The organism is Pseudoalteromonas rubra (assembly GCF_004212645.1).
GTDB lineage: Bacteria > Pseudomonadota > Gammaproteobacteria > Enterobacterales > Alteromonadaceae > Pseudoalteromonas > Pseudoalteromonas rubra_G.
The window spans coordinates 1-57671 of record NZ_PPUZ01000029.1 but is presented as its reverse complement, the minus strand read 5'-3'; the positions used below and the strand labels follow the sequence as shown (position 1 = coordinate 57671).

The 57671-nt window shown below is 50.1% G+C and carries 52 protein-coding genes (1 of these 52 running past the window's edge); 26 read left to right on the top strand and 26 right to left on the bottom strand.

The window, feature by feature from the left end:
• The 4 genes from C3B51_RS10595 to C3B51_RS10580 all read right to left on the bottom strand — a co-directional run.
• Positions 1-602 carry the 5' portion of a radical SAM protein gene (locus tag C3B51_RS10595; protein WP_130245023.1) on the bottom strand. The gene continues 571 nt to the left of window position 1, outside the view, so the window shows 602 of its 1173 coding nt (coding positions 1-602); it begins with the start codon at positions 600-602; its stop codon lies beyond the left edge, outside the window.
• A gap of 17 nt (positions 603-619) precedes the next feature.
• Positions 620-1708: a glycosyltransferase gene (locus C3B51_RS10590; RefSeq protein ID WP_130245022.1), complete on the bottom strand. Its 1089-nt coding sequence runs from the start codon at positions 1706-1708 to the stop codon at positions 620-622.
• A 1-nt stretch (position 1709) separates the two neighbouring features.
• On the bottom strand, positions 1710-2318 hold the full coding sequence (locus C3B51_RS10585; protein WP_125719643.1) for a hypothetical protein: 609 nt from the start codon (positions 2316-2318) through the stop codon (positions 1710-1712).
• A gap of 1077 nt (positions 2319-3395) precedes the next feature.
• Positions 3396-4208, bottom strand: a complete 813-nt coding sequence (locus C3B51_RS10580) for a hypothetical protein (protein ID WP_130245021.1) — start codon at positions 4206-4208, stop codon at positions 3396-3398.
• Positions 4209-4399: 191 nt separating this feature from the next.
• Between C3B51_RS10580 and C3B51_RS10575 the strand changes: the two genes are divergently transcribed.
• Positions 4400-5092 carry a pirin family protein gene (locus tag C3B51_RS10575; protein ID WP_130245020.1) on the top strand — a complete coding sequence of 231 codons (693 nt, stop codon included), beginning with the start codon at positions 4400-4402 and terminating at the stop codon, positions 5090-5092.
• A gap of 98 nt (positions 5093-5190) precedes the next feature.
• Positions 5191-7392, top strand: a complete 2202-nt coding sequence (locus C3B51_RS10570; RefSeq protein WP_130245019.1) for a hypothetical protein — start codon at positions 5191-5193, stop codon at positions 7390-7392.
• A gap of 27 nt (positions 7393-7419) precedes the next feature.
• On the opposite strand, the gene C3B51_RS10565 is transcribed toward C3B51_RS10570, so the two are convergent.
• A complete protein-coding gene (locus C3B51_RS10565) occupies positions 7420-8025 on the bottom strand; it encodes a glutathione S-transferase family protein (protein WP_165389140.1) in 606 nt (201 codons plus the stop codon).
• A gap of 102 nt (positions 8026-8127) precedes the next feature.
• A complete protein-coding gene (locus C3B51_RS10560) occupies positions 8128-9024 on the bottom strand; it encodes a LysR family transcriptional regulator (protein ID WP_130245017.1) in 897 nt (298 codons plus the stop codon).
• A gap of 108 nt (positions 9025-9132) precedes the next feature.
• Here C3B51_RS10560 and C3B51_RS10555 point away from each other — a divergent pair, with 108 nt between their 5' ends.
• Positions 9133-9903 (top strand): SDR family oxidoreductase, encoded by a 771-nt coding sequence (locus C3B51_RS10555; RefSeq protein ID WP_130245016.1) that lies wholly within the window; start codon positions 9133-9135, stop codon positions 9901-9903.
• On the opposite strand, the gene C3B51_RS10550 is transcribed toward C3B51_RS10555, so the two are convergent.
• Complete coding sequence (locus C3B51_RS10550; protein ID WP_165389139.1) at positions 9900-11957, bottom strand: TonB-dependent receptor plug domain-containing protein; 2058 nt, start codon at positions 11955-11957, stop codon at positions 9900-9902. The genes C3B51_RS10555 and C3B51_RS10550 overlap by 4 nt on opposite strands.
• A gap of 374 nt (positions 11958-12331) precedes the next feature.
• Here C3B51_RS10550 and betI point away from each other — a divergent pair, with 374 nt between their 5' ends.
• From betI to C3B51_RS10525, 5 genes are all read left to right on the top strand, one after another.
• A complete protein-coding gene (gene betI, locus C3B51_RS10545) occupies positions 12332-12922 on the top strand; it encodes a transcriptional regulator BetI (RefSeq protein WP_125719661.1) in 591 nt (196 codons plus the stop codon).
• Between the two features lies 1 nt (position 12923).
• Positions 12924-14387, top strand: a complete 1464-nt coding sequence (gene betB / locus C3B51_RS10540) for a betaine-aldehyde dehydrogenase (protein WP_130245014.1) — start codon at positions 12924-12926, stop codon at positions 14385-14387.
• A gap of 16 nt (positions 14388-14403) precedes the next feature.
• Positions 14404-16071, top strand: coding sequence for a choline dehydrogenase (betA, locus tag C3B51_RS10535; RefSeq protein WP_125781332.1), 1668 nt, complete (start codon positions 14404-14406; stop codon positions 16069-16071).
• A 136-nt stretch (positions 16072-16207) separates the two neighbouring features.
• The gene (locus C3B51_RS10530; protein ID WP_130245013.1) at positions 16208-17425 is read left to right on the top strand and encodes a BCCT family transporter; all 1218 of its coding nucleotides are present in this window, start codon (positions 16208-16210) and stop codon (positions 17423-17425) included.
• A 12-nt stretch (positions 17426-17437) separates the two neighbouring features.
• Positions 17438-18142, top strand: a complete 705-nt coding sequence (locus C3B51_RS10525) for a TorF family putative porin (RefSeq protein ID WP_130245012.1) — start codon at positions 17438-17440, stop codon at positions 18140-18142.
• 630 nt (positions 18143-18772) lie between these two features.
• Here the strand turns inward: C3B51_RS10525 and C3B51_RS10520 are convergent.
• A complete protein-coding gene (locus tag C3B51_RS10520) occupies positions 18773-19789 on the bottom strand; it encodes an AraC family transcriptional regulator (RefSeq protein WP_130245011.1) in 1017 nt (338 codons plus the stop codon).
• Positions 19786-20676, bottom strand: coding sequence for a GGDEF domain-containing protein (locus tag C3B51_RS10515; RefSeq protein ID WP_130245010.1), 891 nt, complete (start codon positions 20674-20676; stop codon positions 19786-19788). The genes C3B51_RS10520 and C3B51_RS10515 overlap by 4 nt, the downstream gene beginning before the upstream one ends.
• A gap of 413 nt (positions 20677-21089) precedes the next feature.
• Between C3B51_RS10515 and C3B51_RS10510 the strand changes: the two genes are divergently transcribed.
• Positions 21090-23024, top strand: coding sequence for a phytase (locus tag C3B51_RS10510; protein WP_130245009.1), 1935 nt, complete (start codon positions 21090-21092; stop codon positions 23022-23024).
• 665 nt (positions 23025-23689) lie between these two features.
• Positions 23690-25147 (top strand): alpha/beta hydrolase, encoded by a 1458-nt coding sequence (locus tag C3B51_RS10505; RefSeq protein ID WP_130245008.1) that lies wholly within the window; start codon positions 23690-23692, stop codon positions 25145-25147.
• 173 nt (positions 25148-25320) lie between these two features.
• Here the strand turns inward: C3B51_RS10505 and C3B51_RS10500 are convergent, their stop codons facing one another.
• Positions 25321-26046, bottom strand: coding sequence for a YebC/PmpR family DNA-binding transcriptional regulator (locus C3B51_RS10500; protein ID WP_046007129.1), 726 nt, complete (start codon positions 26044-26046; stop codon positions 25321-25323).
• A gap of 109 nt (positions 26047-26155) precedes the next feature.
• Positions 26156-26776: an HAD family hydrolase gene (locus C3B51_RS10495; protein WP_130245007.1), complete on the bottom strand. Its 621-nt coding sequence runs from the start codon at positions 26774-26776 to the stop codon at positions 26156-26158.
• Between the two features lie 217 nt (positions 26777-26993).
• Here C3B51_RS10495 and C3B51_RS10490 point away from each other — a divergent pair, with 217 nt between their 5' ends.
• From C3B51_RS10490 to C3B51_RS10480, 3 genes are all read left to right on the top strand, one after another.
• On the top strand, positions 26994-27572 hold the full coding sequence (locus tag C3B51_RS10490; RefSeq protein WP_130245006.1) for a pyridoxine/pyridoxamine 5'-phosphate oxidase: 579 nt from the start codon (positions 26994-26996) through the stop codon (positions 27570-27572).
• A gap of 173 nt (positions 27573-27745) precedes the next feature.
• Positions 27746-28171, top strand: a complete 426-nt coding sequence (locus C3B51_RS10485) for a DUF2141 domain-containing protein (protein WP_130245005.1) — start codon at positions 27746-27748, stop codon at positions 28169-28171.
• 247 nt (positions 28172-28418) lie between these two features.
• Positions 28419-30410, top strand: coding sequence for a methyl-accepting chemotaxis protein (locus tag C3B51_RS10480; RefSeq protein WP_130245004.1), 1992 nt, complete (start codon positions 28419-28421; stop codon positions 30408-30410).
• Between the two features lie 86 nt (positions 30411-30496).
• Here the strand turns inward: C3B51_RS10480 and C3B51_RS10475 are convergent, their stop codons facing one another.
• Together C3B51_RS10475 and C3B51_RS10470 are read right to left on the bottom strand one after the other, a co-directional pair.
• Entirely contained in the window at positions 30497-31105 is a 609-nt protein-coding gene (locus C3B51_RS10475) for a glutathione S-transferase family protein (protein ID WP_125719686.1), read from the bottom strand.
• Between the two features lie 69 nt (positions 31106-31174).
• Positions 31175-31852 carry a type 1 glutamine amidotransferase domain-containing protein gene (locus tag C3B51_RS10470; RefSeq protein ID WP_130245003.1) on the bottom strand — a complete coding sequence of 226 codons (678 nt, stop codon included), beginning with the start codon at positions 31850-31852 and terminating at the stop codon, positions 31175-31177.
• Positions 31853-32147: 295 nt separating this feature from the next.
• On the opposite strand from C3B51_RS10470, the gene C3B51_RS10465 reads away from it, so the two are divergent.
• The 3 genes from C3B51_RS10465 (at position 32148) to C3B51_RS10455 (ending at position 35183) form a co-directional block, all read left to right on the top strand.
• On the top strand, positions 32148-33182 hold the full coding sequence (locus C3B51_RS10465; protein WP_130245002.1) for an alpha/beta hydrolase family protein: 1035 nt from the start codon (positions 32148-32150) through the stop codon (positions 33180-33182).
• A gap of 127 nt (positions 33183-33309) precedes the next feature.
• The gene (locus C3B51_RS10460) at positions 33310-33897 is read left to right on the top strand and encodes a hypothetical protein (RefSeq protein ID WP_125719692.1); all 588 of its coding nucleotides are present in this window, start codon (positions 33310-33312) and stop codon (positions 33895-33897) included.
• Between the two features lie 26 nt (positions 33898-33923).
• Positions 33924-35183 carry a S41 family peptidase gene (locus C3B51_RS10455; RefSeq protein ID WP_130245001.1) on the top strand — a complete coding sequence of 420 codons (1260 nt, stop codon included), beginning with the start codon at positions 33924-33926 and terminating at the stop codon, positions 35181-35183.
• Positions 35184-35223: 40 nt separating this feature from the next.
• On the opposite strand, the gene C3B51_RS10450 is transcribed toward C3B51_RS10455, so the two are convergent.
• Together C3B51_RS10450 and C3B51_RS10445 are read right to left on the bottom strand one after the other, a co-directional pair.
• Positions 35224-36351, bottom strand: a complete 1128-nt coding sequence (locus tag C3B51_RS10450; protein ID WP_130245000.1) for an amidohydrolase family protein — start codon at positions 36349-36351, stop codon at positions 35224-35226.
• A gap of 239 nt (positions 36352-36590) precedes the next feature.
• Complete coding sequence (locus C3B51_RS10445) at positions 36591-37982, bottom strand: MATE family efflux transporter (protein WP_125719698.1); 1392 nt, start codon at positions 37980-37982, stop codon at positions 36591-36593.
• A gap of 98 nt (positions 37983-38080) precedes the next feature.
• Here C3B51_RS10445 and C3B51_RS10440 point away from each other — a divergent pair, with 98 nt between their 5' ends.
• Positions 38081-38956, top strand: a complete 876-nt coding sequence (locus C3B51_RS10440; RefSeq protein WP_125719699.1) for a LysR family transcriptional regulator — start codon at positions 38081-38083, stop codon at positions 38954-38956.
• Here C3B51_RS10440 and C3B51_RS10435 read toward each other — a convergent pair.
• Positions 38953-39522, bottom strand: coding sequence for a DJ-1/PfpI family protein (locus C3B51_RS10435; RefSeq protein WP_125719701.1), 570 nt, complete (start codon positions 39520-39522; stop codon positions 38953-38955). The two genes, C3B51_RS10440 and C3B51_RS10435, sit on opposite strands and share 4 nt — an antisense overlap.
• 170 nt (positions 39523-39692) lie before the next feature.
• On the opposite strand from C3B51_RS10435, the gene C3B51_RS10430 reads away from it, so the two are divergent.
• Positions 39693-41861, top strand: coding sequence for a M3 family metallopeptidase (locus C3B51_RS10430; protein ID WP_130244999.1), 2169 nt, complete (start codon positions 39693-39695; stop codon positions 41859-41861).
• A gap of 113 nt (positions 41862-41974) precedes the next feature.
• Here the strand turns inward: C3B51_RS10430 and C3B51_RS10425 are convergent, their stop codons facing one another.
• Both C3B51_RS10425 and C3B51_RS10420 read right to left on the bottom strand, forming a co-directional pair.
• Complete coding sequence (locus tag C3B51_RS10425; RefSeq protein ID WP_125719705.1) at positions 41975-42352, bottom strand: response regulator; 378 nt, start codon at positions 42350-42352, stop codon at positions 41975-41977.
• An 84-nt stretch (positions 42353-42436) separates the two neighbouring features.
• Complete coding sequence (locus C3B51_RS10420; RefSeq protein WP_130244998.1) at positions 42437-42901, bottom strand: GNAT family N-acetyltransferase; 465 nt, start codon at positions 42899-42901, stop codon at positions 42437-42439.
• 639 nt (positions 42902-43540) lie between these two features.
• Here C3B51_RS10420 and C3B51_RS24140 point away from each other — a divergent pair.
• A complete protein-coding gene (locus C3B51_RS24140) occupies positions 43541-44470 on the top strand; it encodes a GNAT family N-acetyltransferase (protein WP_130244997.1) in 930 nt (309 codons plus the stop codon).
• On the opposite strand, the gene C3B51_RS10410 is transcribed toward C3B51_RS24140, so the two are convergent.
• The gene (locus C3B51_RS10410; protein ID WP_130244996.1) at positions 44467-45252 is read right to left on the bottom strand and encodes an MBL fold metallo-hydrolase; all 786 of its coding nucleotides are present in this window, start codon (positions 45250-45252) and stop codon (positions 44467-44469) included. The two genes, C3B51_RS24140 and C3B51_RS10410, sit on opposite strands and share 4 nt — an antisense overlap.
• Before the next feature lie 253 nt (positions 45253-45505).
• Between C3B51_RS10410 and C3B51_RS10405 the strand changes: the two genes are divergently transcribed.
• The 6 genes from C3B51_RS10405 to C3B51_RS10380 all read left to right on the top strand — a co-directional run bounded on the left by C3B51_RS10405 (position 45506) and on the right by C3B51_RS10380 (position 53129).
• Positions 45506-46534, top strand: a complete 1029-nt coding sequence (locus C3B51_RS10405; protein WP_125719711.1) for a DUF4097 family beta strand repeat-containing protein — start codon at positions 45506-45508, stop codon at positions 46532-46534.
• Positions 46535-46632: 98 nt separating this feature from the next.
• A complete protein-coding gene (locus C3B51_RS10400) occupies positions 46633-47412 on the top strand; it encodes an SDR family NAD(P)-dependent oxidoreductase (protein WP_130244995.1) in 780 nt (259 codons plus the stop codon).
• A complete protein-coding gene (locus C3B51_RS10395) occupies positions 47412-48431 on the top strand; it encodes a helix-turn-helix transcriptional regulator (protein WP_130244994.1) in 1020 nt (339 codons plus the stop codon). Before C3B51_RS10400 ends, C3B51_RS10395 begins: the two co-directional genes overlap by 1 nt.
• 69 nt (positions 48432-48500) lie before the next feature.
• On the top strand, positions 48501-50681 hold the full coding sequence (locus tag C3B51_RS10390) for an ATP-binding protein (RefSeq protein WP_130244993.1): 2181 nt from the start codon (positions 48501-48503) through the stop codon (positions 50679-50681).
• Positions 50682-50876: 195 nt separating this feature from the next.
• A complete protein-coding gene (locus C3B51_RS10385) occupies positions 50877-51608 on the top strand; it encodes a glutathione peroxidase (RefSeq protein WP_130244992.1) in 732 nt (243 codons plus the stop codon).
• Between the two features lie 72 nt (positions 51609-51680).
• Positions 51681-53129, top strand: a complete 1449-nt coding sequence (locus C3B51_RS10380) for a dihydrolipoyl dehydrogenase (protein WP_130244991.1) — start codon at positions 51681-51683, stop codon at positions 53127-53129.
• Between the two features lie 58 nt (positions 53130-53187).
• Here C3B51_RS10380 and C3B51_RS10375 read toward each other — a convergent pair whose 3' ends face one another.
• The 4 genes from C3B51_RS10375 to C3B51_RS10360 form a co-directional block, all read right to left on the bottom strand.
• Positions 53188-53409 (bottom strand): hypothetical protein, encoded by a 222-nt coding sequence (locus C3B51_RS10375; protein WP_046007111.1) that lies wholly within the window; start codon positions 53407-53409, stop codon positions 53188-53190.
• Between the two features lie 3 nt (positions 53410-53412).
• Complete coding sequence (locus C3B51_RS10370) at positions 53413-54018, bottom strand: DUF2589 domain-containing protein (RefSeq protein WP_130244990.1); 606 nt, start codon at positions 54016-54018, stop codon at positions 53413-53415.
• Positions 54019-54042: 24 nt separating this feature from the next.
• Positions 54043-54543, bottom strand: coding sequence for a DUF2589 domain-containing protein (locus C3B51_RS10365; RefSeq protein WP_130244989.1), 501 nt, complete (start codon positions 54541-54543; stop codon positions 54043-54045).
• Positions 54544-54617: 74 nt separating this feature from the next.
• Positions 54618-55238, bottom strand: coding sequence for a DUF2589 domain-containing protein (locus C3B51_RS10360; RefSeq protein ID WP_125719727.1), 621 nt, complete (start codon positions 55236-55238; stop codon positions 54618-54620).
• Positions 55239-55499: 261 nt separating this feature from the next.
• Here C3B51_RS10360 and C3B51_RS10355 point away from each other — a divergent pair, with 261 nt between their 5' ends.
• Positions 55500-55856 (top strand): RidA family protein, encoded by a 357-nt coding sequence (locus tag C3B51_RS10355; RefSeq protein ID WP_130244988.1) that lies wholly within the window; start codon positions 55500-55502, stop codon positions 55854-55856.
• 47 nt (positions 55857-55903) lie between these two features.
• On the opposite strand, the gene C3B51_RS10350 is transcribed toward C3B51_RS10355, so the two are convergent.
• From C3B51_RS10350 to C3B51_RS10340, 3 genes are all read right to left on the bottom strand, one after another.
• Positions 55904-56737, bottom strand: a complete 834-nt coding sequence (locus C3B51_RS10350) for a DUF4437 domain-containing protein (protein ID WP_130244987.1) — start codon at positions 56735-56737, stop codon at positions 55904-55906.
• A gap of 236 nt (positions 56738-56973) precedes the next feature.
• A complete protein-coding gene (locus C3B51_RS10345; protein ID WP_130244986.1) occupies positions 56974-57273 on the bottom strand; it encodes a hypothetical protein in 300 nt (99 codons plus the stop codon).
• Positions 57274-57671 (bottom strand): hypothetical protein (locus C3B51_RS10340; protein ID WP_206076626.1); only part of this gene is annotated, 398 nt, incomplete at its 5' end. It abuts the gene before it with no gap.

The following is a 57671-nucleotide window of genomic DNA, read 5'->3' as shown; positions in this document are numbered from 1 at the left end:
TTGCCCGCTTTTTTGCCATCTGCCAGCAGCTTAATACCGGCCATGGTTTTGTTGTAGGTACCTTTGCCCCGGATCGAGTCATGGATGTCTTTTGGTCCGTCGATGGAAATTAAAAAGGCCAGCTGATCGTGATACTTACTCAATACCTCAAAGTGGCGCTTAATCATCAAGCCATTGGTGCAGATATAAATAAAGCATCCGGCTTCAGCCAGGCGGCTGAGAAACTTTGGAAAATCAGGGTGTAAAGTGGGCTCACCGCCGGTCAATATGATGTCGCATCGCTGACGCTCAACAAAATCAAACAAATGACCACTCTGCTCATACGGAATGGCCGTGGGATCCAGGCCATGGTGAAAACCGGTTTCACGCCACTGGAAACACTGCTCGCAACGCAAGTTGCAGCTGCTGGTCATTTTAATTACCAGTTTGCAGATGTTCTCGGCTTCAATTTTTCCGCTCGCGGCATAGCGTCTGAGGGCGTTCGCCACGCGCTCGGTGCTGGCCTGATGGTGGGCAGTAAACCCTGGATTTCTGGCCATAAAGTTCTGATGTGCCTGCGGTAATTCGCTGACTGCCAGTTGCGTGGCTTTCTTAGTCCACATAGTCGACTCCTACAATATTATTTGCTACTTGCGAGTAAATGATGACAAATCTGTTGTGATGCATTGGCATTAACCAATGTGGCCGCTCTCATGCTGGTTTGGCTGCGCAATGTGCTTGATCCCTGAATGCGGCTGAGCAAGTCTCTGAGCTGCTCGTCATTGTGGGCATTGAGCGCGGCCCCCTGCGCCACAAACACGGCGCGATTGTGCTGCTCTTGCCCGGGCAAAGCGCCATGAATGATCAGGCAGGTATTGGCCAGCGCCGCCTCGGTTAAAGTAAGGCCGCCCGCTTTCGTGATGATGATGTCGGCCTGGGCATAATAAGGCTGCATATCCGACACAAACCCGGCCAGCCGCAGTTGTTGCTGAGCAATCTGTTGTTCAAAACATGCCTGCAACTGCTGCTGTAACGCCTCGTTCTGACCGCAAATAACGGTCACCGTGCCTGATGGGTTTTGCGCCAGCAGTAAAGCCACCGTTGCAGGTGAGATCCCCAGCCCCCAGCCACCGCCACAGAGCAGTATGTTCAGGTTCGCGTTGTTTTGCTCATTTGTTGCTATTAAATCGGGCGTTACCTCAGTGGGGATCCCGAGCGGCAATATCTCGGTCCCTCTGGCGCGATGCCAGTCCAGTACGGGGTGACTGTACTGATGAGAAACAAACAACTGAGTGAGCGCAGTCCGCCAGCCGTTGGATATTTGATAGTCTCCCAGCACACCACTGACTTCGACCTTGTGCCCGGCCAGTTTCGCATAATAACGGGCAAAAAAAGCGCCATAATAGCTACACGCCACCACCTGTTTGTGACGGCGGATCACCGCTTTGGCCTCATCCAGCTTGTCATTGCCTTTAAGTGCCAGCCACAGTGGTAACAACCGGTAAAGAAACGGATAAAACCAGCGGCTGGCATACAATTTACTGTGATGTTGCTTGCCCGACATGCACCACTGGTAATACTGGCCAAACAGCAAGTCAGACAGCCACTGTGGCAATAACTCGGACACTGACATCAGTTCAACCGCTTTGCCTTGTTTGCGAAAACGGCTTGCCAAAGCCTCAGCCAGTGCCCGTGAGCCAGCGCCGGATTCCACATATAGCAGTAACATACTACTGAACCCGCTCAAGTGGTCGCGTGGTGTTCAGCCATAACGCTCTTACTTCAGCCAGCTCCAGTTTCATCACCACCATGTCCTGCTGGGGGCCATAAAAATTTTCAAAACGACCGAGCGCGGTAAACTGTAAAGAGTGATAAATATTCAGTATGTTCGACTGCTTGGTGTCGGCAAATACCTCAATGTACAGCTCTTCATAACTGGTTTCTTCCAGCAAGACCTTCAGGGTATCGAGCAGCATGGCCATTTTTACCAGAGGCGAGACAGCCTGATCGGCAACAAACCAGCCACCCCAGACGATGCTTTTTGGGTCCCACAGGCGATAGTGATAACCAGACATGCCAATCAGCTGCTCGCCCTGTTTAAAGCACCAGTAGTGACGGCCATTGTCTATCCCTGCCGCCAGACAACGGCGATGAAATTCAATGGTGCGAATGGTGTCTTCGTTCAGTCCGTCCACCATTGCATGCTCGATAAATTCCAGTTGCTCATCGCCAAATGACACCGCTGTCTTTTCAAGCCGCTGATGATGCATAAAGCGCTCGGTACGGCGCATTTTTTGTACCAAAAGTTCTGCTCTGCGATCTTTAAATTGCTGTTCCATATCCGGCCACCCATTGTGTTGCTTTGCTTTGATGGCCTGCAAGTTATTATAAGTATTGGATAAAATCGCTTATGGAAAAGTGATGAATGGTTATGAGAGCACTATGAAGGCTGAGCAATGGTTATTCTAACTGATGATAAAACAGCCCGTTTCAAAGCCATTAACATGGTGCTTTTTGCTTAACATTGGGCTGTAAACCCCGCCTTATTTCTGAGCGGGAAAAGCACGGATTCCTGTATTGTATTAACTGCCACTCGCGCTAAAAAAGATGCCTTTCAGAACGACAAACAAGCTACACATTTGCTGGCTGATAACAGGCATATTGCAGTTATGCCAGCACCCCTGTGTTATACCGGCCTTGCGCCGGTATCTATTCGCAAACGACTGTTATACTGGACAAATACTTTATCAATCAAGCAGTCTAAAGCCAGATCCCGTGTCGAGCACGGGATGACGGGTGAACAGGGTCAGGTTTGCGGTGCGTTGTGAGTCATTCCAAGCGTCTGCGCTTTTTAATCAAACACCCGCCAAAGCTGAGAGTAAACACATTGCGTTTATGCCAGCTCCGGCGTCATACCGGCCTTGCGCCGGTATCTATTCGCAAACGACTGTTATGCTGGACAAATACTTTATCAATCAAGCAGTCTAAAGCCAGATCCCGTGTCGAGCACGGGATGACGGATGAAAAGGTCTGGTTTATGGTGCGTTGTGAAATTTTAAAAGCGTCTGCGCTTCGCAACTAAACACCCGCCAAAGCTGAGAGTAAACACATTGCGTTCATGCCAGCTCTCAGCGTCATACCGGCCTTGCGCCGGTATCTGCTTACAGTCTACTGTTATGATTGGATAAATACCTTATCAACCAAGTCGTCTGAAACCAGATCCCGTGTCGAGCACGGGATGACGGATGAAAAGGGTACGGTTTGCGGTGCGTTGTGAAACATACTAAGCGTCTGCGCTTCGCAACTAAACACCCGCCAAAGCTGAGACTAGACACATTGCGTTCATGTCAGCTCTCAGCGCCATAACGGTCCTGAGCCCGCGAGCAAAACAAGTGCAAAACGCTAAACAGGTCACATCACCGCTTTGGACACACCACTTTCTCGGCTTTTAGATGATACATTTCAATATCCGGGTGACTAAAGAACCCCACTTCCCAGGGGTTTTTAGAGATAAACAACTCTCTCACTTCATTAAACAAAGCACTGCTCGTGGCTATCTGATGCACCCGTCCGGTGATAATGGAGTAGTTCCACTCCACATAGTTTTCAAAGGTAAAGCTGGCACGATTGTCGATGGCAAAGTAGCACTGATTGTCGCGCTTCATCAGGCTGGATTTAAAGGTCTGAGGCAGGGTAATAAAAAAGATATCGTCATCAGTACTGGATAAAAACGCCATCACGGTAGTGTGTGGTTGCGACTGTGCTTTGGTGATCAGCACGCCGACTTTGTTGTCGTGCTCTTCTTCGTCCATCACGGGCGTTGCAGTTAAAGGTGTGCATGGTAAGGGGTTTTGTACACGCGGATCTTCCGGGAATTCATACCCCGGTGCACGATATTCCAGCGCAACCGAAATCCCGTAATACACCTGATACTCCACAGCCGACAGGGTGACGTCGGTCTCGTTCAGGGCGGTTACCCGGCCTTTGTACGATAAACGATAAACACTCAGCTCGGCGTCATATTCGCTGACCCCGGTGCGGTTATCCAGATGCACAGTGACCAGATCGCCAACACGCAATGCGTGACTTTCTCTGAGCTGGAGCAAAAGCTGGTTGTCATCATCTATTTGCGCAAAACAGATAAAGACATCAATGCCGCCAAGGTGAATCTGGTAAGCCGACGCAACGGCAATCACAGGTGATGGAATAAACTGATTTAAAGACGACATAATACTCCCTTGAAGCTGGGTTAGCAAGCAAAATCGAACACTTTAACTCTAGCATATCCACGTCGCAGGGTACGCGATACATCACGCACAACCATTCTTATTTACAGAATGGTAGTGACGATATTCGCACATTTTATTCTTTTTAGCGAAGCGGTAGAGTAGCACTATCACAGTTTAGGAGCATTATCATTATGCTATCAATTCGTCGCGGCTCACAGCGGGGCCAGGCTAATCTGGGCTGGTTACAAAGCCTGCATACTTTTTCATTTGGTCATTATTACGACCCAGAGCATATGGGGTTTTCCGTATTACGTGTTATCAATGACGATACGGTGGCACCCGGTATGGGGTTTGATACCCACGGGCATCGCGACATGGAAATTATTTCATACGTGCTGCAAGGTGCGCTGGAGCACAAAGACAGTAAAGGCAATCATCACATTATTCCGGCCGGTGAAGTGCAGCTGATGAGTGCAGGGACCGGGATCGCGCATTCCGAGTACAATTACTTTGCCATAGAGCCAACCCGCTTTTTACAGATCTGGATCCGGCCTGACGCAAAAGGGCTCAGCCCCGGTTATGCACAAGCCAGCATCAAACAAAATGGGGCACTGACACCTCTGGTCACGCCCGATGGTAATGGCGATTCACTAATGATCCATCAGGATGCCAGCCTGTATCGCTTGCAGTTATCTGCCGGTGACACCATTACCCTGAGTACCCAAAATCGCTGGGGTTATCTGCACCTGATTGAGGGCGCAGCTCAAACCACTCAAACGCAGCTAGCTAGCGGGGATGCGATGGGCCTGACTGCGCAGGAGTCAGTAACGCTGACGGCGAAGTCACCACTCGAAGCACTGTGGTTTGAATTACCGCCAGGCTGAGTTGCGCTATCCGCAACGATCCCTTAGGGTAGAGGCTGCACCTGAAGTGAAAACAAGTATAATGTAAGTGCTTACAAACCTTGTGTAAAAGGAATAACATGCCAATATCTCTGCCAAGCTTGCCGCCACATCAACTTTTACGTTTGAGTGGTTTATTCCAAGACTATACGGGTCCCGCGTGTTTATTCAAAAGCCAACACAGTGAAAGCACGACCTTTGACGCACTCGGCGGGCATGTCATCACCAATGGCGCACTGACTGTGACACTGTTAGATCGACCGGTTCACATGCAAGCACAGGCAGAGCAGCCAGCAACGCCCTGGCTCAGTTACCAAATGTCGGCGTTACTTGCAGGCGCCGCAGCACTTCCCTTTCAACAGGTGCCCAATATATCGGGCCAGGCTGATACACAGATACAGTTGGCGGCTTGCCTGAGCACCCGCCCCGATGCCGTCATCGCAGATACGCTCATCGCGCATGGCGCCGCTCTGCCTTGCATTTTTTCCTGCGAGGATGTGAAAGCGCTTGAGCCCGGCGAATCGCTGAGTCTGGATACGCAGGGTACCTTATTGCTCAACACCTCTGTCAAATGGAGTGAGCTATTGTGCCAGAACTTTCATCTATTTAGTCGCTGGCTTGGACAAGGTGAGTTACTGGATCTGTCGTTTGATGCCAACCTGACGGCCAGCCTAGAGGTCACTGTCCGTGGCAGCCATCAGGTTATATTTTCAAGGCCCGTCGACGCGCCACATACCCTGCGCCTGAGCTACACCAAGTCGGGTGTCCACGGCACTCAGAGCACGACGGGGGCCAAGATCACCGCACAATTTCGCGATTCAGCAGCGTTTCAGGCGACCTACACGGCCATGGTACAGGCAATTTTTCAGCGCTCTGCGCAAGACATAGAGGCACTGACAGAAAAACTGTCTATCACTCCCCTGCCCGCGAACCTGGCGCCTACTGTAAAAGCCTTGCTGAAACGACTGGGACTGGACAGGCTCGAACAGCTAAGGCCACGTATCACACAAATACAGCGGGACCTCAAAACCACGATCCGCAAGGCTGCGCAATCAGGTTTAGAGCTAAGCTTTTACTATCAGTACAATCGAATACAAACAGATCAGGCACTCGTACAATTAACTGTGAGTGACCAAGCGCTCACGCTGGCCCTGCACAAAGCTGCGCTCAGCGGCAAGCTGCTGAGCCAATTACATCAGCACCAGGCACAGATTAATGTTGAGCAGTTTTTCAATCAACGTGCCACACAGCTCAATCAGAGCTGGGGCTTTCAACTAAACCTGTTTTCATGGCAGGCGATGAGCCGCGAAGACGCTGAGTTTAGCGTTACCACCACGGAAAATGCGCATGGCGAGGTCACTCTGTCCGGACAGGGCCTGCGAAGCTACCAGGATCAGGTAGGCGACGTGAAGCGTCGGTTTTATCTGGACTTTGCAGCTTGCATGCCGACCTTCAGGCCCCCGCAATTGATTTCAATGCGAGACTTTGAGCTCACCCTGACGCTGGCAAGCACTACACAACATGCCAGTCTGGATGAGAAAACCGCCTGTCAGCTGGCTGATGAGCTGGCTATCTGGAGGCTCATAGCGCCCGGAGAAGTCGATAACGTTGCCAAACGGCTCTATCAGACGCTCAAAAATCAGCAGGACGTAAAGCTCACACAAACACTGACACTGCCCGGTCATGTGTTCCGCGACTTGCTGCCAACACTGGCAGACGCCAGCGCCTCCCGACTGGCCCAAGCGCTGGCTGCAGCTTTACCTCGCCACACTCAGCTCCCCGAGTGTCGGGCTAACCCACTGGTAAGATGCGCTTTTTATGCACCCGCGTTTGAGCACTACCTGAGCGCTGACCAGCCAAAGCCGGACCACGTGGTAGAATCTGCTATCACCCGCCTTGCGCAACTCAGGCAATATGAGAGTGCACATAAAGAGCGAGACTGGCGCAACAAACCGGGCCCGACGCTTGGCAGGATGATGCAGATGCACCCCACATTAAAGACGGATCTGGATAGTCTTATTAAGGGCATGCAACAACTGAACGAAGACGCAAGCCTTAATGGCGACCCGGCTGTACTCAAAGAGATTTATCAGCAATTCGACAATATGGGCGCACAGCACTTCTATATGCGCTTTTTTGCTTACTACTTACAACTGAGCTTTGCAGAGCTGGGCGATGAACACAGCGTATTGCACACCACAGGAGTGATTGAATTTGGCCCGCAAACCACGAGGCAAGCCCTGTTGCTTACATGCACTGCGCCAACACGCCATGCGCTGTAACCGTCACGTTGGCAAGCAGTGATACGCTTATTTTGCAGGCAGTGAATAATAACCCGGTAACTGCTCAAAGCGCGCCAGCCAGTCAAGCACGCGTGGAAAATCGCGCAAGCTGGGCTCAAGTTGAACAATCAACGCCGTGTAACTGTATAAGGCAATGTCGGCCAAAGTCGGGCTGGCTCCGGCAAGCCAGGGCTGATGTTCAAGCTGCGTACTTAAAAGCGAAAATAACCTCAGCGTCTGCTGCATCGCCTGCGCCTCATCGCCAGGTTTACCCAGCACCCGGATCCCACGCAGCGCCACTGGGCCGGTGCACAACTCTCCGGCCGATATGGCCAGCCAACGTTGGATCTCAACCTGAGTCGGCAGTTCCGCTGGATACCAGGTATGCGCCGGGTCATAGAGCCTTGCCAGATAAAACAAAATAGCGTGGGAGTCTGTGATGACGGTGTCCCCGTCAACCAGCACAGGTACCTTGGCTGCCGGATTAAGGCTGACAAACGGTTCTGTTTTGTGTTCACCAGATTTCAAATCTACGCTCACGGTGTCGATGCTCAGACCCAGCATTGACGCCAGGGTGAGCACTTTGTGACTGTGCCCGGACATAGAATAATAGAAAAGTTTAATATTGCTCATAGCAACCCAATGCTCCTTATCATGGTAGTGACTAACCATTAAACATTAAATTTTCTGCAGAAGAAAATGAAGAATTTTGCTAACCGTGCTCAAGCTGATTGGTTAGCCCTGCGCTGAAAAAGCCTGTTTACAATGCTTGCTCATAAGGTCAATAAAACAGCGGATTTTGGCCGGGACATAGCCACCGGGCCGGTACAAGGCGTGGATAGGAAAACCTTCCAGCCGATAGTCAGGTAGCAGAGCCACCAGCTCACCTGTTCTCAACGCATCTTCAAAGGCCCAACGCGGGCCAAGGTGCACCCCTTTACCCGCCAAAACCAGCTGTCGAACAGCGGACACGCTGTTAACTGTAAAGCCCCCTGACACTTTGACTCGTGATGTTGTTTTACCTTTTTTTATACTTACCTGACTGTTTGCCTGAGCACGTGAATAGAATATAAACTGGCACCGACTCAGCCCGGATGGATCCCTTACCCCATCAATCTGCTCCAGATAATCGGGGCTAGCAACCAGTACACGCTCAGCAATGCCCAACCCTCTGCAGATCAACCCTGAATCCGGCAGCATGCCAACACGTACAGCCACATCAATGCCATTGGCTGTCAGATCTTCAAAATGACTGCCCAGTAACAACTCGACGTTCAGATCAGCATAAGTGGCCCGCATCTTGTTCAGTACAGGTACAACAAATTGAGTACCAAAATCAACTGGCGCAGCTACCGTCAGGGTTCCGCTGGGTTGATCCTGCAATCCCCGCAGGCGATTTTCCAATTCTGCCTGCTGCTCAGCAATGTGCTTTAAGCCCTGAAAATAGACCAAACCAGCTTCAGTTGGCTGAGAGCGGATCGTCGAGCGATGGATCAGCTTAACGCCCAGATGCTGCTCTAATGCAGCCACTTTACGACTTACCGATGAGGGGTCGGTGTTAAGTTGTTCGGCAGCGCCTTTCAGGCTACCCGCTTCAATCACCTTTAAAAAGGTCAGTTCATTTGCGTTCATTGCTTTTTGCACATTTTGCAATTAATGAATGAAAATTTATGGGATACCTGAATTAAACGCAAGCGGCTAAGCTTACTCTCGTCGACTAATCCAACAGGAGTAAATATTATGCCTACCTCAACCACACAATTAGACTTAACTAATAAAGTGGCCATTGTGACTGGCGCTGCCCGAAATATGGGCCGTGCTTTTGCTATTTCACTGGCCAAACGCGGCGCAAATATTGTTGTGCATTATCACAGTGATGCGTCGCTTAACGATGCTGAGCAAACCGCCGCTGAGATTGCTCAGATTGGCAGACAAGTACTATTAGTTCAGGGCGATCTGAGTCAGGAAAGTCAGGTTCAGTCGCTGTATAGTCAAACTCTGGAAGCCTTTGGCCGGGTTGATATAGTCATAAACAACGCCGGAAAAGTGCTGAAAAAAGCCATCGCGGATATCTCGGAGCAAGAGTATGACCAGCTTTTTGCCATCAATACCAAAGCACCATTTTTAATGATGAAGCATGCAGCCCAGCATATTCAGGAGCAGGGCCGCATTATCAATATGGGTACCTCTTTGCTGGGGGCATTTACCGGCCTTTACGGTGCCTATGCCGGTGCCAAAGCGCCGCTGGAACACCTTACCCGGGCGCTGGCAAAAGAAATTGGTAGCCGTGGCGTCACGGTTAATGTCGTTGCACCAGGTCCGATAGATACGGCCTTTTTCCACGGCGAAGAAAATGCCCAGTCGGTGGCTTATTTGAGTTCAGCCAGCGTGCTGAATCGCCTCGGCCATATTGATGACGTGGTGCCTATGGTCGACTTTCTGGTTAGTGAAGAGGCACGCTGGATCACGGGTCAGACGCTGTTCGTCAATGGCGGTTTCGTGACCCGTTAAAATCGATATGACCAGCTCAGGCGCAGATTCCGTGGCGCCTGAATGTACTTAACGGGAGACACGCCCCGGGCGTTACCATGGTAGTATGTCTTATCAAACAGATTTTCGATATACACCCCCAGGGTGCTGTTACCGCGTGTGTAAGTCAGGTTGGCATTGAACGTCGTCCAGGCAGGTATGGTGACGACCTCAGTGCCGCTTTGCTCAAACCGGTTGGCCTCAGTCAGAGACTCATCCCAACGATCCACAAAAGCAGCTATCTGCCAGTGCTTACCCAGCGTGTAGCCCAGCCCCAGTTTGACCTTATATCTTGGTACATCCAGCACTACAGACTGACCGGCAACCTGGGTTTTATCCGGCGATATATATCGCAGCGCCAGCTGCCCGTGCCAGCGCTGAGCGTGCCAGCGTAACTGGTTTTCCCAACCAGACACCCGGTGCTCGCCCGCCACCACGGTGCGCCAGATCTGAGTATTGGGGTCCTGTACTTTTTGATAGAAATTCTTCGCCTGCATGCTATATAAAGCTGAGATATTGGCAAATTCAACCCCGCGCCAGCGAAACTTACTGCTCCAGTTGAATTCGTACATCTGCATAGTTTGCGATTCAATTTCGTCGTCAACGACCAGGTCGAATTCAAAAATTGTGGGCGGGCGAAACGCCTCGCCGTAGGTCAGTTTAAACGCCTGATCGGCACTTGGCTGATAAACCATGCTAACGCGGGGAAGCCAGCTGGCATTAGTATAATCCTGACGGTGGTACCTGAGCCCGGCATTGACCTTGAGGGTACGCTCTCCAAAGCGCCACAGCTTTGAATACTGACCAAACACGGCGTGTTTATCAGAGCGCTCTTTATCTGTCGGCCACGAATCGGGTGTTACCAGCTTTACCCCCTCAGCAGTTTGCCGATATTTGACTTTGCGACCGATTTCGGTGCGCCAGCCATCGTAACCCAAGATCCAATCCTGATCAGAGCTTGCCAGGTATTGCCACTGGGTATTGAGCCGTATTCTGTCCGACGGCCCGATATCTTCCCGCTCGGTATATAGTGCCAGGTCTTCATAGCGGGTAGCCTGCTCGGGGTTATCCACACTGAGACGGTATTTTTCTTTATATTCTCTGAAGTAGCTCAATTCGATATTGCCCGACCAATTTGCTGAGAGTTGCATATCTTTGCCGAGATAATAGCTACTGTAACCGCGATAGGCGTCGTCCCCGGTCATGTAATCAAATGCCACGGCCTCGATGCCACTGACGTTTGTGGTGCGGGTAAGATTGTTGCCCAAGTAAAACCAGGGGGTGCTCAGGCGACTGTCCAGGGTTACGTTTTTCTCGCGGTTACGAAAATCATCGGGGTTGTGGTTTCTTAGTGCATCTTTGCTGTTACGACTGAATGCTTGGTCATCTACCAAAAATTCACGTATTTCACGATAGTCCTGATCGCTTGCAAAGTAACTGGCCGACACCGCCAGCTCTACTTCCCCCTGTTGATAGTGAAACAGACCATGGCCGTGGTGCGTTCCCACCTCTCCGCCCAATACCGTTACTTCATTCACTCCCGTATCCAGACGGGTGATCACATTGATCACCCCTTGGGTTGCATTACCGCCATAAAGGGTAGAATTTGGCCCCTGTAATATCTCTACACGCTCAATTCTGGCGCTCGGAAAGTTATTCATAATAAAGGCTTCATTGGCCAGCAAGTTTTGCACCTCACGGCCGTCTATCAGCATCAGAGTACCCGACATGTTCCCGGTAAAGCCCCTCTGACCGCCCGGCAGCCAGGACCATTGATAGAAATAGTCCATGTTGGGAACAGAGGCGAGGATCTCTTTTAAGTCGCGCCAGCCATAACGCTCAATATCCGAGCGACTGACCACATATACCGTGCCGGATGAAGCCAGCCAACTTTCACTCTTACGCGCCGCAACGGTCACATCCTGAGCGAGTAACTCCTCAAATGACATCGCAAAAAGCGCATCCCCCTCTTCTGCCTGTGCCAATGAAGTGTGCGATATCACGCAGATAAATAAAGAGGTAACTAATCGGGCCATATACTGCTTACTTAACAAGAGATCTCTGGCAAGTATAGCTAAGCATTTTGACTTTTGAGTGAAACAGCACATTTGCACATCCAATCCAGATAAAGAGACTTGTGCGTCATAACTTTTGCGGCCAGCGCAACACAAAACTATCGATAGTTGAAAACTGACACACAATTCGCGCCATAGATGGGGGTTTTTCAGCCAAAATAGAAGCAATTACAGGATAAATTCAGCTTTTGTTTAATTTTAAATAATCATATAAATATCATAAAGATAGAAACAACAGAATGAACTGGCATCCACCGTTCACAAAATGTCAACCTTGAATTTCCCCTCCATTCACCTTAGAATTTATTTTTATTGAACGGTCAATTAATAAAAATATGCCTAAAGTCGGAATGGAACCTGTGCGTCGCCAACAACTGATTGAGGCGACCTTACAGTCAGTGGCAGAGCTTGGATTACAGGCCACCACGATTAATAGCATCAGTAAAAAAGCCGGGATGTCGTCGGGGATCATCAGCCACTACTTTGGTGGTAAACAGGGTCTCATCGAAGCCACGGTGCGCTACCTGCTGAGCAGCCTGCAACGCAGTTTGCTGCATAAAACAGCACAAGGGTGCTCCCCCGAGCAGCGCCTGATGTTTATTGTCGAAGCCAACTTTGCCGTGGTGCAGCAACAACGCGACACCACCCGCACCTGGTTGAGCTTTTGGGCACATTCCATGCACGATGCGCAGTTACATCGTTTACAGCGCGTCAATGCGCGCCGACTTTACAGCAATTTATTGTATTCGTTTAAACAGTTAATGGCCCCAGGCGAAGCACGTGAAGCTGCTGAGCTAAGCGCCGCGATGATCGACGGCCTGTGGCTCAGAGCCGTTCTCAGTAAAGCCGATGATGCGCAGTTTGACAGCGCGCAGGATCTGGCCAAACGTTATATCCAGTCCCTCATCCAACAATTTGGAGTCTAATATGTCCACACCTGTCTACCAGAACTTTATTCATGGCCGCTACCTTGCCAATCAGACCGGCGAGCAGTTTGCGGTAAAAAACCCCGCGACCGACGAAGTTATTTATCACGTTGAAGTGGCCGATGCGCACATTCAAAAAGCGGCCATCGACAGTGCCAAAGCCGGGTTTGCGCAGTGGTCATCCATGACCCCGATTGAGCGCAGCAGAATTCTGAATAAAGCGGTAGCGCTGTTGCGTGAGCGTAATGATGAGCTGGCTAAAATTGAGGTGCTGGACACCGGCAAACCCTGGCAGGAAGCCGAGTGCGTTGACATTCAAACTGGTGCCGACGTAATCGAATACTTTGCCGGACTGGCACCTGCACAAGTTGGCCAGCAACAAATGGTCGGCGATGATTTTTACTACACTCGTAAAGAGCCGCTGGGCATTTGCGCAGGTATTGGTGCCTGGAACTATCCACTGCAAATTGCCTGCTGGAAGTCTGGCCCGGCACTGGCTGCGGGCAATGCTTTGATCTTTAAGCCATCTGAAGAAACGCCGCTGGGCGCAATGAAACTGGCTGAGATCTTTATTGAAGCTGGTATGCCAGCAGGTGTCTTTAATGTAGTGCAAGGTGCCGCCGAAGTCGGACAATGGCTGACACTGCACCCTGAAATTGAAAAAGTCTCGTTCACGGGTGAAGTGGGCACAGGCAAAAAAGTCATGCAAAGTGCGGCGTCTAACCTTAAAGACGTCACCATGGAGCTGGGCGGTAAATCGCCGCTACTGGTGTTTGACGATGCCGATATCGAACAGGCTGTGAGTGCCGCCATGCTGGGTAACTTCTACACCCAGGGTGAGATCTGCACCAACTGTACACGCGTTTATGTGCAGCGCGGCGTGTATGAGCAGTTCCTTGAGCAGCTTAAAACCCGCACAGAACAAAATATTATCGCCGGCGATCCCCTTAATCCTGAAGTAAACCTGGGTGCCTTGATCTCGAAAAAACATCAGCAGCTGGTGCTGGATTACATTGAACAGGGCAAGCAGGAAGGCGCAACAGTGCTGACCGGCGGCCATGCCCTGAGCCCGGCTTCGGCACCTAACGGCTACTTTGTTGCCCCTACTATATTTACCGACTGTCACGAAGACATGACCATAGTCCGCGAAGAGATCTTTGGTCCGGTGATGTGCGTCATGGTGTTCGATGACGAACAAGAAGCGATTAACCGTGCCAATAATACCCACCTGGGCCTGGCGGCCGGGGTATTCAGCCGCGATATTCAGCGTGCGCACCGCGTGATCCATCAGCTACAGGCTGGCATTACCTGGATCAATGCCTATGGCAACTCACCCGCCGAAATGCCGGTTGGTGGCTACAAGCAATCCGGTATTGGCCGTGAAAATGGCATTGAAACACTGGATCACTACACCCAGACCAAGTCTGTTTACGTAGGTATGAGCCAAATCGAAAGCCCATTTTAAGCAAAGGAGCCAGACTATGAAAAAAGTATTCGACTACATTATTGTCGGTGCTGGCTCAGCAGGCTGTGTACTGGCAAATCGATTGTCCGCCAATCCACAACATCGGGTGTTACTGTTAGAAACGGGTGGCAGTGATAAGAGCATCTTTATTCAGATGCCTACGGCGCTGTCTATTCCCATGAACACCGACAAATACGCCTGGCAATTTCATACCGAGCCGGAGCCGTATCTGGACAACCGGGTGATGCATTGCCCACGCGGCAAGGTACTGGGCGGCTCGTCCTCTATCAATGGCATGGTGTATGTGCGTGGCCATGCCAAAGATTTTGATGAATGGCAGCAACACGGTGCGCAGGGGTGGGATTATCAGGCTTGTCTGCCTTACTTTAAGCGCGCCGAAAGCTGGTATCTGGGCGAAGACTCATACCGGGGCAGTGAAGGTCCGCTTGGCACTAACAATGGTAATGAAATGGCCAACCCGCTGTATCGCGCATTTATCGAAGCCGGTGCACAGGCAGGATATGCCAAGACTGACGATTACAATGGCGAGCAGCAAGAAGGCTTTGGCCCGATGCACATGACGGTAAAAGATGGCCGTCGCTGCTCTGCCAGCCGCGCCTACCTCGACCCTGTAAAGGGGCGTGACAATCTGACCATAGTCACCGGTGCGCTGGCGCACAAGGTGCTGCTCGATGGTAAACGCGCTGTGGGCGTGGAATATCAGTGTAAGGGCAAAACCCATCGCGCCACTGCCGAGCGCCGCGTGATCTTAAGCGCCGGACCAATCGGCTCGCCACATCTGCTGCAGCTGTCGGGGATTGGCGATCAGGATGCACTCAAAGCCGCAGGCGTTGAGGTACAACACCATCTGCCCGGCGTCGGTAAAAACTTACAAGACCATCTGGAGTTTTATTTCCAGTACAGATGTAAGCAGCCCATTACCCTCAATGGCAAGCTGGACTGGTTTTCTAAGGGGTTGATCGGTGCGCGCTGGATCCTCAATAAAACTGGCCTGGGAGCAACCAACCATTTTGAGTCTTGCGCCTTTATCCGCTCTAAAGAAGGGGTTGAGTGGCCAGATCTTCAGTATCATTTTTTACCCGCAGCCATTCGCTACGATGGTAAAAGTGCGTTTGACGGACACGGTTTCCAGGTCCATATTGGTCATAACAAACCGAAAAGTCGCGGTGAAGTTACCATTAAATCGGCCGACCCGACTCAGGCACCCAAGATCCAATTTAACTACCTGGCGCATCAGGACGACATCGAAGGCTTCCGCGCCTGTGTTCGCCTGACCCGCGAGATCATCGAGCAACCGGCCTTTGATGCCTACCGCGATGGTGAAATCCAGCCAGGCAAAGACGTACAGAGCGACGAAGAAATAGACGCCTTTGTACGCCAGGCAGTCGAAAGCGCCTATCATCCGTCCTGCTCATGCAAAATGGGCGAAGACGACATGGCCGTGGTGGACTCAAACACCCAGGTGCATGGTATTGATGGCCTGAACGTAGTGGATTCGTCTATCTTCCCGACGATCCCGAACGGCAATCTCAACGCACCAACCATTATGGTCGCGGAGAAAGCCGCAGACATTATTCTGGGCCAGCCGGCCCTTAAAGCAAACAATGCTCAGGTTGCCATTCACAGTCAGTGGCAAGCAGTACAACGTAGCACGGAGATTTAACAAAGCCACCTGCGGCCCAATCGGGCCGTGGGGTCTGCAGTGGTGCGCGATACAAATTGGTTGTATCGGGTTAATGCGGAGACAATAAAAAACGGAGAGACAATGAGTTATTTCTACTTATTTTGGGAGGGTGACAATGACAGTATGGCTTAGTGCAGGCATTGTGTTTACCCTAATTTCAATCGCTTTTATTTTATTAAAATGGGGGAACCTACGCTGTGTCGGTGTGACACCGGTTAAAACCTTTACCTTTATTGCTATTTTATTTACGTCCGGTCTGGATGTCGGACTTATCATGTTTCCGCTGACGGAGTTTGCGGGTTACGCAGACATAAAAGCAAGCCCAGAGTATGCGTTTGCCAATCCACTTGCCATTGAATTTGGCTTTTGGGGCTTCCTGATCTGGGGATTTTATTTTCTGACGTGTTTTTATTTCTGCGTAATAGAACCTAAGGTGAAATTTTTCGAAATTCCCTGGGTTAAATTTATCAATAATGTAGTCATTATTGGTACATGCGCCTTTACGGCCTATCTGCTGCTGTCCAACCTGCCCTGGTATATGCCAAGCGTGGGCGATGGCGAGTCCATTATTCCGACCTTTTATCTCATCGTGTTCGCCGCCATCTGTTTTGCGGTCTACTCGAGCACCAGCCTGAAGTATGTGCGCATTCTGAGTATTTCTACGACCTGGATGTTCATTGCCCTGATCGCCTTTATGTGGGCCTCTGCATTTGTCTTTGGCGACAGTGAAATGAGTGCCTTTACCAACAATATTGCGCTACTGGGCGACTACTTTAGCAATATCAATGAGTTTGTGTTGCCACTTAATGATTACCACGAATTCTACCTGTTCTGGTGGTTTGCCTGGAGCATCATGATAGGTCAGTTCACCTCGCGTTTTGTCGGTGGCCTGAAAACCTATCAGGTACTGGCGGCTATGCTGGTATTCCCGTCAATTCCCATCGCCGTGTGGTTTAGTGTGTTGTATCACTACCATGAAGCCGGGATCGACACCGCGGGTATCAAGAACCTGGCGATGGTAGTAGTGGGCGTGATCTTTGTGATCAACTCGCTGGACTCTTTGATTCGACTGTACACCGACAACCTCGGGTTAACGGTTAAGAAACTCGGAAAACGCAATTACATTTTGTTTAATATTGCCGCTCTGTCATTGCTGACGCTGCTATTTAAACTAAACTTTTTGCAGATCCAATGGGTGGGTGCGCTGGTCATTGCACTATTCTTTGGTTGCTTTGGCTATATTTGCTACAGCAAGTTCAAAACAGTGGCCAATATTACCCGTTCACCGAAAGAGAACACCATCGACTTCAGCCGTATCGAGACCGTAAACTAAGGTTCAAAAGAAATGAAAATAAATTTAAAAACAACACTCTGCGCACTTCCTCTGGCCCTTTTGTCAAATCTGGCTGTGGCTGGCTGGTCAACCACCATTACTGGCACCTCTGACTACACCTTTAACGGTGTGTCACAAACCCAGAGCGACCCAACCATTCAGGGCAGCCTGGACTACGCAGCCGATGCAGGCTGGTATGCGGGCACCTGGGCCTCAGGTGTAGACTTTGGCGATGACACAGGCCACGAGTGGGACTTTTACGTTGGCCGCTCGTCGGAGCTCTCAAGCGCCTGGTCAGTAGACTATGGTATTGCCTACTACACCTATCACGGCGATGATGCGTCGAGCGACTATAACTATCCGGAAGTGTACTCTAAGTTTGCTTACGCAAGTAGCCTGGGTACCACCAATGTGAGCTTCTGGTACAGCTGGGACTACTTTGGAGTAGATGTCGGTCATAGCATTGTGATGCTGTCGCATACCTTTGATATCGCAGATAATCACTCAATCACCCTCACTGGTGATGTGTCGAACTCGTTCGATGCCGACAAGTATGCCTGGGACGGGCTGGACAGCTCTTACACCCACTATGCCGTATCTTACACCACCACACAGTTCGATTTCGACCTGACCTTTACCGTGGAAGACACCACCATAGATGGCGAGCATACCGACGAGCGCTTTGTGTTCGCGATTGCACGCACATTTAACTTGTAATCCAAGTAACCACAGTGAGGGCGCGGCGGTGCCCTCACTCTCTCATTTATTCGCCACGCAAAGCTATTTATCTCACGAGAGTATTGCTTGAAGCAGCACGGTTTCCACTCCTATTCAGCATGATCTCAACGTCGTACCCGCTCTGGTTGTCTGCACTTTCATACGCTTCGCTATCATCGCAATATACAACTCTTACCCAATGGGTTTTATTAGGGGATCTCCGCGTAATTTTTTGCTCTGTAAAAAACATAAATATTACATGGAAACAAAATATTGACATTTTGAGAAAAAAGAATAAATCTAGCACTTCCACAACAAAAAGGATGTTAACTATGAAAGTGACTTTGAATAAAAAATCTATTAAATCTCTATCTGCTAATCCAGCCACGGTTATTCGCGCGCAGGAGACACCTCAGATAGGCGGTGGCCGTGTTATCGATGAATCATTCTGGGTTTGTATTAACACGCGTTCGAACTGCGAAGGGACAAAACGCTGTCCATTTGATTGATTAAGTTTGATAACAAGCGCACTGTGCGCTTGTTATTTCAGAGAGTTTGCACTTTTATCCTCACAACAATACCTGCTCTGAGCAGCTCCTTCAAAAAAGCCTGCACCTTGTTATACCGCAATTAAGATCCACATCGAAATGCACTGGGCACAGCCCCGGTCCAGCGCTTAAATGCCCGCCGAAAGCTGTGTACATCGGCAAACGCCATGGTGCTGGCGAGCTGGCTGTTATTCCATTGATTGAGATCCATCAGGTGCAGCGCTTCTTGTCCCCTGACCTCATCAACCAAGAGCTTGAAATGCGTGCCGTCTTGCTTGAGTCGACGCTTCAGGGTTGCCGGGCTCATACCGAGATAGCAGGCGGTGTCTTCCAGCGACCAGGTCTGACTTAGATTCTTACGAAACACACGGCGCAGGTGTGCCTGAAGTAACTGTGGCGAGTGAAGCGCGTGACGGGCACTGCGTTTTGCCTGAGCAAACCGCAGTGCACTGGCCTCTTTAAAAGGCTGGTAGAGCGCCTCTTCTTGCAAGATAATGGCGCAACGCGGCGCGTTAAAACGCACATGCTCACCCAGGTAGACCGGATAATGCAAATCCTGCCCCGGTTGTGACCAGGGCAGCTCGACCTGTACCCAGGTCTGCACGCCGAGTTGCTCCTTAAGCAGCAAACGGCAGGCCGACAGTACGATTTCAAATACGGTTCGCTGCTGAATGCTCAGTGATGCAGATTCAGTCAGCCTGATATACAACTCACCCTGATGCCGCTGCACGTTAAACTGAACCAGCGTCTCAATGCCCTTTTGCACGCGCGCCCAGGCTGTCAGTGCCCCACGCAAATCAGGCGCGTACCGCCACAAGTCAAACAAAACATGACCATGTCCGGTCGCAATTCTCTGCCCCAGCTCCATCGCCAAATGCGGATGCTCCGCCAGCTCTCGTTTAAGCTTTTTGAGTATAAGCAGCACGTTGACAGGCGCTACCTGAGCTCCCGGGTAGGTCAGATCCTCAACAAACAGCGACGACCCCCGGATCAGTTGATGTGGCTTTATCTGATAGTGCTCGGCCAGTTCCAGTATGGTAATGAGAAAATGCGCAGGCATTCGCTTATCTTGCAGATAGCTAAAATTAGCGGGTGTCATAGTGCCACCTCCGCCACAGCAGACGAGGTGCGTTTCGCGCCCGCCAGCTGTTGATTGAGCCGCTCAAACAAGGCCTGCTCTGACTCTCCTGCCATTCTCGTTGCCTGGACAGTGGTTACGGTCAGCGCGCCCTTTAACGCGCTGTTACAACAGTCACGGATCAGCTCGCAGAAAACACCGGCTTCATGAGGAGGTGTATCAGGTAGCAATACCGCAAATCGGTCACTGGTATAACGACAAGCCAGATCCGTTTCCCTGAGGGCAAGTTCCAGTACTGAGGCCACCTCATTGAGTGCCTGATCACCTTGCTGTGGACCATGCGCCCGGTTGTATTGGGCAAACCCTTTTATATCGACCATGACCAACGAAAGTGGCTGCTCACGCTTATCATGCAGCACAGCCTCACGGTTTAGCTGGATCAACAAATAACGCAGGCTATAAAGCTGAGTCACTGGATCAATCAGGCTATGTTCGCGGTGAAAGTGCTCTCTTTGCTTGAGCTGGCGATTGACCGCCTGCTGCTCGCGATACCAGGTGATCAGCCCCCAGGTCAGCAAGGTCATACTGACAGGGGCTGGCAGTGACTCCAGCCAGGTAAATAAGTGACTGTGTGGCGGATAAGCAATGAACTCATCCAATACATCAAGCCAGGTCGTAAGCCAATAAGTTGCCGAGCCGAATAGCAGTATTGTGGTAACCCGCCCTCGTGGCCGACACAATGCCAGCAGTATAAGCCAGATAGCGGCCATCATAGACGAGGTGGCTTCACCGGTTAAATCGACCCAGTCAACCTCATGCATGGATTTGGGCTCGCCGACAAATAACGCCAATATGGTCAAGCCGATACTTGCGATCAGAGCAAGACATAAACTGCTGACATTCTTCATCTTTTAAGCCAAATATTGAATCTTGCGGGTATCCTAGCGGTACGATATGACACTTTTAAGACGCCCCCGGCTTAAAGCCTGAGCTATTTGGACCCGGCCCGAAGAGCTCATTCAACCTCGTATCAAGCGCATCCCTATCACCAAACAACAACCTAACATCAAGATTCTATTTGTCTTTTTTACTGTTCAGGCGGATTTGTTAAGACAAAGCAGCTCATATTGAGGATCACAAAACGCATTATTAGCCATTCAGGGCGCACGGCCGCGCCAACGCTTGAAAGAGTGAAACAAAATTGTCATATCCACTTTTTAAGGTAGCCACTCATTTACATCCCATGGCGGTTTGCGAATCAGCTTAGTGCACATTCAGTTGGCACGCCTCCGCCAGTACTCTGTGACGTCGGAACTTAAAAATGAAAATACAGAAGTTATGCAAAACAACGCTTATCCTGGGGCTGCTGGGCGCGCTGAGCGCCTGTCAAAATCAGGCACACCAGCAAACTGCGGCTCAGCAGTCACTCCAACTCCAAACACAGGGCTCAGTCACAGGGATTGTGGATAGAATTCAGGTGCCGGGTAACAATCAAATTCTGGTCGCCTCTGAACACGACGGATTGACGTTGCGTCAGGATAACACGCTCAAAGCACGCCTTCGTGGCGCGTTTAAGCAAGTCCGCCTGAGCGCGCTGGGAGAGGGGCAGTGGCTGTATGCCGCGCTTGAAGGCAGCAACGACAGAGTGTTCGTCGGTACGCTGGATCCCAGTGCAGCGCAACTACAGCCACGTTTTGAACTGTCTCAAACTGCCCTTTTGGTCGATAACCTGTGCTTGTTCGCTGATGAGGCCAATCAGACTCTCTCCTTATTTGTCTCAGATGGCCGCGGTAAAGCAGAGCAATGGCTGCTGCGCCAACAACACCAATGGCTTAGTGCACCACGGCTGTTACGCTCGCTGTCTTTGCCTTACGATGCCGATTCCTGTGCCGTCGACTCGGGCAATGGTTACCTCTATATCAGTGAACCGCTGGGGATCTGGCGCTATCCGGCACGCATTGAAGACAACCCATCGTATTATCCGGTCTCCCTGGTTGCCCCCTACGGCAATCAGTCAGTCCCGGCTGTTAGCCTGACAACCAGCCCCTCTGGAGCGCTGTTTGCTTTGCTGGAAAACGGCCGGGAAGTGCTTTACTGGGATGCGCCAGACGCTGCAGATAGCTGGATACCGGCCCAGACCTTAGCACTTGAAAACGGCAAAGCGACCATGATGAACCTGAGTCAGTCTTTGAACACAGACACGGCCACACTGAGCTTTACCGATGAACAGCAAGGCCAGTATGCAACAGCTCACATTACCCTCAACTCAGAAGTCACAGCAAAAAGCTTAGTGGTTGTCAGGCCCAAAGCACAGAGCCAACCTGCGACGCAATTTGGTGATGCGATGGACGACTCGGCTATCTGGGTTCATCCTGAAAACCCCGAGGCATCACGGGTGCTGGGCACCCATAAGAAACAAGGCCTGGAAGTTTACGATCTGCAGGGCAAGCTGCTGCAAACCTTCAAAGATGGCCGACTGAATAACGTCGACCTGCGCGACGGTTTTAGCTGGCAGGGTCGCACTATCAGCATCGCTGCCGCCAGCAAGCGCGACGATGACAGCCTGGCCTTTTACGGCATTGAAGCTGACGGTAACGTCTTTCGCTTAGGCCATGCGCCATCGGGCCTGGAGGAGATTTATGGATTGTGTATGGCCATCTTTGAGGGCAGTCACTACGTATTTGCAAATAACAAAGCCGGCCTCACCTATCAATACAGAGTGACAGCCAGCCTGGGTAAGTTGCATGCAGAAAAAGTACGAGCCATACCACTGAGCTCGCAACCAGAAGGCTGTGTCGCAGATGATGCTCGCGGGCGGTTATTTATTGGCGAAGAAGATGTGGGGATTTGGGCCACCAGCCTGAACCCGGCGGATAACAGCCAGCCGGTTGCAGTAGCAAAGGTAGGTGAACACCTGGTCGATGATGTCGAAGGCCTGGCACTGTCCTTTGGTGATTCGCCTGTTCTGGTGGTATCGAGCCAGGGCAACAACAGCTACCAGCTTTACGAAGCAACGCCGCCCTATCGCCACTTGGCAGGATTTCGCGTTGGTCTGGATGGCTTTAAAGGCCTTGATGGCGCGTCTGAAACCGATGGTCTGGCCCTCTCTACCCGTTTGCGGACCCGAGATTATCCCGAAGGGTTACTGGTACTCCAGGACGGTCGCAACCGCTTTCCCGATCAGCCGCAAAACTTTAAATTTGTTAGCTGGCAGGATGTGCTGGAGCGTACAGGGCTTGCTAAAGTTTCAAAGTAAGGATTGAAACCCGTGTCGAGGCCAAATGGACAGTTACTGAGTTTGCCCCGACACACACCTTTACTTCAGGCACTTAGTTCTCGCAATTCAGTTTATCATTATTCACATCGTCTAATTGTGAGTCACTCCTTAATGTGTAACACAGTGTCCCCGAATTGAACTCAAGTTTAGTTACGTATGTTTTAATGCTAATTTGCTTAATTCATTGCTCTATTTTTTTGAGGCGAGAAAACAGGGTCGTTAGCACCGCTCCCGCGTCCAGCTGCCGCTGAGGCAACTACCCCCATCCAGGCGAGGAACCATTTTCTAATCAACTGTTTTAAAAGGCAATTCAACGTCACCCGCGTCATATTTGATCCTTCAAATTGCATCCAGCATCAAGTGAAATAGGTACAAGCCCACATACATAATTCCCATTCCATGCACTTCTTCTATACCAATATCATTTACATAACTTAGTGAACATTCAACAGGCAAAGACACCTTTTGCAATAGAAATTATAGCTAATAATGATTGTCACTTACGGGGTAGTTAAAACAATAGTTAACAGATGTTGTACATTTATTACATTTAAACTTAATCTAAATAGAGATCTAAGATTGAGTATAACCCTATTTTACCTACTCAATTTTTTACTTTTTAACACCAAGTAAAAGGACCGTTCATGAGAAAACTCAAAGCCATTACCTCATTGGTTGTTTGTGTACTTATGTGCAGCTGCAGCGCCAACTATAGACTCGCAGACAAAGAAGAAAAATTGAATACAAATGGTACCGATATGACGAAGTTTCATCGGGTTGCCACAAAAGACAAAGGGCTTGCTCTGCGCTTTCCTGGTTATTTAATCGGTATAGAGAAAACGTATAAAAGCAATAATCTGGGTGAATCATGGTTTTGTGAAGACAATATGCTGCCAGATTTTCGGCCAACCACAGATGAGAATCAAGTCGCAATAAAACAAGCAAAGTCCATTTTAGACGACTGTAAACCTACAGTGATTTCGCATATCGTCAAATACCAGCTGTCAGACAAGAAACCTAATTCTATGCCATTCATCTCTGAGCAATTTATCTATGATTTATATTCGAAAGACATAGAGCTACATAAACCACTTAGTAAAGATGATCCGATCCTGACTGGTCAAATTGCATTGTCCAGATTAGAAGCCGAATTATCACAACAACCTTTCCAATATAGCCATATATTTCTCTTTGCAATGGGGTGGAACACAGATCAGCAGGAGGCCATTCGCAACTACAATAGTTTGATAACAAATTTGATTGAATCAGACCAAGCGCCCGACAATTTCAACCCATTGTTCATCGGTATCACTTGGCCGTCAGAATGGTCTTGGGGGGTTTTTCTCGACAAATTGCTAAGTTACCCAATCAAAGCTGATGATGCCGATGAAATAGGTCTCAAGTGGGTATATCCAGTGCTGACCGATATCCTAAAGCCTCTAAAGCGTGAACACAATGTCCCTATTGTGGCACTAGGCCACAGTTTTGGCGCCAGAATGATTACCAGAGCTGTATTCGCACACGAACTACTGAAGCCTAATGAAAATAATACTGAAGGTACAAAAGTCGATCTTGTCGTTGCACTTCAGGGGGCATTTAGTGTTAATCGTTTTTTTAAAGAATCTGGCTTTGAGGGCAATCCATATAAAAACCACAGCACCGCCGCCAACAAGATTGTTATGACCTGGAGTGAGCACGATACAGCCAATCCTATTGCAAAATTTGTGTCGGGGGCGTTACATGTAGGCGGAAAACCTGGATTTGACAAAGCGCATACATACGCATGTGATAATCAATCCGAACCGCTCTTCACTTTCTATGAAATTCAGTCACCAGAGCAAACAGACAAGCACTATCACAAACTCTATCAAGGTGTTGTTCCGACCGGAGGATCTCCAGCCTGGCATCATGACCTCCATAATGAGAGTCGTATTGCGTACGTTAACGCCAGCGAGCTAATCCATTATGACGTGTATCAAAAGGGAGGCGGTGCACACTCAGATATTTATACCCCTGGTGTCGCATCCTTCTTATGGGATGTCATAAACACATCACTTAGCTCAGCTGAAACCGCACTAAACTCATCGGCCAATTTGGAATAGCGATTAGGACAAACCAGAGGGAGATGAGGCTTCACAGATAAAGCTGAAATTGGCCTACATATGTGAGAACTTGCAGACATATATCATTTTAAATAACGCAAGACCGGACCCAAGGGACCGGTCTTTTCAATTATACTCCTGCGCAAAGTGCAGGGGTTAATTGTTGCCCTAGCTTAATTTTTCACAATCGCGTTGTGATAAACGTTTTGTACGTCGTCACAGTCTTCCAGCATGTTGATGAACTTCTCGAAGTTCGCCAGGTCATCTTCACCGGTGATCTCAACGTGCGTTTGCGGCACCCAAGTGATTTCGTCTACGTCGAAGTTGATGCCTTCAAACGCTTCAATCAGCGCCGTTTTCGCTTTGAAGTACTCAGTGTGTGGTGCAAACACGGATACCTGCCCGTCTTCCACTTCCACATCTGTTACGTCTACATCGGCCATCATCAGCGCTTCAAGTACCGCTTCATCGTCATCACCAGCGAAACCAAGGATAGCAAAGTGATCGAACATGTGTGCAACACAGCCCGGACTACCAATTTTTGAGTCTGTCTTTGTGAAAGGCAGGCGAACATCCTTGATAGTACGGTTCGGGTTGTCAGTCAGGCAGTCCACAATCACCATACAGTTACCAGGACCATAGCCTTCGTAGCGTGCCGGAGAATAATCTTCGCCTGCACCGCCCGCAGCTTTTTCAATTGCTTTTTCAATAACGTGGGCTGGAACCTGGTCTTTCTTAGCTTTGTCGATCAAACGGCGAAGGGATAGGTTAGTGTCGGGATCAGCGCCACCGTTTTTAGCAACTACATAGATCTCTTTACCATATTTTGAGTTTACTTTGGTCTTTGCCGCTGCCGTTTTTGCCATGGCGTTTTTGCGGACTTCAAATGCTCTACCCATCTTAATTCTCGTTTGTGCAAATTAAATTGGACAAGATTCTAACAAGACATTGCATTTTGGGCTATACCCAGACGAGAATTGCGCGCCATTGCAGTGGCGCCGCGTGATATTACCCGACCAACTGACCTGTTTGGGCACGGTGATGCAGGCCCAGCGCTGTCGGCAAGTCAGTAAAACGCTCAATAATGATATCGGCCTGCTCGGCATAATCTGGCAGCCCAAGCGGGGCAAACAAGCAGGCGCGCATACTGGCACGGCGGGCAGCTTCAATATCGTACTTATAGTCACCCACATAAACGCATTGCTGATATGGCAAAGACCAGCTGTCGGCGACCATGTGTAACGCCTGAGGATCCGGCTTTGGCAGCGCATCTTCACGCGTTAACATCAAATCCAGCTCAAGGCGGCAGCGTTCCAGTTTTAGTCTGGCTGCTTTAGAGTAGTTACGTGTGACGATCGCCATGGGCATATTTAAGGCTTTTAGAAAAGACAAGGTTTCTGCTACGCCGGGAATGGGCTCGGCATGCTGCGCATCCTGCATTTCATGTTGGTGAATAAGCGCCATTGCCTCCTCGCGCATATAAGGCGAAGGCAGCGACTCCACATACTCAAGTAAATCGGCATCACGGTCGCAGCCGACCTGCGCTTTAATCAAAGCAAAATCAAGCGAGGAGGTCACCAGGGTGCCATCCAGATCAAAAATCACACCTTTTACCATTAAATCAGCCATTCATATTTCCTTATCACCAAGGCTTCAACTAGCCCTAACCATAGGGTAAGCAGACGTGCCTTGCAAAGATATTGAGATAAAATTTTTCAGGCCCTACCTGCTGGTCACATCTCAGCAAAGGGACGGAGTTTTCTACGTATTACCAGGCGGTGCGGATCAATTGCAACCCTGGCTGGAACATGTCATGTTGACACTGAACTGTATACAAGGAGGCGTGATGAATCATCCTATCGAACAATTCCAACACTGGTGGCAACAGGCAAAAGCGGATCCAACCCTGAAGCAACGCAGCGCAGTATGTATTTCTACACTAGACGCGCAGGGTTTTCCTGTCGCACGCTTCGTCGACCTCAAAGCCGCTGATCAAGACGGCTTTACCTTTTGCACACATTTGAACTCGCAAAAAGGCGCGGACCTGCGACGCAATCCAAAAGTGGCTATGACGGTATGGTGGGACTCGTTGGGTTATCAAGTTCGCGCAACCGGGCTGGCTGCAGAGATCAGCCGTACTGATGCAAATCGCTATTGGCAAAGCCGCAACCGCGATGCTCAGCTCACCACCTTAGCCTGCCAGCAAAGCCAACCGCTGGTATCAATGCAGTCCATCGAGGATGCGCTTAAAACGCTTGGCATACAATATCAGGAACAAGCGATCCCATTGCCCGACAACTGGGGCGGCTTTATTATCCACCCACTCAGCATTGAGTTTCTGACCTTTGCACAAAGCAGGCTTCACTTGCGCGAATTCTATCAATACGAACAGGGGGTTTGGCACAAAACCTTGTTGCAACCTTAGCAAGTGTAAAGCCCCTTGCCAGATTGGCGAGTTTGCCCGGCCAGGTTAACTGCTCCATTTGCGCAGTAATGACATCTGTCATGCCATGTTCATGACAGATCACACACGCAATCACCCCACCCTTTTCGTAAAGTTATCCCATCAACACAATAATTCAGCACAGGATAACTAACATGACTAAACATCTGACTCGCACCACCGCACTTGCCTGCATCCTCGCCGCACTGTCGACCAGCGCGATGGCGCAAGACCTGACCATCACGTTTAGCGGCCTTGCACATCAGTCTGGCACCTTAAAGCTGGTTGCCTATGATTCTCCGGCAGGGTTTATTCAACATCAGGCCTGGCGCGTCGCCCAGCAGCAGGTTTCGAACGCCAACCCAGAGCTGACATTGCGCGGCATAGAGCCTGGCCAGTACAGCTTTATGGTCTATCAGGACCTGAATAATGACGGCAGGTTAAACCGCAACCGCTTTGGCATGCCCCTAGAACCCTATGGCTTCAGCAATAATGCACGCCCGACAGGTGCGCCACAGTTTGGACAACTGGCAGTACGGATCACACAGCCAAATCAACAGCTGGAAATAACAATGCGCTAATGATCAACTGTCGCAGTTCATCTTGTGCTGCGACACTCAGTGTGTTCACGTCCTGAAATGGCGCTGAAGTGGCATTGTTAGTATACAAACCAGAAACATCGTAATTTTTTCTGGTTAAATGTTATAAATTCACTAGTTTTTAATCAAAGGGTTATGCAATAGTGTGGTTTAAAAGTGATCTAAACCAGATGCATCGCACTATATTTAGTAAGCTGCTTACGCTTTAACCCCAAAAAGTGAGTCGTGTATGCTGAGAACAATAGCAAAAACCATTTCCAGCCACCTTACCCTGGTCGTACTTCTTCCTTGCCTGTTACTGGGCGGCGTTATTTTTTACGACGTATCGACCGCAGCCAAGCGTATGAACGATGCTTATGACGCAGAATATAATGCCTTCTCAAGCCATGCCGTACTTGCCCTGGTGCATGAAACGCAAAAAGAGCGTGGTGCCTCTGCCGGATTTATCGGCTCCGGTGGCAGTCAGTTTAAAAGCAACCTAACGCAACAACGGCGGTTGACCGACGACCAATTATCTAATCTGAGAAAAAAGGCTAAAAGTTGGACGCTGTCACAACCCATGCAGCGGGAGCTCGAAACATTTTTAAACAAATTTGACCAACTGGAGAGTGTTCGCCAACGCGTAAGCTCGCTCTCCATGAGCCTACCCGACGCACTGAAATATTACACCGACATCAATAATCAGGGCTTGCATATAGTCATCACCGCAGCAAGGCTGAGCAAAGATCATGTTATCTCGACCGAGCTGATGGCCATTTATAATTTTTCCAGCGCCAAAGAGTCTGCTGGTATTGAGCGGGCCGTCTTGTCGAACACTTTTGCAAAAGACCAGTTTACACCTGCACTACGAACCAGATACACCCAATTGCTGACCAAGCAAGAGGTCTATCTTGCGGAAGCACTAGAAGCCTCGCCGCCAATAATGAGAACCATGTTTGAAAGTGCCTTAAATTCAAGTGCCATGCGCGACGTTGCGCGCTTCAGAGCCATTGTCGCTGACAGCGACTCTGGGTTTGGGCAAGATCCAGAAGCCTGGTTTGAAGCGGCCACGCGGCGTATTAACGCCCTGAAAGAGGCCGAGGAAAAAGCCTTAACACTTGTTGATAAAACTGCCATAGACATTCAGGAAACGGCGGTGACCATCTTGGTGGTCGAACTGATTATTCTGGTGATAGGTTTGCTGATCACAGCAGCCCTGTTCATCTCTATTCGCCTGCGCCATCAACAAGCAGCCAGAATAGCCGAGGGCATAGCCATCGCCATTAACAATCGTAATCTGGCCCATGAAATCTCGATCCTGAGTTCAGACGACCTGGGTAACTCAGCCAAAGATATCAACCGGCTAACCCAACAATTTGAAGACGACCTGATTGAGTTTGGCCGAGCCTCACATAAAATTGCTACCTCGACCCACGAAACCGCCTGTGCCATCAGCCAAAGCCAGACAAATCTGGTGGAGCAGCAATCCGGTGTCCAGACTATCGCCTCTGCCGCGGAGCAAATGAGCGCTAATATTCAGGTGATCGCGAATTCAATGCTGGAAAATGCCGCGGTGGCGAAGTCTGTTTCTCAGGAGTCGGTCAATGGTCAGAAGGTGGTCACAGACGCTGTCAAAGTGATCCAGCAGGCCTCCTACGACATGGAAAAATCCGCCGCCTCGGTAGATGCCCTGAACGAGCGCGTTGGCAGCATTTCCAGCATGGTTGATATGATCCAAAGCATCGCAGAGCAAACCAATTTGCTGGCGCTGAATGCCGCCATTGAAGCGGCCCGGGCCGGAGAGCAAGGCCGGGGATTTGCCGTGGTGGCCGATGAAGTGCGCAGCCTTGCCAGTCGTACTCAGCAATCCACCGAAGAAATCTCAGCACTGGTCAGCGAGCTGCAAAGTAGTGCTCAGTCGGCATCAGATGTGATCACTCAAGGCAAAGACAATGCTATGCATGCTGCCGAGCGTGCAGAGCAAATCAAAATAGCACTGGGCAAGATAGTCGATCAGGCCAAGCAAGTGGAATCGGTTACCGACTCCGTATCGGTGAATACGCAGCAACAGAGTAATGCCATTGACGAAGTGAGCAGACACATAGTGGAGATTTTTGCCAAGGCCACCGAAAACGTGACAGGCGCTGAGCAAATAGCGGTTGCCGCGGCCAATATTGCCGAAGCAGCGATGGATATGGACGAATTAATAGACAGGTATAAAGTACAGACGCAGACCAGCTAACAGACGCTGGTCGTAATGCGCATCACTGCCACTGTGGCAATCAAACAGCATAGTAGCTGCTCTCTCGAGCAGCTCAATATGGCTGACTATCCAAGCGCTCTGGCTGCCTGATAAGCCTCGCGGCTTTGTACTTTATTCAGATAGGCCTGGATATTTGGTTTATCATCCAACAGCTTCAGGTTCGCGGCAAATTCCAGCGTGATGGTCATCATGATGTCGGCAGCGCTAAACTGCTCGCCTGCAAAAAATGTCTGTTGTGCCAGCGTTGTTTCAATGTAACTCAGGTCCAGTGCCAGCTCTTTGGCAATATACCCGTCCATCGGGGCGCTGCCGTCACGCTGCTCCATCCCCATCAGCAAAGTTGCTATCACAGGCAAAGCCAGCGATCCTTCTGCAAAATGCAACCATTCGAGATACTGGTAATAGTGCGCATCGCTCTTGTGCGGACGTAAACTGGTTGTGCCGGCTTGATCCAGCAAATATTCCATAACCGCACCGGATTCACACAGTACCACGCCGTTGTGCTCAATGACCGGCGCTTTGTTCAGCGGGTGGACCTGGCCGAGGCTGGCAGGCGCCAATCTGGTGTGGGGATCACGCGCATGATGCACGACTTCATAGGGTAACTTAAGCTCTTCGAGCAGCCATAAAACGCGGGTCGAGCGCGACTGGTTGAGGTGATGTACCTTGATCATAACTTCCTGGGGTCCTTATCTAAGCAATCTGGCCGTATCTTCGAAGAAACGACCAGCGTGTCATTTCAATTAATGTGTTTTAAGGTGCTGAGCAAGAGCTACGCCCACGGCATGTGCGCTGGCTGGGTTCTGCCCGGTGATCAGGCCCGCATCTTCAATCACGAATTCCTGCCACGGCTGAACCTTACGGTACTGCGCCGCTTTGCGGGCAATGGCTTCTTCCAGCAAAAACGGAATGCTACTGATGGTACCAAAGTCAATTTCTTCTTCACGGGTAAAACAGGTCACCGATTTATCGCCAATGAGGGGCTCACCATTACTCAGCGTAATGGGTAACAAGGCAGCCGGGCCATGACACACCGCAGCAATTACTCCACCGGCTTCATAATGCGTTGCCGCCAGCGTGGCAAACTGTTCATCGGTGGCCAGGTCGCTGAGCAGTCCAAAGCCACCGGGATAAAAGATGGCATCATAATCGCTGATATTCAGCTCAGACACACTCAAAGTATTGGCAATTTTTGCCTGTAACTCAGCGTCTTCGAGCATCTGACGGTTCACCTCGTCGCCTTCGGCGTCAGTACCATATAAAGGCACATGACCACCCTGAATAGACGCCAGTTCATAGCCAATGCCCTGCGCTTTTAATACGTGCACAACATGGGTCAGCTCAGGGGCATAGGTACCATTTGCCTGATCTGTGTCACCTAAGGTGGCGTGGTTTGTGACCGGTATGAGTACTTTTTTCATGTTATCCTCCTGAATGATGTGATCGAACGCGCAATGCCGGTACGTTTTATCAGCAACGCGCTGTGAGTACTCACTGTAGATTATTTCTCAAAGAATGATAATAGATAAGACTGATAAACACTTTTGCTGTACAGCAAAAGTATAACATTCCAACGACAGGCCACCCGCCTTTACCCAGGCTTAATTCTTACAGCCAATTACAACTTTCCACACGGCTTTACACCCATCTTGCGAGGCTTTCTATATGGTAGGAGTCTGTTGAACGTTTCGCATTCTAATTAAAGGAGAGATCATTATGTCCAGATGGAGTACTGCTGCATTGATTACCTGCGCCTGTATGGCGCTGGGTTTACTCAGTGGCTGTCATAACAGTAATCAGGAGCAATTGGAGGACCGCGTTATCGCATTCAATGCCAACACCAACACGTTAGAGGCCCGACTGGTCACTCCCAAAAAACACCAGAGCCAGGATGCCATTGTCCTGCTTGTACATGGTGATGGCGCAATGGATCACAGCGCCCAAGGCTACTTCGAGCCTATTATCACAACACTCACAAACAAAGGTTATGCCACTATGTCGTGGAGTAAACCCGGCATTGGTCATTCAAGCGGTGACTGGCTGGCGCAAACAATGCCACAGCGCGCAGAGGAAGTGCGCAGTGCAATTCGCTACCTCAGGCAAAATGGCTACCCGAATAACCCGATAGGCGTGCTTGGCTTTAGCCAGGCAAGCTGGGTGCTGGCCGAGCTGAGCAATGAGCCAGAGATAAAATTTGCCGCCTTGGTGGGAGGCGCCGCCAACTGGCGAGAGCAAAGCCAGTACACGATGTGGCTGCGCCTGATAGAAGAAGAAAAGATCCATGCCAACGACGACGGCATTTGGCAGGAAATTGCTCAGCTGAATGAGCTGGAATACCAGTTGATCAAGGCCGGATTTGACGACTACCAGGGCAGTGACTTACACCAGCATCCGTTTATGGCAAAGCCAATACAGGATGAAGCCAGATTCAATTTTGTGCGTGCCAATATCGACGCGGACGTCAGTCGAGGGTTTGCGCATATTCAGTTTCCTATGCTGGCGCTGTTTGGCGATTCAGATATCCGGGTAGATGTGCAGCACAGCCAGCAAGTGTTTGCCAGCACAGTGGGCGCAGCAGATACGCTGGAGCAGAAGGTGATCAGTAACGCATCCCACAGCCTGCTCAAGACCGACTTGCCAATGCGGGCCGCACTGTATTTAACTGCCGATGATTTCGCGCCCGGCGCGCTGGACACCCTGGTTCAGTGGCTGGATACACACGCAAATGGCAAGACGGCACAACGACTTTAGATTTGCGAGCAGGGTGAAGCCCTTACCAATCGCCATCCAGGCAAACTTCACCCTCTTTTTGTCATTTGGTTGCACTTCATACACAAAGTCAATATCTTACGCATATAACAACTAAAAATGTCCCATTATGCTGTACATCATTCTAACACTCGTATTGCTGGCTCTCAGCGCCCTATTGTTCACTTCCAGGTTTAAGGCCTTTACCCACCGTTACGAGGTCGCCTGTAATTTTATCCTGACTTTAATTGCAACCTTAGTGGGTGTATTACTGGCAATTGCGATCAGTAATTACGACGCAGATCGAAAAGAAATCAAAGATCTGATTAAGGTGCTCCACGCTGCAGAAGCCGTCGTTGAGGAAAGCCTGGATTATAGTATCCTCCTTCATGAGGCCTACCAGCAAAACATCGAAGAATATGGCGACAAGCAAGCATTTTTTGCCCGCAATCCACTCGTTTACCCCCAGTACCTGGACAATATGCTCACTCAGAATCTGGTCAGCAAAAACCTTTCCCTGGAAGGGTTAAGCGAACTCAATGAACATCTGATCATCTTGCAGCGCTCTAAAAAGGTTGAACCTGAAACTTTTATTGCCAGTATGCGCTATATCAAGCAATTACTGATCCTGGAGCGTCAATATCAAAGCGCTGAGCTGTCGATACATGATTACCAGCAATTGCAGGACGAATATGAAGAGCGACTGACAGGCAAATAACAAAACCAACAACATTAAGGATAGTCATGCGTTCACTACTCGTCGCAACACTTCTGGCAGCCTGTGGCATGAGCAATGCTTCAGCCTCTACTAAAACAGATGATAAGCAAAATCTTCTTACACCCACACAAATACAACAGGATCTTCAGAGCTTTATTGATTATGTCCGGCTCGGTTACGCTTACAGCGATGAAAAGCCGACTGACTTTGCCACCTTTGAGCAATGTGTTCGTCATCAAAGTACTGAGCTTAAAGACAAGATACAGCTATCTGCGCGGCTTAACCACTGCCTGGAGCACTGGTATGATCATCATGCAGATGTAACGCCCAGGCCGTCCGACTATTATCTGCCAATGCCCACAGCCAGTGGTTTATGGGGGGTGTGGCAAAACGAGCAAGCCATCATCACCGCAGTGCCATTTATGGGACCCGCCTATCAACAGGGCTTCCGCGCGGGGATGCAGATCTTACGCCTCAATGGCGTACCCATTGCTAAAGCCATTGCCAGGGCCAACGTCTCAGGCTTAGATACTGCAAGCAGCTGGACACTTAACCGGCTATTGACGGGTAAACGTAATGAAACTCTCTCGCTGGAAGTTCGCTGGCAGGGTAAGACCGAAATAAAGCTGCTGGATATTGAAGCCATTGTAAAAGATGTGATTGCAGAAAAACCCCTGCTGACGCAAAAGCGTATTGGCACAGTGGGCTATATTCGCCCGGAAAACAGCCTGGGCAATAATGCGCTAATCGGCGCTTTTGACGAGGCAATGGAGCAGTTGAAAGATACCCGGGCCATGATCCTCGATTTACGCCACACGCCCAGTGGCGGCAATACCGAAGTGGCAAGAGGCATTATGAGTCGCTTTATTAAAACTCGTCAGGCATATCAGACACATGAGTTAGTCTCTATCGAACGAGAGTTTGGGGTGAAGCGTGCATGGCAGGAATTTGTGTTTCCCCGTGGCGACTTTCAGTACGACAAGCCATTAATTGTACTGTGCGACAAGTGGACCGGCAGCATGGGAGAGGGCCTGACCATAGGGTTGCATGGAATGAATCGGGCAACGGTAGTCGGCACACAAATGTCACAACTACTCGGTGCCATCTATAGTGAAACCCTGCCGCACAGCCAGCTCAGCTATATGTTACCCAGAGAAAAGCTCTATCATATCAATGGCACGCCGAGAGAGGCCTTTATGCCGGATATCATCATCGAACAACAAGATCATGCTCAAAGTAAAGACGTGATCCTGGACATGGCATTGCAGCAACTACACAGTCTGTGATCCCTTTTACATTGGGCCTTGTTATACAAGGCCTTTTAAATCAAAGCCGCGACTGTTGGCAAACCTCGGGAGCCTGATAGTCCAGCTCTAACAAATCAAAGTAGTTTTGTCCAAGGGCAATATGCCGAAAGGCCTCATCACTGAGGTACTGGTTTATGCGACTGTTGATCTCGACTTCACGCTGATAGTCCCGCAGCTTATAGCCTTTTGCCGCGACAAAATCACTGCCGGTCAGAATACGCGTTGGATAACGATTAAAAAACGCCACATAGTGCGCGCGAATCGCCGCATCACGGAAGTAGGCCTCGTATAACACCCGCCACGAGATATCGAGCATCAGGTTAGGGTAAGCATCCAGCAGACGCGACAATATCGCGATATGCTGCTGCGGGTCCATCCGGGTTTGTTCCCGCGATAATCCCATATGCACCCAGACAATCGGATTATCCGGGTAGCGGGCTAGTACATTTTCCATCAGGTGTAAATACTGAGTGGGTTCCTGATCTGAGCCAATATCAGCATGGATAGATAAAGGCATGGGTGCCCTGCCCCCTTCAGGCGCTCTGAGTCTGGCCATAAACGGGGTCCAGTCAGCAATATGTGCAGGCTCCGTTGCCCGGTGAGCGTGCTTGAATAAGGCTTGCTTCACCAGGTTCACCTCTCCCATCCAGGTAAATGCCGGTCCAAATTCATCGTCCAGTAAATCCATCTTTTGCACTACATCCTGCGGCTCACTGAGATCGGCAAAACTCATGGATAACGTCAGATGTAGATCGTTATTTGGGTGCAATAACGCGTTAGACCCATTGATAATATCATTTCTGATGGTTGGCCTGATTTCGCCCGTCGGACACAATGAAAAGCGCTGACAGCCACTTTGTGCACTAAACATTTGCCCTATACCGAACACATTAACAAACAACACACCGGCGGGCTGAAAATAACCGATCAATTCGGAGTAAGGCACCGCCTCGCCACCAAAAGGACGGAAGTGCGCATGCGCGTCGACCACAAATGTATAGGGCTGCGTGGCTCTGTCATAACAGGCTTGCTGGGAACCCGCTTTAAACTGTGCCAGCCGGCGTTCACTGCCCGTACTCTGACAGCCCGACGCCAAAGACACCAGGGCTGACGCCAGAAAAACAGCACGCAACGTCTTTGTGCTCATGGTTATTTCCCTCTTTGCAAGTTTATGGCCTGCCAGCAATACTAACCCACATAAACACCTAATCCATAGGAGTGATTACGTCAGCCGGTTGAAATAATTCCGAACTGGTGATCTGCTTTGATATATTGATATAACTACGCGGAAGAAGTAGCACTGAAAACAGCCCATCAGAAAGCATTTTAAACCGCCTGTGTTAGCGGCGGCTGCTGTAATATGTAAAGGGGGTTGCCACCCCCTTTTTAGCTGCTAACTACTGAGCTGTGATTTAACCGCGACAAATCCCGCCACAACATAGGTGCAACAATCAGAGTCAGTACCAGGTTAGACACAGGTACCGACAGCCAGACCCCGTCTATACCAAACTGTTGCGGCAGCAGGAATAAAAACGGCACCTGAATGGCCATATTACCCAGTGAGATCAGTAAAGATTTTGCCCCCTGATCGAGCGCCACATAGTACATGGCGGCAAGAAAAATAAAGCCATCCAGAAACACCATGGACAAGTGCAGGCGGGCACCGCGTTGCGCCTCATCGAGCAGCGCCTGCTCCTGAGTAAACAAGGCCACCACAGCCTCAGGAAAGACATTCAGAAAAAGCACTATTGCCAGCCCAACCGACAGGCTCACCTGACAGGCCAGTTTCAACGTCGCAGCGATTTTCTCTATTTGCCCTGCCCCATAGTAATAACTTACCGGCGGCTGCATCCCACTGGCTACCCCTTCGGCAAAGAAGTAATAAATCACACCGATGTAGCCAATCAGTGCAAACGCTGCAACATGCAAGGGCTCACCGTAAGTCAGCAACTGCTTGTTGTGAAGCGCCGTAATAAAGGCAAAATACAGGAACATCACAAGCCCTGACGCCCCCTGAACTAAGGTTCGACCGGCAAGCTGCACAGAGAAGGTTAACCCGCTTAATGAGAGCCTGACGCGCGCTTTGTCCGAACAAAAGTAGCTGAGGGCGAGTATACCCACCAGAGATTGTGATACCACACTGGCCCACGCAGCTCCTGCAAGCTGCCACTGAAACAGCACAATAAAAACATAGTCGAGGACAATATTGGACAATGCCCCCAAAATCAATAGGCGCGTTGCCACACCCGGACTGCCGTCGTTGCGGATCAGCATAGGCAACGCTCCTGCCGCCACAGTGGCCAAAGCCCCCCAGCCGAATACAGACAGGTAGCTGTGGCCAAACCTCAGTACCTCGCCACTGGCCCCTTGCAGATCAAGCAACAGGCTGCCACTGGCATAAAGCGCCAGACTGGTTGTGAATGACAGTATCAGCAGCAGCCAGATACTGGTTGCCAGCACCGCCTTGGCCTGTACAGGGTCTTTCGCTCCGCGAAACAGCGACAGTAAACTGCCGGCTCCAATCCCCACCAGCGTACCCAGGCCGGCTATCAGGCCCACCACAGGCCAGGCGATATTCACGGCGGCCAGGCCATCGGCTCCGATAAAATGACCAACAAAAACCCCATCTACAACCTGATATAAGCCATTCACCATCATGGCTGCGATAGCTGGTATGGTATAGCGCCAGAACGTTCGGGCTACCGACTCGCTGCGCTGCTCCGCCGGACCTTTTTGATCCTGGCTGAGCTGTGTAAGCTCCACGTTGTGCGTTTGCATAAAATTCCCCACTCACTGCTAATACCCGCTATTATGCTTAACTACCGGATGAATAAAAGTTAGTTACTATCCGTTTTTCGGATACATTGGAGACCCTCATGCACTGGACACTCGATCAACTGGAAGCCTTTGTATGTGCTGCCAGAACCGGATCTTTTTCTGCCGCCGCTCGCAAACTGGGCAAAGCGCAATCCCGGATAAGCACGGCCGTTGCCAACCTGGAAACCGACCTGGGTTTTGAGCTATTTGATCGCTCCGCCCGCTTGCCCGTGTTAAATGCAGCGGGACATGACCTGTTCGCAGAAGCAGAAGCCGTGCTAATGCAGTGCCAGAGATTACAGTCCAGGGCGCTGTCAATGAGCTGCGGCGAGGAGGTATCGCTGACCGTGGCCATGGATGAGGCCGTGCCAATCAATGCATTTGAGACCCTGTTCGAGCAGCTGTCGCAGCAGTTTCCGTTATTAAAACTGTCTATATTAAACGGCTCACAGGACGATATTGCCGGATGGGTTGATGAACAAAAAGCCGACTTGGGGATCTTGTTTCATCAAAAACCGCTCTCTCAGAGTCTGGATTTTACCCCTCTGGGCAGTTTTGAGCAGCGCCTGATTGTGGCCCCTGAGCATCCGCTGGCGTCCTGTCCACAGCCAACGGTTGAGCAGTTAAATCAGTATCGCCAGCTGGTGATCCGAGACCGTATTGGCAACAGCCAGTCTCAGGCCATTTCCTCCTTTCACTGGCATATCGACAGTTATTACTATATCGCCGGGCTGGTTTTACGCGGCGTAGGCTGGGCGCTGGTGCCAGAGCATGTGGTTAAGTCCCACTGGTTTAATGAGGCCGTTATCACCCTTTCTACTCGGCATATTCCCGGCTCACTGACCGTTGATATGGGCCTGGTCAGGCGCAGGGATAAGGCAAAGGGCCCCGTCATTAACTGGCTTTACGACACCGCGCTATCTATGCCACTTTAGAGCCAGTTATAATCCATTTGCTGTGCAGTTTTGATTGCCAGCGTTTTGCCAAAGTGTACTTTTACCAGTTCAAGGCTCATATCTATGCCTGCGGAGATCCCCGCCGAGCTGGTAAAATTCTGATCCATCACAAACCGTTTATCCTGACACACTTTCAGATGCGGGTAACTGGTTTGCAGCTGCGCCAGGTCGTCCCAGTGCGTGGTCACCGATTTACCGTCAATCAGCCCCGCCTCGGCGAATAAAAACACACCGGTGCAAATAGAGGCGCAGCGGCGGGTATGCGTCGCCGTTTCAGCCAGCCAGGCCAGCACCGAGGTATTGTTAAGGACATGCTGATGCTGACCGCCTGCGACTATCAGTAAGTCAAATCGGGGATGACCATGGATACTGTAATGCGGGTTGACAGACAAGCCACCGCGACAACTCACGGGCGCATGGCTCGGTGCAATCAAACTGATATTTACGGGCTCGTCCACAAAACGAGCTGCCGTGCTGAACACTTCAAATGGGCCGCTAAAGTCTAACACTTCAACGCCATCGTAAATAAAAATACCGATTTCCATTGAATGATCCAGAATAAGAAAGTTGTTGAGCCCCCATAGTGTAGCGCAGATCTTAACCATTCATACCTATTTACACTTTGATTTTGGCGATTAATCGAGATCTGATTGCACTTTCATAAAGTTGTCTTTTAGTATGCTGTAATCAAAATGACAACAAGCGAAAACCAACTATGTTGAAAATTAAACTAACACTACTGAGCGCTGCTGTGATGATCGGTCTGGCGGGATGCAGCAGCACACAGCAAAGCAGCGAAAGCGCGGTAACAGTTGCCGAGAAACAGTATCAAAACCCCATTTTACAGCCATTTTCCGGACCTTATCAGGGCGTACCTCAATTTGATAAAGTCCAGCTTAAAGATCTCGAGCCTGCGATGGACATTGCACTGGCGGATCACCTGAGCGAAATTGACCAGATCGCAAATAACACCGCGCCTGCAACCTTTGACAACACCATAGTTGCCATGGAGCGTTCAGGTCAGGCGCTGGATCGCTTTTTTACCTACTACGGTATCTGGAGCGCCAACAACTCTTCACCTGAGTTTCGTAAAATGCAGGGCGGTTTGATGGCAAAATATGCCAAGTACCGCTCTCAGATCACCCAAAACAAGGCCTTGTTCGAACGTATTAAAACCGTTTATGAAAGCCCTGAATTCAAACAGCTGAGCGCAGAAGAGCAGCGTATCACCTGGTTGCAGTACAACAGCTTTGCCCGTAACGGCGCCACGCTGGAAGGAGAAGCGGCAAAACGCTACGCCGAAATAAACCTTGCACTATCCAAGCTGCACGCAGACTTTGCCAACAATGTACTGGCCGACGAAGAGGGCTACGTCGTTTACCTGAGCAAAGACCAGCTTTCTGGTTTACCAGCGTCTTATATCACGTCTGCCGCCGCAGCAGCTGAAGAGCGCGGTAAACCAGGTATGTATGCGGTCACCAACACTCGCTCTTCTATGGATCCGTTTTTGATGTACTCCACCGAGCGTGAGTTACGCAAACAGGTATGGCAAAACTACTACAGCCGCGGAAACAATGCCGGTGAGCACAATAACAAGGCCATCATTAATGAGATCCTGACCTTACGTCACGAACGCGTGCAACTGCTGGGATACGAGAACTATGCACAATGGCGTCTTGAAGACCGCATGGCAAAAGATCCTAAAAATGCCATGGAGCTGATGAATAAGGTGTGGCCAGCAGCCATTGCCCGCGTCAAAGAAGAAGTTGCCGATATGCAGGCTCTGGCAGACAAAGAAGGTGCAAACATCAAGATTGAGCCATGGGACTATCGTTTCTACTCTGAGAAAGTGCGCAAAGCCAAGTACGACCTTGACTCAAATGAAGTCAAACAATACCTGCAACTGGACAAGCTACGTGAAGCCATGTTCTACGTCGCAGGCCGCCTGTTTAACTTTGAGTTCACTGAGGTGCCAGAAGGCTCAGTACCGGTCTTCCATGAAGATGTACGCGTCTGGGAAGTGACCGATAAAACCAGCGGCGAACACATTGGCCTTTGGTACTTAGACCCGTTTGCACGTCAGGGTAAACGTTCCGGCGCCTGGGCTACTTCATACCGTAGCCACACCACGTTTGATGGTAAAACCAACGTGCTGAGCTCGAACAACTCAAACTTCGTTAAAGCACCAGCGGGTCAGGCGAGCCTGATCTCCTGGAATGACGCGGAAACTTACTTCCACGAGTTTGGTCACGCGCTGCACTCTTTGTCTTCTAAAGTAAAATACCCAGGCTCAAACTCGGGTGTGCGCGACTACACTGAGTTCCAGTCACAGCTGCTAGAGCGCTGGCTGGTCACTGATGAAGTGATCGAACGCTTCCTGGTACACCATGAAACCGGCAAGCCTATGCCAAAATCACTGGTCAACAAAATCAAGCAAGCGGCTAACTTCAACCAGGGCTTTGCCACCACAGAATACCTGGCGTCGGCCATTATGGATATGAAGTTCCACACCACAGATCCAGCTAAGATCGGCGATCCGGTTGAATTCGAAAGAGCTCAACTGGCGGCTATCGGCATGCCATCTGAAATTGTAATGCGTCACCGCACTACCCACTTTGGCCATGTTTTCTCGGGTGAAGGCTACTCGGCAGGCTACTACGGTTACCTGTGGGCAGAAGTACTTACATCTGATGCGGCCCAGGCCTTTGCCAGTGCACCGGGTGGGTTCTATGACGAAGAAGTGGCGGATCGCCTGGTGAACTACCTGTTCTCAGTGCGCAACGCAATGGATCCGGCTGAGGCGTATCGTAAGTTCCGTGGTCGCGACGCAGCGGTCGAAGCCCTGATGTTAGATCGTGGCTTCCCGGTTAACTCTGAGAAGTAATTCGTAGAAGTAATTCGTAGAAGTAATTCGTAGAAGTAATTCGTAGAAATAATTCGTAGAAATAATTTATAACGTCTTAAAAGCCCCATGATTATGGGGCTTTTTCCTGCCCGCTATTCAATAGCGTCTAACAACTTCATTTTTCTTAACTGTTTTTCCAGCGTTGCCAGGCTAAATGGCTTGATAACAAAGCCATCGACTTTTTGTAGCAACACCTGCTGTACCCGGTCCCGACCATTTTCACAGGTGACCATCAGAATTTTGATATCTTTTAGGGGAGGTTTGGCGCGGATTTCATGTAACAGTGCAAGCCCGTCTACGTGCGGCATGTTGAGATCGGATACAACCAGTTCATAGGTTTTTTTGTCGAGTAATTCCAGTGCCCGCTTTCCATCGGTGGCTTCGTCTATGTCTGTAAAGCCCAACCTGCGTAACATGCTTATCATCACATGACGCATGGAAGTCATATCATCGACAACCAAGATTTTCACCCGTTACTCCCTAACTGATCCACTTATTAGCTAAAAATTAGACTATAACCGTGAAAAAGTCGATTGTGAGGAGTACGAGTTTGATTACTCTTTATTTAATGACAAAGACATAAAGACACTGAGCGGGTTATCACGGTACAGACCAAAGCGCTCACAGCGTTCAAAGCCCAGGCTTTCATAAAGGTTGATGGCTTTTTCCTGCTTTACACCAGTTTCCAGGCGGATCAGGGGAATTTGTGCATCGCCCGCGTAGTGCAGCAAAATTTGCATTATGCGTTTGGACAAGCCCTTGCCACGGTACTGAGGTTTGACATACAAACGCTTTATTTCACCGTACAAGGTTTTATCGAATTGTTTAACGATAGCGCCACACGCCACTATGCCCTCTTCGTTACGCAGCCCCACGGCCCGCACATTGGGTTGATTGAGCTCTTCGAGTGCCAAAGACTGATCACTGGCAATGGGATAGAGGGTATTCATCAGGCGGTCAATTTCTGCAAATAGTTCTCTAACACTTGGATCATCGGGTTTTAAATCAACTAGTTGCATAATTTTCCTTTGAACAGAGCAGTTACTTTTTTAAAGGACTGTGGAGCCCTTTTACACGACATGTAATAAAGCTCAGCATATTGGCTGGCGCAATCACATAAAAGGGTATTTTAACGTACTTTGCAGGAAATATAACTAAATATATTCAGGTAGCAGAGGAAGGAAACATGTTGCAGCATGTAATTAACGTAACGGATCAAGTTCGTGTAACGGCTCAAACTTAGGCCAGACAAGCCGTCCGTGGGGGTTTACCTTTCAGGCCAGCCAAAGTGTGATAGCAAATAACAGGATGGTGGCAATCGTGATGAAAAACAGTGAACACTGATTATGACCGGTACGGCCTGACTGTGAAAACAACATGATTAACTCCTCCCGAACTCCCCTGATGACCAAAACCACAAAAGTATTAATTACAGAGAAAGCGCTACAACCAAAAGTAGTAATATTGATAGCAAAAAATTACCCAAAACACCAGTAAATCGTGCAAATATTATCCTAAAAATCAGGTTAATCTCAGCGTTTAACACGTGCATTCATATAATACAAACACTTACGTTTAATCTTTAGACAGTGCAAGAAAAGTCAAAATGCGCTTGGTTTAAGCGACTAAGGACCCATATAAGGAAAAAAGGAGTAGCCATGATCACATTAAAAGCAGCGAACAAAGACAATTACAGTGAAGTATTTGCACTGCAACTACTGCCAGACGACCTGAGTTTTATCGCTTCACCGGCCGAAGCCCTGGCCGAATCCGCGTTTTTTCCATACTACCGAAATTTGCTGATCTACCGCGCGCAAACCCTGATCGGCTTTATTCAATATCATCCCATGGAGCCCGAAGGCACCCAACATGAATACACCATCACTCAGCTGGTAATAGACAAACGCTTTCGGCGCCAGGGCTTTGCCACTCAGGCATTGCACCAATTGCTATTACAGCTTAGAGCCAAGTCGGATTGTCAGGTTATTTCAGCTGTGTATGTCGAAGGCAACGAGCGAATGCGCAACCTGCTCAGCCAGCTGTCATTTGAATATAAGGGGCGCTGGAATGACACCGCCTACCTGATGGAATGGCACAATGATAAGCCCTTGCCTGAAGTGTATCTCAGCACCGTGTGGCAGAAGAATTTCGAACGACTGGGCGACCTTGAACTGCACGAGCAACAAAAGCCCCTGGTCGCGCCCAATGACTGGACCTTACTGGAGGCCGCCTATAACCCGGACTATGAAGTACGTGCTATTAGCCACCAGGGCAAACAAGTCGGATTGCTAATGTGGGTGACGGAGCAACCACATCGGGTTTCAATTTGGCGATTAATGGTGGATAAAGCCCATCAGCAGCAGGGGATAGGCAGACAAGCCCTTCAGGCTGCACTGGACGAGATCCGCAGCCACCGAGAAATCACAGAAATTGCTATCTGCTACGTACCCGATAACCCGGTTGCAAAAGACTTTTATGCCAGCTTTGGCTTTGTCGAAACCGGCTTTGATGAGGAGGAGCAAGAAATGCTGGCCGAGATCAAATTAAGCCCGCCCAGCGAGCCTGCACCTGAGTGTAAAGGGGCTTAACACAGGGAGATAAGCTGCTGGGGTTCGGCATAACGAATACCCGCCTGTTCAAACGCGTGGATATCGTCAGCGCCATGATAATGATATACGCAGAGCCTGGCTAAGACTGCTGGCGGGTACTCTTTTAAAAGCTCATCCAGCCCGGCGTGGCTGGGATTTGCAGATGCCACGCAGTCATGGAAAATAATCTCTCCCTGCGTCACCTGATGGATCAGCAACTCAGGAATGGGCCGGGTATCGCCGCTATAGAAAAAGCGACCGGGAAGATGCAAAGAGAAAGCACTGCCGGGCGCCTGGTGACGAACAGGATAGCAGTTTAGTCTGAGCTGCTGATGGAAAAACTGCTCACCCACGGGATGCAACTCAAAGGTATGCCAGATATCTTCGCGACGCTCTGCCAGGCCGGTATACGCCAGCATAGCAAACAGTGACTGGATCAACTGTACGGGCACATATAAACGCACTGTCTGGCCACTTAAAGCGGCCTTAAAATATAACTGCTCCAACCCACCAATATGATCGTAGTGCAGATGAGTGATAAATACCGCCCGGGGCAACGACTGGCTGCCAAAGGCCCGTTGATAACGTGTCAGCGTATCATGGCCACAGTCGATCAGCAGCCAGGGGTGGGCGTCGCAGCAAATGACACAGGCGGAATTTCCCAGCTCGGTTGCACTGGCCGCACCTGTGCCCAAAAATAACGCACTGTCTGGCACGCCTGTCTGAGGCTGTGTGCGCTTTGGTTGCGCCTGTGCTGGCCGGGTCACTATCGAATCTAACATCAGTCTGCTCGTCAATACTCACCACTCGGTACAAAGACAATGCTAAATGCAATAATTGACATTCCCGTGACATACTCGCCTTAGGCCTGTAAATAGTTACACCACTATTTGGTGAATTTCACCACATTCAATCACTATATGTTCAGCGCTTAATTCTGGATTATTTTAACCCACTGATATTATTAAACTAATTTATTGGCACCCGTTTTGCTTTGTTCCCTGTATATAAAAAAGAACAAATTGGAATTGCATCATGATTAAAAAACTCTCTCCTTTATTCGCTGCACTGGCACTCAGTGGGTGTGTGATCCACATTGACGGTCACAGCAAAACCGTTGCAGACGTGGAACTTCAAAAAACCCTAACCCTCAACGCCACCGAACTGCGCAGCCTGGTCGCAGACACCAGCGCCGGTTCGCTGGATATTGTGGGCGTCGACAACCTTACCCAGATTGAAGTTGATGCCAGGATACGGACTGACAAAGAGCACAGTTATCAGCTTAGCCTTGAACAGGACGGTAACAATGCAAAGCTAATTGCAAAACATAGCGCCCGCGTTGGTATAGTCTGGTACAGCGGCAATAGCCCCAAAATTGACCTGTCCCTGCGCGTGCCCAGCCACCTGATGCTGGATATTGACGATGGTTCGGGTGACATTGCCATCACCGGCATGACCGGCGATATCGAGCTGGAGGATGGCTCAGGTGATATCAGCATTAACGGCGCTGCAAACGTCAAAATTGACGATGGTTCAGGACAGATGCTGATCCGTGGTGTCAGCGGTATGCTGGATATCGAAGACGGCTCTGGCGACATTACCATTGAAGGCGGCAGTCAGCTTAAACTCGATGATGACTCGGGGCAGATCTATATCTCCGATATTAGCGGCGATATGGACATTGAAGACGGCTCTGGCGACCTGCAAATCATTGGCGGACGTTCGCTCACCCTGGACGATGAGTCCGGCAACATTAGCCTGATGGACCTCAGTGGTGACCTGCGCATCGTGGATGGCTCGGGTAATGTCGAGATCCGTGGCGGTAACACCCTGGATTTACGCGATGATTCCGGCTTTGTAAGTGTTAAGGACTTACAGGGCAACGCCAAAGTAGACGACGGCAGTGGCAACCTGGTACTGCAAAATATTAAAGGTCATGTCACCATTGATGATGACTCCGGCGACATAGAGGTGATAGAGGCGGGCGGTCTGACCATCACAGGCGACACCTCGGGCGGACAACGCATCGAAAAGGTCCGCGGCGAAGTAAATATCCGGGATTGATAGTCACTTTTTGCAAGTAAAGTGTCACCTTCTGCCAGTGAATTACTAGGCGTCACCTTCTACAATGACGTCATAACTTCTGGTAACAAGGTGACATCATGACTTATACAAACACAGCCCTGATCACGGGCGCATCGTCGGGAATTGGCTTAGAGCTGGCGCGCTTACATGCGCAGCAGGGCGGTGATGTGGTGCTGGTTGCCCGCTCCGAAAACAAGCTGATTGCCCTTAAAGAAGAGCTGGAACAAAGCTATGGTGTCAATGCCAGTGTCATAACCGCAGACTTGACCGACCCGGCAGCGGCGCTGCAGATCTACACCGCAACCAAACAACAGGGTATTGAGGTTGATATCCTGATCAATAACGCCGGATTCGGCGGCCATGGTTTTTTCCATCAGCGTGAACTGTCTTCAGACCTGGAAATGATCCAGGTAAACATCAGTAGCCTGGTTGCGCTGACCCATCTTTTTGTTCAGGACATGACAGACCGCCAGCGCGGCAAGATCCTCAATGTTTCTTCAACGGCCTCATTTATACCGGGCCCATTACAAGCCACTTACTACGCAACCAAAGCGTTTGTTACCTCGTTTTCGCAAGCGCTGGCTGAAGAGTTCAGAGACAAGGGGATCAGTGTGACCGCTTTGTGCCCGGGAGCCGTAGCGACTGAATTTGCAAAAACAGGCAACCTCGAAGAACTGGCGGTATTTAAGCAAGGTAAAAGTGCCAGCTCTGTGGCCAAATGCGGTTATCAGGCCATGCAAAAAGGCCAGTTACTTGCTTTTAATGAGCCTGTGTTAAGCTTGTTGTTAAACTGGATTGTGCCTTTGCTGCCTCGTCGCCTGGTGCTGTCTATGTCACGTCGTACTATGGAAAAATAATGAAGCGCACAGCAAAATTTACTCTGTCACCGCACTGCCTGATCATGTTTAAAGATCTCGAGCTGGACCCGGCACTGCTGCTAAAACAGGCAAAGCTGCCGGCTGATCTGTGGCACAACTTGCCAACCTCCGTCAATGCGGCTCAGTATTTTGACCTGTGGCATGCAATGGAGGCTCAGCTCGGTGAAACCTTGCCGCTGAAACTGGCGCAGCACCTGAATGTCGAGGCATTCGACCCGGCCATTTTTGCCTGTTTATGTAGTGCAGATCTAAGTAGTGCCATGCATCGTTTGAGCAGCTACAAGCCCCTGATAGGGCCGCTCACGCTGGACGTACATGAAGATGATCAGGGTCTGCTGCTGAGCCTCGACTGCTATGGGTATGACAAACCTTTGCCCAAGTCGCTGGGCTTGTGTGAGCTGGCCTTTTTTACCCAGCTTGCGCGCCTGGCAACGCGCTCAGAGCTGGTGCCCACAGCCCTGTACGTCACACAACTTCCCGACAACCAGAGCGATTTTGACACCTATTTTGGCACCCGCCTGACCCTCAGCAACCAGGTCGCGATACGGTTTAGCAGCGAGGATGCCAACAGGCCCTTTCTGACCGAAAACGCTGCTATGTGGTCGTTTTTTGAAAATGACCTGGCCCGGCGTTTGGCTGAGCTGGATGCCGGTGCCAGTATGAGCCAAAAAGTCAAAGCCCTGCTGATGGAGCTGCTACCATCGGGGCAGGTGAGTGCCGAGCAGGTTGCCGCAAAGCTGGCTATCAGTAAACGAACATTACAACGCAAACTGGATAGCGAGTCTGCCAATTTTCAGTCTGTACTGAGCACACTTCGCTCCGAGCTGGCCCGCCAATACCTGCACCGTTCCAGCATGTCTTTGCAGGAGATCGCGTTTTTGCTGGGGTTCAGCGACGCTAACACTTTTATCCGGGCGTTTAGCAAATGGCATGGTATCTCTCCTGGCCAGTTCCGCAGCCAGCATGACAGCGGTACTAGGCAGGATTATTCAATTTAATAGAAAAGTTGGATAGGCGTTTAAATCCGCAGCACATAAAATTCAGTGTCATACTTTCGGACGCTGATTTTGAAAAATTTACTCGCCTTAACCTTTGCTGCTCACCTTGGTGCACTGTGGCCCACAGCCTCATACAGCGCAGATTTTGCCGCGTATAAGCAGCAATTCCCACTCAAGGGCAAGAAGAGCTTTACAGCAGCGCTCGAAGAAGGCGAGGCATTACTTGCTGATCCATCGCTTACCCCACAACAGCGGACCTTTGTACTGCATCGCACGGCATTACACCTGGTGCGGCTGGACGACTATGAGCGCGCCAGGCTCAGACTAAATGCACTGGCAAATCATCTGAGCGCACACCCCGATGACTCTATGCTAGGAAAGTACCATTGGGTAAGCGGCGACCTGGCACTGCGCTTGGGGGATGGTCAGGGGGCTCAGGCGCACTTTCTCAGCGCCAGCGAATTTTTTTCTCGTACGCAAGACTGGCGCATGCTCAGCCATGCTCATCGTATGGTTGCCAATGCCCTTGCCAAAGACAGCCCGAACCTCAAAGCACTAGAACATGTTGCCCTGGCAAAACATTATGCTGAACAGGACAACAATATTCCGTTGCACAACGCCGCATTTGATACGCAAGCCCGAATATATAAGCTCTTTGGCCAGTTAGACAGAGCACTGGAAAGCCGCCAGGCTCAGCTGACCTGGCTTGGGCAACAAAGTAAGCCAGATCAGGCCATGATGTCCTCAACTTACTATGGTCTGGCTGATATTTTTGTGGATTTCGGCGACCATCAGGCCGCACTCGAAGCATTCACACAATCGTACCGCTACGACGAGCAAGCAAATGACCGCCTGTACATGGGGCAAAATCAGATCCGAATTGCAGAACAACACCTGCACCTGGCCAATTTAGACGCTGCAACCCAGGCTTATGAACAGGCCAAAGCCATCAGCGAGTCCATAGACCACAAGCGTAATCTGGGCTGGGCCATAGCCGGGCTCGGGCGTGTTCAGCTGGCCAAAGCCAACTACCCGCAAGCGGCTAATTTAATTGGCCAGGGTCTGACGTTAATCAATCCGCAGCATAATCAGGCACTGCATCGCCAACACCTGGTCTGGTATGCCAGTGCCTTAAGCCATCAGGATCCGGGCCAGGCGATAGCGCAACTGGCGCCTTATTTCGACCCCAAACCAAATGACACTATGGTGGAGGCCGCAAAAGTGCTGGCCTTTGCCTATCAGCAGCAACAAGACTTTACATCGGCATTGCGCTTTCAGACGCACGCAACTGAGCTGCTACAGCAGCAAACTGAGCAATCGCGACTGACCCGGCTGGAAGCCAAAAAGCGCGACGCTGAATTGCACCTAGAAACACTTAAAGTCAATCAGCTACAAAGCGGACTGGATGAACAAAAGCGTCAGAGCAGGCTGCAAAGCGTGGTCCTGGCGGCGGCTATTATCGTGCTGCTGAACTTTTTCCTGATGTTTTATCTGTATCATCTGAAAAAGCGTAAAGTGATGGAAAAAGAGGCCGCTGTACTCAACCAGGCACTGACCCTCAAACAACAGCTGCTGGCGGATGTCTCACATGAGCTGCGAACGCCACTGACGGTGCTCAAACTGAATATTGAGGCACTACAACACAACCTGATCACAGACCCCGATGCCACCTACACACTGATGCAAAGTCGTTTGTCTATGTTAAACACTTTGATAGCCGATATTTATGAACTGGCACAGGCAGACACACACAGCCTGCAACTGGACCTGCAAATACGACCGGCCAAAGCCCTGTTTGATGAATTACTAAGTGCCATTAAGCCTTTAATCGCACAACACGAGCTGACGCTGAGCACACACAATACTCTGTCCGACACACTGGAAGTTGCCTGTGACATAGACCGGATGCACCAGATCTTCAACAATCTGGCACGCAACAGCTGCCACTACACCAATAAGCCCGGACAAGTCAGTGTGACCATTGCTCAGCAAGCTGAGCATCTGATCTGTCACTTTGAAGATTCCAGCCCGGGTGTCGGTGATGACGATTTACCGCGCCTCACCGAGCGCCTTTATCGCTGCGATAAATCACGCAGCCGCGATCTGGGCGGTTCAGGCCTGGGGTTGTCGATTTGTCAGAAGCTCACTGAGTTGCATCAGGGGCAGTTATCTTTGTCGCACAGCAAGCTGGGCGGCCTGTGCGTGACCCTGACGCTACCACTTGTACAACCCGCACAATCCGATAACTAAGCTCAGTTACCTTTCCTTTGCTTTCACTTAATGCCGTTTTACTTTCATGTAATTACGGCTAATCTAAAAGCATCATCGCCTGAACGCTGGACGCTTCATTCTATTTTTCCAATCGAACCAATTAATTTAACCCATTATACAAATGAATCGATTAGCCTGATAATGGCTTCATCGAAATCAAAGGAGACAAACATTATGCTAAACAATATCGAAGGTCAGACAGTTCCTCAGGTCACTTTCCCGGTACGTGAAAACGACGAGTGGAAAAATATCAGCACAGATGATCTGTTCAAAGGCAAAACCGTTGTGGTGTTCTCACTGCCTGGCGCCTTTACACCGACCTGTTCATCAACGCACCTGCCACGTTACAACGAACTGGCTGGCGTATTTAAACAAAATGGGGTTGATGACATCGTCTGTATCTCTGTCAACGATACCTTTGTGATGAATGCCTGGGCCAAAGATCAGGAAGCAGAAAACGTGACGCTTATCCCGGACGGAAACGGTGAGTTTTCTGAAGGTATGGGCATGTTAGTAGACAAAAAAGAGCTGGGCTTTGGCAAACGCAGCTGGCGTTACTCTATGCTGGTGAAAGACGGCGTGATTGAAAAAATGTTCATTGAGCCGGATCTACCGGGCGACCCGTTTGAAGTATCAGATGCCGATACCATGCTTGAATACATCAACCCGGAGCAGGTAAAACCGCAGCCAGTGTCAATCATCACCAAACCTGGCTGTCCTTTCTGTGCCAAGGCGAAAGCCCTGCTGGACGAACAAGGTCTGGTTTACGAAGAATTGGTGTTAGGCCAGCAAGCCACCCTGACCAGCCTTAAAGCGCTGTCTGGCCGTGAAACTGTGCCGCAGGTATTCATTGGCGGTAAACACATTGGTGGTTCAGACGACCTGGCGACCTACTTCGCGCAGTAACTACACGGACTAAAAAAGTCATCTGTAAAGGGGCTTAACAGCCCCTCAACTCCCTTTGCTCAGAGGTAAAACATGAAACAACTTGAAACTGACGTAGTCGTGATTGGTGCGGGCACAGCCGGGCTCAGCGCCTATCGAAATGCCAAACAATCCACGGATAATGTGTTAATGATCGAAGCCGGTCAGTATGGCACCACTTGCGCGCGTGTCGGCTGCATGCCCAGCAAGTTGTTAATTGCCGCAGCGGAAGCCGCGCACAGCGTAACCGAAGCACCGAAATTTGGGGTTAATACCACAGCGCCACAAATCGATGGCAAAGCCGTAATGGCGCGGGTGCGCAGCGAGCGAGACCGGTTTGTTGGCTTTGTACTGGAAGCCGTAGATGAGTTGCCAGAGCAAGACAGGATCAAGGGTTATGCACGCTTTTTAGATGCCAATCGGGTTCAGATTGACGACCATACGGTGATCACCGCCAAACGCTTTGTTATCGCGACCGGCTCAAGACCGAATATTCCGGGCTTCTTTCAGGCCTTTGGCGAGCGCTTAATCATTAATGATGATGTGTTTGACTGGCAGGACTTACCCGAGTCTGTGGCCGTGTTTGGCCCGGGCGTCATTGGCCTGGAACTGGGACAAGCACTGCATCGCCTGGGTGTAAAGGTTAAGTTGTTCGGCGTCGGGGGCAACATTGGGCCGCTGACGGATCCGCAAATTCAGGACTATGCCAATACCGTGTTTGGCGAAGAATTTTATGTCGACAGCGATGCCAAAGTCTCTGATATGAAGCAGGTTGGCGACAAAGCACAACTGACCTACATTGACCACGATGGCAAGCCACAGACCGAACAATTTGATTATGTGCTGGCAGCAACTGGCAGAGTGCCGAATGTCGATAAGCTGGACCTGGAAAACACCGGCATTGAGCTCGATGAGCGAGGTGTGCCGCTGGCCGACCCTCATACCATGCAGTGTGGCGACAGCCATATCTTTATCGCCGGGGATGCCAGCAACCAGATCCCACTGCTGCACGAAGCGGCCGATCAGGGCACGATTGCCGGTCAAAATGCCGGACGTTTCCCGGATGTGCGCAATGGCCTGCGCCGCGCGCCAATTGCTGCGGTATTCAGCGATCCGCAAATTGCGATGGTGGGGGAGAGCTTTAAACAATTAAACGAGCGCTATGGCAAATGTGGCTGCTTTGCCATTGGTGAAGTGAGCTTTGAAAACCAGGGCCGCAGCCGCGTGATGCTAAAAAATAAGGGTTATATGCACCTGTATGCAGAGCAGGGCAGTGGTTTGTTCCTGGGCGCTGAGTTTATCGGGCCTGCCGCTGAGCATATCGCGCATCTGCTAGCCTGGGCCGTACAAAATAAGATGACGGTGCCTCAGATGCTGGATATGCCTTTCTATCACCCGGTCATTGAAGAGGGGCTACGTACTGCGCTGAGAAACCTCAATGCCAGGCTCAAATTTGGTCCGGATATTGTCCAGCATTGTATGGAATGCGGTCCGGGTGCTTAATTAAACGCCGTCTGCCCGGTAGCCTGAGCTTGCTACCGGGCTTCGGCGCTGAGCACGCTCAGGCATCGTAGCGACCCGCTTGCTGGGTGGCGTCGTTGCGCATTTTTTCAAACTTATCAAAAGCATCAGATACCACTTCCTTGTCCGTCGCAGTCAGTGAGATGGTCACGCCACAGCTGGGATTCGCGCAGCAAAACGCCTGCCCCGCCAGCAGTAAGCTGGATTCAAAGTGAATAGGCATGCCGCATTCCGGACAGTCAATTTTTGATTTTATACTCATGGGTTAGTCCTCGTTTTTACTGGGTAAAGGGGTCAGGTTTTTTGCGAAAATATCGAGTATTGTAGTGATCCCGCGCGGTAAAGGTAACTGGCCTGCTTCGAGCATCACTTCGTAGTTAGCGTGCGCCGAGCCCGATTGTTGCTGACTCTGACTGCCTGATTTCGCCAAAGAGCCATGCAGCTCTGTTTCAAATTCGTGGGCTTGCTCGGGCTGGCGAGACTGCGAGCGATTGTGTTTTTGCTCCTGTGAAGTCTGCTTTTTGATTTCTCTGGAACTTTTCACTTCCATGCTGAAAGAGACGGTTAATTTTTCAATGGCCAGTGAGTTTATGGGGATCAGCGTCATCAGCGGGATGGCAATTTCCATTTCATAGGGAACTTTGCTTACGCTGCCGTCTTTTTCCAACACCGAGCGGGTCAGAGTAAATGTCACCATCACCGGGGTCAGGCGCCCTTCGTTGTGACGGTCTTTTTCAAAACAGGTTGATAAAATAAACTGAGTTTGTGCATTGGCTATCATTGCATTGGCATCGGTGGCCGCTTTAAGTGGCGCACCAATCAGTGCTTTCATAGGTAAACCGGCAAATTGCGACGCAATATTACTGTTCATACTTTTATCCTTACGCTGAGCGGGTTAGCCCGGAATTTGCGCTCTGAGCGCGCGCTCGTAGCCTTCAACGAGCTTTTTCAAGCCTTCAGGGGGTTCGTTGCCAGTAAGCGTGATTTCCAGGGTGGCATTGGCGGTGTTTTCACTAGCTTCTTGCTGGCCCATCAGCTTATTGCGCAGCCCGGCAGGCTTGGCCGTGCTGCGGGCAAAGGCCACCATCAACTGATCTTGCTCATTGTTGCAGATCTCCAGCTCAGCGATAAACTTCACCTCTGAGATCCGCGGAGAAGAAATGGGCACCAGCGCCAGTAAGGGCACTTCTGCGCTCACTGTGTCTATGCCGTGTTCAGTGCGGCTGGGAAACTCCATGGCACAGGTTTTTGGCGAGTAACTGGGTGCCTTGCCTTTACCATTGTCTTGCTCATCAAAAAAGCGTTTTACAAAGTCCAGCGTTTCGCCTTCGACCGATTTAGCGGCGTCTTTGACTCCTTTGTGAATGGCCTTCATAAGTGATTGAAATTCGATCATGATGCTCTCTTTTTGTTGTTCCGGTTAATAAAGGGAAGCACAAGGCTTCCCCGGTTGGGTGCTATTACAGGCGATTACTCTTTTTCGATGATCGGGTCGATGTTCTTCGTAAAGGCATTGATGATCGTCGTTACACCGGTTGGCAGTGGCAGCTGACCTGCGTGGACATCCACCTCATACTTGGCTTTGTTTGATGCTTCATAGTGCTCGCGTTGCTTGGAGCTGGTTTTGCTGCTGTGTGACACAGAGCCATGTACTTCGACCGAGAACAAACCCGCATTGTATTTTGCGGTGATGTCGGCTTTTGCTGCGGTTTCCTGCTCAGACTGCTTTTCATTGTCCTTTGACATTGAGCTCGAAACTTCCATTTCGAAGTGTACTTTCACGTCATCCACTGCCAGAGAGTTCAGCGGGATCAGGGTCAGCAGAGGTAACTTCAGCGTGATATTCGCTTCAGACGTTGTGGTGCCTTTGATCACCGGACGGCTCAGCGTGAACTCAACCATGATTGGCTTGAGCTGGCTTGAACTGCCCTGGGCACCGGCGGTTTTATCAAAACAGGTACTGAGCATAAACTGTGTTTGCGTACGTGCCATCATGCCATTTGCATCTGTTGCAGCTTTCAGTGGAGCACCGATAAGCGACTTCATAGGTAAGCCACTGAATTGCTGCGCCATAGATACGAGTCCAGACATAAAATTCTCCTCAAAAATTACTCTTAAATTCGCGACATCATGTCGCATGGAATAACGTTTACCCGGTGGTGAACGTCGGAGGTCATAATAGGCGTCGGGCAGATATAACAATCGGCGCTTTAGGGCAATAATTCGGGGACATCTGGTAAGTGTGCAGAGCAGGCTGACTAACAGGAAAAAGTGGTTACGCACCAGAGAAGGCAGTGATACCATGATCGTCAGTGAGTTTTGTTCCACTATTTATTCCATAAAGGATCACCCGTGATACAAAGAATTGACACCAAACAACGCATGAGCCGCATCGTTAAACACAACGGTACCATCTATTTATGTGGCCAGGTCTGTAAAGACGCAGAGCAGGGCATTAAAGAGCAAACCGCCACTATGCTTGAGAAAGTGGATGAGCTGTTACTGCAAGCAGGCAGTGATCGTGAGCATATTTTGTCTGCCACGATTTATATTAAAGACATGAAATACTTTAGTGAGATGAACGAAGTATGGGATGCCTGGGTGCCTAAGGGCCACGCACCTGCGCGCGCTTGTGTTGAAGCGGCAATGGCAAGAGACGCTTTACTGGTAGAAATTTCAGTGATTGCAGCTGAAATTAACCCTGCTTAACATGTTACGCCCGGTTCAATACCGGGCGGTTTTTATGATGCGCGAGGCTAGTTGCGCGCGAGCTGGAATGGCTCGTTTGTTCTCACATAAAGCAGGGCTGGCTCATCTGCACTAAGCGCTATCTGCACCGGCTCCTCGGCAGCCAGATAACTGCCCGGCCGTAATACCCGATTTTTCTGTGTTTTTGCTTGCAAAAAGTTCAGCACACCGCGGATCACCACGGCTTTAAACTCGCTGCCGGTGCTGGACAATTGCACTTTGGCATTGGCGGGCAGCTTAACCAATACACCACTCAGCGGGCCTTGCTGCCATAAATTTGCCAGTTCAACACCTGCGCCCTCGAGCTGCGTTGAAGTGCGCGGGTTTTGCCACGTCAGGTTAGCATAGTGAAGATTGACAGGCCGCTCGCCATTATCAAACTGCTGTGCAGAAGGCTTAACCAGATAGGGACCCTGATCTATTTCAAGATAAATCATATTTCCCGGCGCACTGGCGGCTGTAATATGATCTTCCCCTGCCGGTTGTGTCCAGTAAGAGCCCGGCGGCATCCACATGGCTTTAGCTGCGGGATCATCATTGTGCAGCAGGCCTTCTATCACAATACCGCGATAAGACACGTTGTGAATATGCGGTGGTGACGAAAACCCGGGTTCAAACCTTACCAACATACCAGTCGCACCGGCTTGAGTTCTGTCTCCCCACAAGTTTGCAGCCTTTGGGCTCTTATCACCGTGAGCCGGATTCAGGTGCCCCCATTCAATTTGCTCAGTGCTAACAACAGTCACCTTGCTGCTGACGTTATCAGCGCCCTGAGCCTGAAGCATTGGTGAGATTACACAAGCCGCGACGAACAAACTGCTGAGCACACTGGATCTGATCACAATAAAAACCCTTTTCTGAAACCGACAGAACGAATGCAGAACAGTGTAGATCGATACGTGCAGACAATAAATTGGCTACAGATTGAAAGATTATCAACGTTTGATTGATAATTCCTCTAAAACTGCGCTATTCCTGCGATTGAGGCAGGCTCTATTGTGGCCAGAGGCCCACTTGTAAAGGGGGTTTACAGTAAAACCCGGATACACTGTTCACTTAAAACCGGCCGTATCACTTATTAACTAGGATACTTACCCCGATAAAGGTGCAGGCATAAGAACCAGCCAAGGCACAGCAGTGTGATAGCATCTGGTTCCTGATACAGCACATACAGATAAGTCGTACACAAGCAGTGCAGGCAAGCTTTGTAACAACGTACACCTAAGCTGGTGCCATTAAAAACATGATGTATGGCTTCTGCGCCAGCAAAGGCAAGCAACATAGATACAAACGGTGGTGACGACTCGAAGGTAAAACCATACAAGGCCAGCAAAGTGACCACATTGAGCACGACAGCGATACCACGTTGCATGGCCATTTAGTAGATACTCAAGGTGACAAAGCCAATCTGAAACCCAATCGCTACGCCCCAAATATCAGCATGCGTTTTTAACGCCATAAAGCGACCCCAAAAATACTTGTTTTCCATGATCATCATAAGTGCACTCAGCGGACACATAAACAGAAAAAGCGCATCCTTACTCGCCAATATCGGTAATTCACTCAGTAATATGGCATGTACATCTGCTAGCTGTCGCGCAAGTGCGTAGCCCACCACTGCCCCCACTAAACTGGGCAAAATAACCCGTCTGGGGATCTCCATTGACTTTCTCCCTCTGTATATCAGCGATATATTCGCCTCGTTTAACAAGGTAATAACATGATACCCCAAACCCCCGCGCCGCTTGCCAGTAAACCACAACACAGGGTTATGAC

Bases quoted from the DNA above. Each gene is read 5' to 3' on its own strand.
- C3B51_RS10590 (WP_130245022.1), bottom strand. From the start codon at position 1,708: ATGTTACTGCTATATGTGGAATCCGGCGCTGGCTCACGGGCACTGGCT.
- C3B51_RS10585 (WP_125719643.1), bottom strand. From the start codon at position 2,318: ATGGAACAGCAATTTAAAGATCGCAGAGCAGAACTTTTGGTACAAAAA.
- C3B51_RS10580 (WP_130245021.1), bottom strand. From the start codon at position 4,208: ATGTCGTCTTTAAATCAGTTTATTCCATCACCTGTGATTGCCGTTGCG.
- C3B51_RS10575 (WP_130245020.1), top strand. From the start codon at position 4,400: ATGCTATCAATTCGTCGCGGCTCACAGCGGGGCCAGGCTAATCTGGGC.
- C3B51_RS10570 (WP_130245019.1), top strand. From the start codon at position 5,191: ATGCCAATATCTCTGCCAAGCTTGCCGCCACATCAACTTTTACGTTTG.
- C3B51_RS10565 (WP_165389140.1), bottom strand. From the start codon at position 8,025: ATGAGCAATATTAAACTTTTCTATTATTCTATGTCCGGGCACAGTCAC.
- C3B51_RS10560 (WP_130245017.1), bottom strand. From the start codon at position 9,024: ATGAACGCAAATGAACTGACCTTTTTAAAGGTGATTGAAGCGGGTAGC.
- C3B51_RS10555 (WP_130245016.1), top strand. From the start codon at position 9,133: ATGCCTACCTCAACCACACAATTAGACTTAACTAATAAAGTGGCCATT.
- C3B51_RS10550 (WP_165389139.1), bottom strand. From the start codon at position 11,957: ATGGCCCGATTAGTTACCTCTTTATTTATCTGCGTGATATCGCACACT.
- betI (WP_125719661.1), top strand. From the start codon at position 12,332: ATGCCTAAAGTCGGAATGGAACCTGTGCGTCGCCAACAACTGATTGAG.
- betB (WP_130245014.1), top strand. From the start codon at position 12,924: ATGTCCACACCTGTCTACCAGAACTTTATTCATGGCCGCTACCTTGCC.
- betA (WP_125781332.1), top strand. From the start codon at position 14,404: ATGAAAAAAGTATTCGACTACATTATTGTCGGTGCTGGCTCAGCAGGC.
- C3B51_RS10530 (WP_130245013.1), top strand. From the start codon at position 16,208: ATGACAGTATGGCTTAGTGCAGGCATTGTGTTTACCCTAATTTCAATC.
- C3B51_RS10525 (WP_130245012.1), top strand. From the start codon at position 17,438: ATGAAAATAAATTTAAAAACAACACTCTGCGCACTTCCTCTGGCCCTT.
- C3B51_RS10520 (WP_130245011.1), bottom strand. From the start codon at position 19,789: ATGACACCCGCTAATTTTAGCTATCTGCAAGATAAGCGAATGCCTGCG.
- C3B51_RS10515 (WP_130245010.1), bottom strand. From the start codon at position 20,676: ATGAAGAATGTCAGCAGTTTATGTCTTGCTCTGATCGCAAGTATCGGC.
- C3B51_RS10510 (WP_130245009.1), top strand. From the start codon at position 21,090: ATGAAAATACAGAAGTTATGCAAAACAACGCTTATCCTGGGGCTGCTG.
- C3B51_RS10505 (WP_130245008.1), top strand. From the start codon at position 23,690: ATGAGAAAACTCAAAGCCATTACCTCATTGGTTGTTTGTGTACTTATG.
- C3B51_RS10500 (WP_046007129.1), bottom strand. From the start codon at position 26,046: ATGGGTAGAGCATTTGAAGTCCGCAAAAACGCCATGGCAAAAACGGCA.
- C3B51_RS10495 (WP_130245007.1), bottom strand. From the start codon at position 26,776: ATGGCTGATTTAATGGTAAAAGGTGTGATTTTTGATCTGGATGGCACC.
- C3B51_RS10490 (WP_130245006.1), top strand. From the start codon at position 26,994: ATGAATCATCCTATCGAACAATTCCAACACTGGTGGCAACAGGCAAAA.
- C3B51_RS10485 (WP_130245005.1), top strand. From the start codon at position 27,746: ATGACTAAACATCTGACTCGCACCACCGCACTTGCCTGCATCCTCGCC.
- C3B51_RS10480 (WP_130245004.1), top strand. From the start codon at position 28,419: ATGCTGAGAACAATAGCAAAAACCATTTCCAGCCACCTTACCCTGGTC.
- C3B51_RS10475 (WP_125719686.1), bottom strand. From the start codon at position 31,105: ATGATCAAGGTACATCACCTCAACCAGTCGCGCTCGACCCGCGTTTTA.
- C3B51_RS10470 (WP_130245003.1), bottom strand. From the start codon at position 31,852: ATGAAAAAAGTACTCATACCGGTCACAAACCACGCCACCTTAGGTGAC.
- C3B51_RS10465 (WP_130245002.1), top strand. From the start codon at position 32,148: ATGTCCAGATGGAGTACTGCTGCATTGATTACCTGCGCCTGTATGGCG.
- C3B51_RS10460 (WP_125719692.1), top strand. From the start codon at position 33,310: ATGCTGTACATCATTCTAACACTCGTATTGCTGGCTCTCAGCGCCCTA.
- C3B51_RS10455 (WP_130245001.1), top strand. From the start codon at position 33,924: ATGCGTTCACTACTCGTCGCAACACTTCTGGCAGCCTGTGGCATGAGC.
- C3B51_RS10450 (WP_130245000.1), bottom strand. From the start codon at position 36,351: ATGAGCACAAAGACGTTGCGTGCTGTTTTTCTGGCGTCAGCCCTGGTG.
- C3B51_RS10445 (WP_125719698.1), bottom strand. From the start codon at position 37,982: ATGCAAACGCACAACGTGGAGCTTACACAGCTCAGCCAGGATCAAAAA.
- C3B51_RS10440 (WP_125719699.1), top strand. From the start codon at position 38,081: ATGCACTGGACACTCGATCAACTGGAAGCCTTTGTATGTGCTGCCAGA.
- C3B51_RS10435 (WP_125719701.1), bottom strand. From the start codon at position 39,522: ATGGAAATCGGTATTTTTATTTACGATGGCGTTGAAGTGTTAGACTTT.
- C3B51_RS10430 (WP_130244999.1), top strand. From the start codon at position 39,693: ATGTTGAAAATTAAACTAACACTACTGAGCGCTGCTGTGATGATCGGT.
- C3B51_RS10420 (WP_130244998.1), bottom strand. From the start codon at position 42,901: ATGCAACTAGTTGATTTAAAACCCGATGATCCAAGTGTTAGAGAACTA.
- C3B51_RS24140 (WP_130244997.1), top strand. From the start codon at position 43,541: ATGATCACATTAAAAGCAGCGAACAAAGACAATTACAGTGAAGTATTT.
- C3B51_RS10410 (WP_130244996.1), bottom strand. From the start codon at position 45,252: ATGTTAGATTCGATAGTGACCCGGCCAGCACAGGCGCAACCAAAGCGC.
- C3B51_RS10405 (WP_125719711.1), top strand. From the start codon at position 45,506: ATGATTAAAAAACTCTCTCCTTTATTCGCTGCACTGGCACTCAGTGGG.
- C3B51_RS10400 (WP_130244995.1), top strand. From the start codon at position 46,633: ATGACTTATACAAACACAGCCCTGATCACGGGCGCATCGTCGGGAATT.
- C3B51_RS10395 (WP_130244994.1), top strand. From the start codon at position 47,412: ATGAAGCGCACAGCAAAATTTACTCTGTCACCGCACTGCCTGATCATG.
- C3B51_RS10385 (WP_130244992.1), top strand. From the start codon at position 50,877: ATGCTAAACAATATCGAAGGTCAGACAGTTCCTCAGGTCACTTTCCCG.
- C3B51_RS10380 (WP_130244991.1), top strand. From the start codon at position 51,681: ATGAAACAACTTGAAACTGACGTAGTCGTGATTGGTGCGGGCACAGCC.
- C3B51_RS10375 (WP_046007111.1), bottom strand. From the start codon at position 53,409: ATGAGTATAAAATCAAAAATTGACTGTCCGGAATGCGGCATGCCTATT.
- C3B51_RS10370 (WP_130244990.1), bottom strand. From the start codon at position 54,018: ATGAACAGTAATATTGCGTCGCAATTTGCCGGTTTACCTATGAAAGCA.
- C3B51_RS10365 (WP_130244989.1), bottom strand. From the start codon at position 54,543: ATGATCGAATTTCAATCACTTATGAAGGCCATTCACAAAGGAGTCAAA.
- C3B51_RS10360 (WP_125719727.1), bottom strand. From the start codon at position 55,238: ATGTCTGGACTCGTATCTATGGCGCAGCAATTCAGTGGCTTACCTATG.
- C3B51_RS10345 (WP_130244986.1), bottom strand. From the start codon at position 57,273: ATGGCCATGCAACGTGGTATCGCTGTCGTGCTCAATGTGGTCACTTTG.